Annotated in this window: 47 protein-coding genes, 1 other RNA gene and 1 pseudogene; 26 read left to right on the top strand and 23 right to left on the bottom strand. The window is 30.6% G+C overall.

From position 1 onward, the window contains the following. The coding region (panB, locus tag ABWP60_RS08865; RefSeq protein ID WP_353151471.1) for a 3-methyl-2-oxobutanoate hydroxymethyltransferase at positions 1–748 on the bottom strand (748 nt) is incomplete at its 3' end. Positions 749–879: 131 nt separating this feature from the next. Here panB and ABWP60_RS08860 point away from each other — a divergent pair. Next, entirely contained in the window at positions 880–1,320 is a 441-nt protein-coding gene (locus ABWP60_RS08860) for a nuclear transport factor 2 family protein (RefSeq protein WP_353151468.1), read from the top strand. Between the two features lies 1 nt (position 1,321). Further along, positions 1,322–2,380: an outer membrane beta-barrel protein gene (locus ABWP60_RS08855; RefSeq protein WP_353151465.1), complete on the top strand. Its 1,059-nt coding sequence runs from the start codon at positions 1,322–1,324 to the stop codon at positions 2,378–2,380. 158 nt (positions 2,381–2,538) lie between these two features. Here ABWP60_RS08855 and ABWP60_RS08850 read toward each other — a convergent pair whose 3' ends face one another. Further along, entirely contained in the window at positions 2,539–3,957 is a 1,419-nt protein-coding gene (locus ABWP60_RS08850; protein ID WP_353151462.1) for an L-serine ammonia-lyase, read from the bottom strand. Positions 3,958–4,090: 133 nt separating this feature from the next. Between ABWP60_RS08850 and ABWP60_RS08845 the strand changes: the two genes are divergently transcribed. Then, positions 4,091–4,630, top strand: a complete 540-nt coding sequence (locus tag ABWP60_RS08845) for a hypothetical protein (RefSeq protein WP_353151459.1) — start codon at positions 4,091–4,093, stop codon at positions 4,628–4,630. Between the two features lie 49 nt (positions 4,631–4,679). Here ABWP60_RS08845 and ABWP60_RS08840 read toward each other — a convergent pair whose 3' ends face one another. Then, positions 4,680–5,990 (bottom strand): DEAD/DEAH box helicase, encoded by a 1,311-nt coding sequence (locus ABWP60_RS08840; RefSeq protein ID WP_353151456.1) that lies wholly within the window; start codon positions 5,988–5,990, stop codon positions 4,680–4,682. Positions 5,991–6,245: 255 nt separating this feature from the next. Between ABWP60_RS08840 and dnaK the strand changes: the two genes are divergently transcribed. Next, positions 6,246–8,126, top strand: a complete 1,881-nt coding sequence (dnaK, locus tag ABWP60_RS08835; RefSeq protein ID WP_353151453.1) for a molecular chaperone DnaK — start codon at positions 6,246–6,248, stop codon at positions 8,124–8,126. Between the two features lie 107 nt (positions 8,127–8,233). Here dnaK and ABWP60_RS08830 read toward each other — a convergent pair whose 3' ends face one another. Further along, on the bottom strand, positions 8,234–9,115 hold the full coding sequence (locus tag ABWP60_RS08830; RefSeq protein WP_353151450.1) for a hypothetical protein: 882 nt from the start codon (positions 9,113–9,115) through the stop codon (positions 8,234–8,236). Between the two features lie 64 nt (positions 9,116–9,179). Continuing rightward, entirely contained in the window at positions 9,180–10,061 is an 882-nt protein-coding gene (locus tag ABWP60_RS08825) for a Brp/Blh family beta-carotene 15,15'-dioxygenase (protein ID WP_353151447.1), read from the bottom strand. 114 nt (positions 10,062–10,175) lie between these two features. Here ABWP60_RS08825 and ABWP60_RS08820 point away from each other — a divergent pair, with 114 nt between their 5' ends. The 4 genes from ABWP60_RS08820 (at position 10,176) to ABWP60_RS08805 (ending at position 14,318) form a co-directional block, all read left to right on the top strand. Then, positions 10,176–10,889, top strand: a complete 714-nt coding sequence (locus tag ABWP60_RS08820) for a bacteriorhodopsin-like (protein ID WP_353151444.1) — start codon at positions 10,176–10,178, stop codon at positions 10,887–10,889. Positions 10,890–10,985: 96 nt separating this feature from the next. Next, entirely contained in the window at positions 10,986–11,582 is a 597-nt protein-coding gene (locus ABWP60_RS08815) for a hypothetical protein (RefSeq protein WP_353151441.1), read from the top strand. A gap of 860 nt (positions 11,583–12,442) precedes the next feature. Beyond that, the gene (locus tag ABWP60_RS08810; RefSeq protein ID WP_353151437.1) at positions 12,443–13,360 is read left to right on the top strand and encodes a hypothetical protein; all 918 of its coding nucleotides are present in this window, start codon (positions 12,443–12,445) and stop codon (positions 13,358–13,360) included. A gap of 7 nt (positions 13,361–13,367) precedes the next feature. Further along, positions 13,368–14,318, top strand: a complete 951-nt coding sequence (locus ABWP60_RS08805) for an NAD(P)H-dependent flavin oxidoreductase (RefSeq protein ID WP_353151434.1) — start codon at positions 13,368–13,370, stop codon at positions 14,316–14,318. A 185-nt stretch (positions 14,319–14,503) separates the two neighbouring features. Here ABWP60_RS08805 and ABWP60_RS08800 read toward each other — a convergent pair whose 3' ends face one another. Beyond that, entirely contained in the window at positions 14,504–15,439 is a 936-nt protein-coding gene (locus ABWP60_RS08800) for a malate dehydrogenase (RefSeq protein WP_353151431.1), read from the bottom strand. Between the two features lie 290 nt (positions 15,440–15,729). On the opposite strand from ABWP60_RS08800, the gene ABWP60_RS08795 reads away from it, so the two are divergent. The 4 genes from ABWP60_RS08795 (at position 15,730) to ABWP60_RS08780 (ending at position 22,367) form a co-directional block, all read left to right on the top strand. Beyond that, the gene (locus ABWP60_RS08795) at positions 15,730–18,519 is read left to right on the top strand and encodes a gluzincin family metallopeptidase (RefSeq protein WP_353151428.1); all 2,790 of its coding nucleotides are present in this window, start codon (positions 15,730–15,732) and stop codon (positions 18,517–18,519) included. A gap of 203 nt (positions 18,520–18,722) precedes the next feature. Further along, positions 18,723–21,125, top strand: a complete 2,403-nt coding sequence (locus ABWP60_RS08790; RefSeq protein WP_353151425.1) for an alpha-ketoacid dehydrogenase subunit alpha/beta — start codon at positions 18,723–18,725, stop codon at positions 21,123–21,125. 97 nt (positions 21,126–21,222) lie between these two features. Beyond that, positions 21,223–22,062, top strand: a complete 840-nt coding sequence (prmA, locus tag ABWP60_RS08785) for a 50S ribosomal protein L11 methyltransferase (protein WP_353151422.1) — start codon at positions 21,223–21,225, stop codon at positions 22,060–22,062. Between the two features lie 29 nt (positions 22,063–22,091). Then, positions 22,092–22,367, top strand: coding sequence for an ATP-dependent Clp protease adaptor ClpS (locus ABWP60_RS08780; protein WP_353151419.1), 276 nt, complete (start codon positions 22,092–22,094; stop codon positions 22,365–22,367). Between the two features lie 30 nt (positions 22,368–22,397). Here ABWP60_RS08780 and ABWP60_RS08775 read toward each other — a convergent pair whose 3' ends face one another. The 3 genes from ABWP60_RS08775 to ABWP60_RS08765 all read right to left on the bottom strand — a co-directional run bounded on the left by ABWP60_RS08775 (position 22,398) and on the right by ABWP60_RS08765 (position 23,721). Next, the gene (locus tag ABWP60_RS08775) at positions 22,398–22,667 is read right to left on the bottom strand and encodes a heavy-metal-associated domain-containing protein (protein WP_353151416.1); all 270 of its coding nucleotides are present in this window, start codon (positions 22,665–22,667) and stop codon (positions 22,398–22,400) included. Positions 22,668–22,741: 74 nt separating this feature from the next. Further along, positions 22,742–23,155 (bottom strand): YeeE/YedE family protein, encoded by a 414-nt coding sequence (locus tag ABWP60_RS08770; protein ID WP_353151413.1) that lies wholly within the window; start codon positions 23,153–23,155, stop codon positions 22,742–22,744. After that, positions 23,155–23,721, bottom strand: a complete 567-nt coding sequence (locus ABWP60_RS08765; protein WP_353151410.1) for a YeeE/YedE family protein — start codon at positions 23,719–23,721, stop codon at positions 23,155–23,157. The genes ABWP60_RS08770 and ABWP60_RS08765 overlap by 1 nt, the downstream gene beginning before the upstream one ends. A gap of 150 nt (positions 23,722–23,871) precedes the next feature. Between ABWP60_RS08765 and ABWP60_RS08760 the strand changes: the two genes are divergently transcribed. Genes ABWP60_RS08760 through ABWP60_RS08745 form a run of 4 tightly spaced genes read left to right on the top strand, consistent with a single transcriptional unit; the run spans position 23,872 to position 26,557 of the window. Beyond that, positions 23,872–24,351 carry a DUF4199 domain-containing protein gene (locus ABWP60_RS08760; protein WP_353151407.1) on the top strand — a complete coding sequence of 160 codons (480 nt, stop codon included), beginning with the start codon at positions 23,872–23,874 and terminating at the stop codon, positions 24,349–24,351. A 2-nt stretch (positions 24,352–24,353) separates the two neighbouring features. Next, entirely contained in the window at positions 24,354–24,821 is a 468-nt protein-coding gene (locus ABWP60_RS08755) for a 2-dehydro-3-deoxyphosphooctonate aldolase (protein ID WP_353151404.1), read from the top strand. A 41-nt stretch (positions 24,822–24,862) separates the two neighbouring features. Continuing rightward, the gene (gene kdsA, locus ABWP60_RS08750; protein WP_353151401.1) at positions 24,863–25,681 is read left to right on the top strand and encodes a 3-deoxy-8-phosphooctulonate synthase; all 819 of its coding nucleotides are present in this window, start codon (positions 24,863–24,865) and stop codon (positions 25,679–25,681) included. A gap of 24 nt (positions 25,682–25,705) precedes the next feature. Beyond that, the gene (locus ABWP60_RS08745) at positions 25,706–26,557 is read left to right on the top strand and encodes a hypothetical protein (RefSeq protein WP_353151398.1); all 852 of its coding nucleotides are present in this window, start codon (positions 25,706–25,708) and stop codon (positions 26,555–26,557) included. A 69-nt stretch (positions 26,558–26,626) separates the two neighbouring features. Here ABWP60_RS08745 and ABWP60_RS08740 read toward each other — a convergent pair whose 3' ends face one another. Together ABWP60_RS08740 and ABWP60_RS08735 are read right to left on the bottom strand one after the other, a co-directional pair. Beyond that, entirely contained in the window at positions 26,627–28,063 is a 1,437-nt protein-coding gene (locus ABWP60_RS08740; RefSeq protein WP_353151395.1) for a sugar MFS transporter, read from the bottom strand. 140 nt (positions 28,064–28,203) lie between these two features. Then, the gene (locus ABWP60_RS08735) at positions 28,204–29,406 is read right to left on the bottom strand and encodes an NAD(P)-dependent oxidoreductase (RefSeq protein ID WP_353151392.1); all 1,203 of its coding nucleotides are present in this window, start codon (positions 29,404–29,406) and stop codon (positions 28,204–28,206) included. A 174-nt stretch (positions 29,407–29,580) separates the two neighbouring features. On the opposite strand from ABWP60_RS08735, the gene ssrA reads away from it, so the two are divergent. After that, positions 29,581–29,982, top strand: a transfer-messenger RNA (tmRNA) gene (ssrA, locus tag ABWP60_RS08730). A gap of 319 nt (positions 29,983–30,301) precedes the next feature. Here the strand turns inward: ssrA and ABWP60_RS08725 are convergent. The 3 genes from ABWP60_RS08725 to ABWP60_RS08715 all read right to left on the bottom strand — a co-directional run bounded on the left by ABWP60_RS08725 (position 30,302) and on the right by ABWP60_RS08715 (position 33,625). Beyond that, the gene (locus ABWP60_RS08725; protein WP_353151389.1) at positions 30,302–31,153 is read right to left on the bottom strand and encodes an aldose 1-epimerase family protein; all 852 of its coding nucleotides are present in this window, start codon (positions 31,151–31,153) and stop codon (positions 30,302–30,304) included. A gap of 70 nt (positions 31,154–31,223) precedes the next feature. After that, positions 31,224–32,798 (bottom strand): S41 family peptidase, encoded by a 1,575-nt coding sequence (locus tag ABWP60_RS08720; RefSeq protein ID WP_353151386.1) that lies wholly within the window; start codon positions 32,796–32,798, stop codon positions 31,224–31,226. 32 nt (positions 32,799–32,830) lie between these two features. After that, the gene (locus ABWP60_RS08715) at positions 32,831–33,625 is read right to left on the bottom strand and encodes a sulfite exporter TauE/SafE family protein (RefSeq protein WP_353151384.1); all 795 of its coding nucleotides are present in this window, start codon (positions 33,623–33,625) and stop codon (positions 32,831–32,833) included. Positions 33,626–33,770: 145 nt separating this feature from the next. Between ABWP60_RS08715 and ytxJ the strand changes: the two genes are divergently transcribed. Then, entirely contained in the window at positions 33,771–34,169 is a 399-nt protein-coding gene (gene ytxJ, locus ABWP60_RS08710) for a bacillithiol system redox-active protein YtxJ (RefSeq protein WP_353151382.1), read from the top strand. Positions 34,170–34,233: 64 nt separating this feature from the next. Here the strand turns inward: ytxJ and ABWP60_RS08705 are convergent, their stop codons facing one another. Next, complete coding sequence (locus ABWP60_RS08705; RefSeq protein WP_353151379.1) at positions 34,234–35,415, bottom strand: hypothetical protein; 1,182 nt, start codon at positions 35,413–35,415, stop codon at positions 34,234–34,236. Positions 35,416–35,451: 36 nt separating this feature from the next. Then, positions 35,452–36,738 (bottom strand): fumarylacetoacetase, encoded by a 1,287-nt coding sequence (fahA, locus tag ABWP60_RS08700; RefSeq protein ID WP_353151377.1) that lies wholly within the window; start codon positions 36,736–36,738, stop codon positions 35,452–35,454. Positions 36,739–36,849: 111 nt separating this feature from the next. Between fahA and glyA the strand changes: the two genes are divergently transcribed. From glyA to ABWP60_RS08675, 5 genes and pseudogenes are all read left to right on the top strand, one after another. Continuing rightward, a complete protein-coding gene (gene glyA / locus ABWP60_RS08695; protein WP_353151375.1) occupies positions 36,850–38,124 on the top strand; it encodes a serine hydroxymethyltransferase in 1,275 nt (424 codons plus the stop codon). Positions 38,125–38,242: 118 nt separating this feature from the next. Continuing rightward, positions 38,243–38,830: a MiaE family protein gene (locus ABWP60_RS08690; RefSeq protein ID WP_353151477.1), complete on the top strand. Its 588-nt coding sequence runs from the start codon at positions 38,243–38,245 to the stop codon at positions 38,828–38,830. A 45-nt stretch (positions 38,831–38,875) separates the two neighbouring features. Next, positions 38,876–41,098, top strand: a complete 2,223-nt coding sequence (locus ABWP60_RS08685; protein WP_353151372.1) for a M20/M25/M40 family metallo-hydrolase — start codon at positions 38,876–38,878, stop codon at positions 41,096–41,098. Positions 41,099–41,111: 13 nt separating this feature from the next. Next, positions 41,112–41,982, top strand: a pseudogene (locus ABWP60_RS08680) (cation diffusion facilitator family transporter). An 8-nt stretch (positions 41,983–41,990) separates the two neighbouring features. Next, complete coding sequence (locus ABWP60_RS08675; RefSeq protein ID WP_353151370.1) at positions 41,991–42,371, top strand: hypothetical protein; 381 nt, start codon at positions 41,991–41,993, stop codon at positions 42,369–42,371. Positions 42,372–42,604: 233 nt separating this feature from the next. Here the strand turns inward: ABWP60_RS08675 and ABWP60_RS08670 are convergent, their stop codons facing one another. From ABWP60_RS08670 to ABWP60_RS08660, 3 genes are all read right to left on the bottom strand, one after another. Further along, positions 42,605–43,468, bottom strand: coding sequence for a DUF6371 domain-containing protein (locus ABWP60_RS08670; protein WP_353151368.1), 864 nt, complete (start codon positions 43,466–43,468; stop codon positions 42,605–42,607). A gap of 68 nt (positions 43,469–43,536) precedes the next feature. Beyond that, positions 43,537–44,640: an AAA family ATPase gene (locus ABWP60_RS08665; RefSeq protein ID WP_353151366.1), complete on the bottom strand. Its 1,104-nt coding sequence runs from the start codon at positions 44,638–44,640 to the stop codon at positions 43,537–43,539. Next, positions 44,570–44,773, bottom strand: a complete 204-nt coding sequence (locus ABWP60_RS08660) for a helix-turn-helix domain-containing protein (RefSeq protein ID WP_353151474.1) — start codon at positions 44,771–44,773, stop codon at positions 44,570–44,572. Before ABWP60_RS08660 ends, ABWP60_RS08665 begins: the two co-directional genes overlap by 71 nt. A gap of 474 nt (positions 44,774–45,247) precedes the next feature. On the opposite strand from ABWP60_RS08660, the gene ABWP60_RS08655 reads away from it, so the two are divergent. Both ABWP60_RS08655 and ABWP60_RS08650 read left to right on the top strand, forming a co-directional pair. Then, positions 45,248–45,697, top strand: a complete 450-nt coding sequence (locus tag ABWP60_RS08655; RefSeq protein WP_353151363.1) for a hypothetical protein — start codon at positions 45,248–45,250, stop codon at positions 45,695–45,697. A gap of 23 nt (positions 45,698–45,720) precedes the next feature. Beyond that, complete coding sequence (locus ABWP60_RS08650) at positions 45,721–45,930, top strand: hypothetical protein (protein ID WP_353151361.1); 210 nt, start codon at positions 45,721–45,723, stop codon at positions 45,928–45,930. A gap of 390 nt (positions 45,931–46,320) precedes the next feature. Here ABWP60_RS08650 and ABWP60_RS08645 read toward each other — a convergent pair whose 3' ends face one another. Both ABWP60_RS08645 and ABWP60_RS08640 read right to left on the bottom strand, forming a co-directional pair. Then, the gene (locus tag ABWP60_RS08645) at positions 46,321–48,936 is read right to left on the bottom strand and encodes a DEAD/DEAH box helicase family protein (RefSeq protein WP_353151358.1); all 2,616 of its coding nucleotides are present in this window, start codon (positions 48,934–48,936) and stop codon (positions 46,321–46,323) included. 6 nt (positions 48,937–48,942) lie between these two features. Further along, positions 48,943–50,955 carry a DNA methyltransferase gene (locus ABWP60_RS08640; protein WP_353151356.1) on the bottom strand — a complete coding sequence of 671 codons (2,013 nt, stop codon included), beginning with the start codon at positions 50,953–50,955 and terminating at the stop codon, positions 48,943–48,945. Positions 50,956–51,223: 268 nt separating this feature from the next. On the opposite strand from ABWP60_RS08640, the gene ABWP60_RS08635 reads away from it, so the two are divergent. Then, positions 51,224–51,787: a tyrosine-type recombinase/integrase gene (locus ABWP60_RS08635; protein WP_353151354.1), complete on the top strand. Its 564-nt coding sequence runs from the start codon at positions 51,224–51,226 to the stop codon at positions 51,785–51,787. A gap of 3 nt (positions 51,788–51,790) precedes the next feature. On the opposite strand, the gene ABWP60_RS08630 is transcribed toward ABWP60_RS08635, so the two are convergent. Further along, a complete protein-coding gene (locus tag ABWP60_RS08630; protein WP_353151352.1) occupies positions 51,791–52,567 on the bottom strand; it encodes a hypothetical protein in 777 nt (258 codons plus the stop codon). Continuing rightward, positions 52,564–53,799, bottom strand: coding sequence for a phage integrase SAM-like domain-containing protein (locus tag ABWP60_RS08625; protein WP_353151349.1), 1,236 nt, complete (start codon positions 53,797–53,799; stop codon positions 52,564–52,566). Before ABWP60_RS08625 ends, ABWP60_RS08630 begins: the two co-directional genes overlap by 4 nt. Between the last annotated feature and the right edge of the window lie 219 nt (positions 53,800–54,018).

Below are 54,018 nucleotides of genomic sequence, written 5' to 3'. Positions count from 1 at the left end.
TCATATCTTCAAATAAATTCATATATCTGCGTAAGAATCTTGGACTAAATTCGTGTGTCATACCAATCATATCGTGTAATACCAACACCTGACCATCTACGCCACTACCCGCTCCAATTCCAATTACTGGAATAGAAATACTTCCGGCAACTTTTTGAGCCAATTTAGCCGGTATTTTTTCTAAAACTAAAGCAAAACAACCTATTCGTTCTAACATTTTGGCATCTTCTAATAATTGATCCGCTTCTTCCTCTTCTTTGGCACGAACCGTGTATGTTCCAAATTTATATATCGATTGGGGTGTTAATCCCAAATGTCCCATAACAGGAATACCCGCATTTAATATTTTCTTTATAGACGATTCAATTTCTTTACCACCTTCTAATTTTACAGCGTGTCCGCCGCTTTCTTTCATTATACGAATAGACGAACGTAACGCTTCTTTAGGATCCGATTGATAACTTCCGAAAGGTAAATCAACCACAACTAACGCTCTATCAACAGCTTTTACCACACTGCTTGCGTGATAAATCATTTGATCTAAAGTTATTGGTAACGTGGTTTCATTTCCTGCCATTACATTACTGGCTGAATCGCCTACTAAAATTACATCAATACCTGCTGTGTCGACAATTTTTGCCATTGTGAAATCGTATGCTGTTAACATAGAAATTTTTTCACCATTGGCTTTCATATCAATTAACGACTTCGTAGTAATTTTTTTATAATCTTTTTTTGCTACAGACATAAGCTTTTGTGTTCAGTTATCAGTTTTTAGTGTTCAGTAAATACCGAATGAAATATTTTGTAAAATTAATATAAAGATATGGATTGTAACAATTTTTCTACATTTAATACCAATAAATAAATGTAACCACTATGAGACAAGTATTTATTTTATTATTTTTTGGATTTAGTATAGGTGTTTTTGCACAAGAGGAAAATGCCATCAAACAATCCATTTCAGTATTTTTTGAAGGTTTACAAACTAGTGATACCTTAAAAATTCAATCGGTTTGCCATAAAGAGATGAAATTGCAATCGATAACCGAAAAAAACGCCATAGGATCGTTATCATTTGACAGTAATTCAGAATTTTATAAATCCATAGCCGCCATTCCAAAAAACGTAAAAATTGAAGAACGTATTTTAAGTTACAACATTCAAATAGATGGCACTATGGCAAACGTTTGTACGCCTTACGAATTTTATATCAATGAAAAGTTAAGTCATATTGGCGTAAATTCCTTTACTTTGCTTTTAGAAAATAATATCTGGAAAATAGTTCATATTATTGACACCCGAAGAAAAAAAATTTAAAATGAAAAACATTATTGCCTTATTTTTCTTGACGATAGCTTCTTTTTCGTTTGCTCAAGAAAATCCAAAAAAAACATTAAAAATAGATGTTTCAGGTTTTATTGACACCTACTATTCCTATGATTTTGATGCGTCTGAAAACAAAGACAAACTCCCTTTTTTATACAATTACAACAAACAAAATAACTTTAACATAAATATTGCATTAGTAAGAGCATCAATTAGTTATGAAAATATTTACGCAAAAGTTTCGGTGCAATCCGGAACGTATGTAGAAGCCAATTATGCTACCGAAAAAACCAAATACTTAAACGAAGCGTATTTGGGTGTGTATTTAAACAATAAAAAAACAACCACTTTAGAAGCCGGTATTTTTCCTAGTTATATTGGATTTGAATCCGCTACTACTCATGCCAATTTAACCGCTACTCGTTCTATACTTGCAGAAAATTCCCCTTATTTTATGACAGGTATAAAATTAAATCATCAATTTAATGAAAAATGGAGTTTGTCTGGATTACTAACCAATGGCTGGCAACGTATTGAAAAACAAAATAGTACTGTGGCGCCTTCTTTTGGTACACAATTAGTATATAAACCAAATGCAAAAAACACGTTAAATTGGAGCACTTTTATAGGTAAAGAAGTTTATGCTGACGCGTTTAATACGCGCTATTTTAGTAATCTATATTGGGACAAGACTTGGAATACAAAATGGCATTCTATTTTTGGTTTCGATTACGGAATACAAGATATTTCCTCTAAAAATAATGTAAAAGCAACTTGGTACAGTCCGGTTATAATTACACAATATTCTTTCAATGCAAAATGGCAAATGGCACATAGAATAGAATATTATCAAGATCAAAAACAGGCAATAATTGCCAGTCAAATCCCTTTTGAAACACTTGGCAATTCAATAAATTTTGATTTTTTACCCAATTCGAAGTTTAAAATAAGAACAGAAGGAAAATGGTATCAGGCCACAGAAAACATTTTTGATACCAATACCAAAAAAGATAATTTTTCAGTAACCACTACAATGAGTTTTGAGTTTTAGATTTTGATGGGTACACAGATTTGAAGGATTTAGCGGTTTCAAAATAGATATTTTTCGGAACACAGATTTTAGAAATTAATATAATTAGTAAAATCTGTGTTGTTTTTTATATTTTTCAATTACAAATAAAATCTGCTAAATCTGCGTACCTATCAAAATTAACAATCTGCCAATCCTACTCCAATAGCCAAACCACCTTCGGAAGTTTCTTTGTATTTTGAGTTCATGTCTTTAGCCGTTTCCCACATGGTAGCTACTACTTTATCTAAAGGTACCAACACATTTTTAGCATCTGTTTCTAGAGCCAATTCAGCCGCATTTATGGCTTTTATAGCACCCATAGTATTGCGTTCTATGCATGGTACTTGTACCAAACCACCAATAGGATCACAGGTCATTCCTAGATGATGTTCCATAGCAATTTCAGCGGCTACCAATACTTGCTCCGGAGTTCCACCCATCAATTCGCATAATGCTGCTGCTGCCATAGCTGAGGAAACGCCAATTTCTGCTTGACAACCTCCCATAGCAGCAGAAATAGTGGCGCCTTTTTTGAAGATACTTCCAATTTGCCCTGCTACCATTAAAAATTGTTTGATTTCTTTTTCGCCTGCATAATGATTTTCAATCACCAAATAATACATCAAAACTGCCGGAATTACGCCTGCACTGCCGTTGGTAGGTGCCGTTACAACTCGACCTAAAGAAGCATTTACTTCATTTACTGCCAATGCAAAACAGGAAACCCATTTTAATATTTGACGAAATTTCACCTCGGTATGACGAATACATTGCAACCATTCTTGTGGAGAATTATAATTGGCGATTCCAATCAAATTGGTATGCATATCGTACGCTCTTCTTTTTACATTTAATCCACCCGGTAAAATACCATCGGTATGAGCACCAATATACATGCACTCTAACATCGTATTCCAAATGCGCATTAATTCGGAATGAATTAACGCTTCCGAACGCATTGATTTTTCATTTTCATACACAATATCAGAAATTGTTTTGCGCTCCGCTTGACAAAATTCTAATAATTCAACACCCGTATTAACTAAAAATGGAAAGGCACATTTTATCTCTAAATTTGTATTCGTATCTTCCTCTTCCTTAACTACAAAGCCACCTCCAATGGAATAAAAAGTTGAACTGTATTCAACTTCATTTGTGTAGGCAGTAAATACCATACCATTAGCATGAAAGGGTAAAAAATTCTTATTGAAAAAGATATCTGAAACTACGTTAAAATGAATCTTAAATTCATTATCCAATAGTAATTCATTATTCGTTTTTATGTCTTCAATAATGGAAGAAATAGCATCAATTGGAACTAATTCTGGATTGGCGCCGCTTAAACCTAACATAACAGCTAAGTCGGTAGCGTGTCCTTTTCCCGTTAAAGAAAGCGACCCATACAAATCGACTTTTACGCGATGTACTGAAGCAATTATATTTTGATTTCGTAATTCGGCTAAAAATTGTTCGGCAGCTCGCCAAGGTCCTAAAGTATGAGAACTTGAAGGTCCTACGCCTATTTTTAACATATCAAAAACTGAAATACATTCCATTTACTAAATCGTTATAGTAGCAAAGATAAAATTTAGAAAATAGAAAATAGAAAATAGATGAAAAAAAATAGATTTTAATAGTTATTTATTTGGCATAAAATTTGAAACCTAATAAAATGTAAAATTTATTCTTATGAAAAAGCTACGATTTGTTTCCGTTATTATAGTTTTATTACTTTTTTGTCCGTTCATCAAACAATGTGATGGGTTTTCAAGAAAATCATCAAGTGAATTAAAGCTTAGTAGTAAACTTAGCTCTGATGAAGCTGAAACAGAAAGTAAAACTGACTTTGTTGAAGAAATTAAAATATATTTTTCAGAAAATTCAGAAAATGTATTTGATTTATCAAGTCAGGTTGGAATTTATTTTGATAATAAAAAAAGTCAAGATATTGGATTAATAGGAATAAATGGGATATTATTTTCAATATTATTTTCGATATTTTTAATTTTATCTTCAATTACAGGTGCAATTAGAATTTTTACAAATAGATTAGAAAAAACAAACTGGTTTTATATCTCAAATATTTTTTTTACTATTTTAATAGTTATCTCAAATATGTTTATTTTTTTAGATAGATTTGGACAAATAAAAATAGGATTTTATCTTCTATTACTTTCTAATTTTTACATGTTGTATTTGTTAAAACAAAAAAAGGAACAAATTCTATAGAACTTATCCCTTTTTAACTTTTGCCTTTTGCCTTTAACCCTAAACCCTCCTAATACCAACGCTTCTTATTCTGTTTAGAAGCATCCGATTTTCTGGAATTAGTACTAGCTGCATTTGGAGATTTAGCTGCTTTTGGTGTGTTATTTTGTTTTTGTCTGGCGGGATTTCTTCTGTCGCCTCGTGTATCGGTTTCTTTATTTTTTAATTCGTCTTCCGTAAACGCTCTGTAGGGATACGGATTTTCTTTTACGACTTTAATTTGCTGACGGGTTAGTTTTTCAATGTCTTTCCAATACGGTAATTCGTCTTTCCCACAAAAAGAAATAGCTAAACCTTCATTTCCAGCTCTACCCGTTCTTCCAATTCGGTGTACATAGGTTTCTGGAATATTTGGTAAATCGAAATTGATTACATATGGCAATAAATCAATATCAATACCACGAGCTGCAATATCTGTCGCCACTAAAACAGAGATTTCTTGACTTTTAAATCCGTCTAACGTTTTAATTCTGTTATTTTGAGATTTGTTTCCGTGAATCGCTTCCGCAGAAATGTTTTTTGTTTTTAACGCTTTTACCACATTGTCAGCACTGTGTTTTGTTCGTACAAAAACCAATACGTTATTTATTTTTTCTTCTTCTATTAAATGAATCAGTAATTTTCGTTTGTCTTCTTTTTGAACCATATATACTTTTTGGTTCACGCGTTCTGCAGTACTTGAAATCGGTGCTACCGAAACGTATTTTGGTTTTTTCAAAAATTGATCGGCTAACTCTCTGATCGCAACTGGCATCGTAGCAGAAAACAATAATGTTTGACGGTTTTCAGGAATTAACTTGATGATTTTCTTTACATCGTTAATAAAACCCATATCAAGCATTTGATCCGCTTCATCAATCACCAAATGATGCAGATTATCCATATCTAAAAAACCTTGCTTATTTAAATCTAAAAAACGACCTGGAGTAGCAATTAAAATATCCACTCCGTCTTTTAGCTGTTGCACTTGTGGGACCTGACTTACCCCACCATAAATCACCATGGATTTGGTATTCATATATTTTCCGTAAGTGGCAAAACTATCTTGGATTTGGTGTGCCAATTCACGTGTTGGTGCTAAAACTAACGTTCTAATTACTTTACGTTTTGTTTTAGAACCTACTATTGGATGTAAATAATTTAAAATTGGAATGGCGAATGCCCCTGTTTTACCCGTTCCTGTTTGTGCACACCCTACTAAATCGTGTTCTTCTAATATAATTGGAATAGCTTGTTGTTGTATAGGTGTTGGCGTAATATATTTTTCTTCTTCTAAAACCTGAAGTATATTTCTATGTAAATGTAAATCTTGAAATGTCATATTTGTATTTTGAACGGCAAAGATACAACTTTGAATGCGGAATAGAGAATTTTGATTTGCTTAATTTATAAATTCCAACTGAATTCTGACAGATTACCAACACGTTAGCAAAAAATGAAATGACACAATGTCAGATATTTTTGCCATACAAAAGAAATACTGCCAATTTTATACCTATATAATTATTGGCACAAAACTTGACTTATCCAAAAAGAGTTTAAAAAATAAACCGAATAAAATTTAAAATTAAATAAAATGAGTAAGATTATTGGAATCGATTTAGGTACAACCAATTCTTGTGTTTCTGTAATGGAAGGTGGAGAACCAGTTGTAATTGCTAATGCAGAAGGAAAAAGAACAACACCCTCTGTAATTGCATTTGTAGAAGGTGGAGAAATTAAAATTGGAGATGCTGCTAAAAGACAAGCGGTAACTAACCCAACTAAAACTATTGCATCTATCAAAAGATTTATGGGTAACAAGTACTCGGAAAGTGCTAAAGAGGCTTCTACTGTTGCTTACAAAGTAGTTAAAGGTGATAACGACACACCACGTGTGGATATTGATGGTCGTTTGTATACGCCACAAGAATTATCTGCAATGACTTTGCAAAAAATGAAAAAAACTGCTGAAGACTATTTAGGTCATTCAGTTTCAGAAGCAGTAATTACTGTTCCTGCATATTTTAACGATGCACAACGTCAAGCGACTAAAGAAGCTGGTGAAATTGCAGGTTTAAAAGTAATGAGAATTATCAATGAGCCAACTGCTGCGGCATTAGCTTATGGATTAGACAAACAAGGTACAGATCAAAAAATTGCAGTATTCGATTTAGGTGGAGGAACTTTTGATATTTCTATCTTAGAATTAGGAGATGGTGTTTTTGAAGTATTATCTACTAACGGAGATACACACTTAGGTGGTGACGATTTTGACCAAGTAATTATCGACTGGTTAGCTAACGACTTTAATGCTGCTGAAGGTTTAGATTTAAGAAAAGACCCAACGGCGTTACAACGTTTAAAAGAAGCGGCTGAAAAAGCGAAGATTGAATTATCTGCTTCTGCTCAAACAGAAATTAACTTACCATACGTTACAGCTACGGCTTCAGGACCAAAACACTTAGTACAAACATTAACACGTGCTAAATTTGAACAATTAGCTGATTCTTTAATCAAGCGTTCAATGGAACCAGTGGTTAAAGCGTTAAAAGATGCTGGTTTATCTGTTTCTGATATTGATGAAGTGATCTTAGTTGGAGGTTCTACTCGTATCCCAGTTATCCAAGAACAAGTGGAAAAATTCTTCGGTAAAAAACCATCAAAAGGAGTAAATCCTGATGAAGTTGTTGCGATTGGTGCAGCTATTCAAGGTGGGGTTTTAACTGGTGATGTAAAAGATGTATTGTTATTAGATGTTACACCTTTATCATTAGGTATTGAAACTATGGGTAATGTAATGACAAAATTAATTGAGTCTAACACTACTATACCAACAAAAAAATCTCAAGTTTTCTCAACGGCTGCAGACAACCAACCAAGTGTTGAAATTCACGTTATTCAAGGTGAAAGAACAATGGCAGCGGATAACAAAACTATTGGACGTTTCCATTTAGATGGTATTCCACCAGCAGCAAGAGGTATTCCTCAAATTGAAGTAACTTTTGATATTGATGCTAATGGTATCATTAAAGTTTCTGCAACTGATAAAGGAACTGGAAAATCTCACGATATTCGTATCGAAGCCTCTTCTGGTTTAACAGCTGAAGAAATTGAGAGAATGAAAAAAGATGCTGAATTAAATGCTGAATCAGATAAAATTGCTAAAGAAACGGCTGATAAAGTAAATGAAGCAGATTCTATGATTTTCCAAACGGAAAAACAATTAGCTGAATTTGGTGAAAAATTATCAGAAGATAACAAAACAGCGATTAACTTAGCTTTAATTGAATTAAAAATGGCTTATGAAGCAAAAGATGTTGCTGCAATTACGCCTGCTTTAGAAAAAATCAATACGGCTTGGACAAACGCATCTGCTGAAATGTATAACACTGGAGACGCTCAAGGAGGTGCGCAAGCAGAACCTCAAGCATCAGGTGACACAACACAAGATGTAGAATTTGAAGAAGTAAAATAATTTACGAGTTACGAAGAAAGATTTTCGAGTAAACCTTAAATTTAAATTGAAAAAAACCGAGTAAGAAATTACTCGGTTTTTTTATAATTGATATTCAAAAAAAAAAACTAAATATTAGTTTGAAGTTTTCCGTACTTATTGTGTATAAATAAAATTATAATTCCAAATACTACAGATAAAACTAATAAAATTACATTTAAAATTCCTTCTGTATTAAAAGATAGTTTAATCATAATTGTAGAAATTATAAAACCTGAATTTCTAATTACAGTACTAAACTTGTCAGAATGCAAAAATGAAAACAGCAAAATTAAAACATCCACTAAAATTAGAACCGTAAAAAAATCTTCAAAGAAAATTTTATTAATATCTTCAAATTTATACACTAATGCATTTACTGAAAAGAAACTTTTTTCTATCCAATTAATAAAGCTATATAAAGAAAGAAACAATAAAATAGGTATTAAAAATGAAGCAATTTTGTTTTTAGTCAGAATAAATCTTTCTATTTTTTCATTAATTACTACATTCTTTTTTTGCATATCGCTTAATCTGTAAAAAATAAAGATTAGAAAAAACAAAACTACAACAGCAATTATATCATATAAGAAAATTAAATCGTACTTAACAGCAAACCAATTGCTGGTAAGTTCTAAATTAGAAATATCTTTAAAAATTCTTCTAATAATAATTAATAAAATAATTTCATATTGTTTACCTATATATATAGTAGTAGATTTTGGAAGGTAATAAACTAATAAATACACTTCATAAATAAGTATAAAGGAGAACGGCGTGTAAATAGCAGCTATAGGATTGTTAAATAATTTTGAAAGTAATTCAAGATGAATAAAATCAAGTTTATTTAGAAAAATAAACATCAAATGAATTATAAAAGCAAAAATAGAAATGTAAATAATTAAATGTTCACTCTTCTCTTTGAACTTTTCATTTAAAAAAAAGTTGAATATCGATTGTATTTTCTTCATAACATAATTAATTTATTAAATGAAACAATAGTTGCTAACCTAGATATAATAAAGTGTTAGTAGTCTACTTTTTAACCATGGCAAAAATAACTACTACATGCGGAAATGTTATTGAAGCTAAAAATACAAAAAACATAGCATTAAAATGTTTAATGTCATTAAGAAAAAAATAAAAAACAGCCAATCCAATTAACGAAATAAACCAATACAAAGCTGCTGCTTTGATGTACTTTATAAAATTTAATTTTGAATAGTCTCCATACAAAAAAGTAATTTGATCAATAATTGAAGGTAAACTATGCCAAAGAATAAAATAAATTGTAAATCCCCAGATAAGTGAAGAAACTTTAAATATAATTACAAAAACCAATAGAAAAAACAACTCCTTAAATAGCGTTTTTGTTAATTTTTTTAAATTCAGAAATAAATAAATATATCCAACACTAAATAATGTCAAAATACCATACAAACTATATTTGATATAATTTGGCGTAATTTCAACAGAAGTAATATCAAAAATAATATCTCGCACTTGTTTGCAATGAAACTCAAACAAGAAAAACAGAATTAATAAACCATGAAGCAATTGAATACTTTGAACTATTACTTTGTTTTTATGATTATTTAAAAAACGTAATTGTTGTTCTCCAAAATGATATCCACTTATTAAAATGAATAAAAACAATATTAAAGCAGGAATCAAATAAAACAAAAAAGAACAAATACTAATTATACCAATATAAAAACTAAGAATTTGTAAAAAAGAATACGCTCTTTTTTGTAATAATATATTCTTAACAATCATAATGTCGTTGCCGCCATGTAAGATTCCAAAACTCAAAATTAAAGAAAAACCAGAAAATATTTGATTTTCAATAGAAATAAATGAAGTTAACCACAATCCGAAAAAGCTAAGTATAATGGCGGTTTTATAATAATTTTTCATTTCTGTTTACTCTTTTTTTAAAATTAATAAACAAAAAAGTTTGTTTATTAAAAATTATTATTTTAACTTTGATAAAACAAATTAACATTTATTATTAACTAAAAACAAAAAATTATGAAAAATTTATTATTAATTTCAAAAATGTTACCGAATGATTACGTAGGTTTTACATTCTTCGTAGGATGTATGGCTATGATGGCAGCTTCTGCTTTTTTCTTTTTATCATTAAATCAATTTGATAAAAAATGGCGTACTTCAGTATTGGTTTCAGGATTAATAACATTTATTGCAGCAGTTCACTATTTCTACATGAAAGAATATTGGGCTGGAGTTGGAGAATCACCAACATTTTTTAGATACGTTGACTGGATTTTAACTGTGCCGTTAATGTGTTTAGAGTTTTTCCTAATCTTAAAAGTTGCTGGTGCAAAAACAGATTTATTATGGAAAATGATCGGTTTATCTGTAGTTATGTTAGTAACTGGATACTTAGGTGAAACGGTTTACAAAGATTCAGCTGCTTTATGGGGTGGAATTTCAGGATTAGCTTATTTTGTAATTGTTTACGAAATATGGTTAGGATCTGCTTCTAAATTAGCAAAAGCTGCTGGCGGAAACGTATTAGCTGCTCACAAAATCTTATGCTGGTTTGTATTAGTAGGTTGGTCTATTTATCCTTTAGGATACATGATGGGAACAACAGGTTGGTACAATTCAGTAATTCCTTCAGGAAATATTGATATTGCTTACAACATTGCTGATGCTATCAACAAAATTGGATTTGGTTTAGTTATTTATAACTTAGCTGTTCAATCTCAAAAAGACTAATTCTTTTTAAAATATAAATTAAAACCGCCAAGTTATTCCTTGGCGGTTTTTTTTATGAAAATTATTTTGTACTTTGGTATCACTAAAATTTTCATAATGAAAAATATACTACTTACCTTGATACTTCTTATAACTACAGCTAGTTTGGCACAAAAACCTAAAACACCTGTAAAAGTAACTTCCACCGCTTTAGCAACTTTTGAAAATTTAAAAGCCGAAATTATTACCGAGGGTGGCAAACAAAAACTAGCGATATTACTGGATAATGCTGGAAAAAAGGAAACCATTATCCTAAAAGAAATAACTACAAATGACAAAGCACAACAACCCACAAATTTTAAAATCAAATCGTTTACTATTGCAGATGTAAAATTATATCATTTTAGTTATACAGAAAATATCTTAACTGAAACCAAATTAAAAAAAGAAAATGCTTTAATCACTTCCAACGAAATATGGGAACTATCCACAACTAAACTAAAAATTTTTGGAAACATACAAACAGTGAGCCAAATAAATGAAATTCAATTTTTAGATAAAAATAAAACAGCATCTCAAACCATTGACAAAACAAGAAAAGAAGGATTTGAATTCACTCTAACTAAAGATTTTGAAATTCATTTATCTACAAAAACTCAAATTAATAAATACAAATTTAATCCTGTAACGCGACGTTACGATCCAAAAAAATAAAACTACATAAATACAGCGTTTTTAAATCACTATTCATTGTTATATTCGCGCACAAAATCTATAGTATATTTGATTAAGCTTATCACCCAAAAAATATATTATTCATCCAAACTTTAATAACAAACCAATCAATTAGTATATATCTACTTATGAAAAATAAAATGCTTTATTTTTATGGTTTTGCTTTTGTATTATATTTGTTTCTATATATAAATACTTTAAGTTATAATTATGTTGAAGGCGACGATGCATGCACCATTCTATATCATCTATGTGGAAGAAATTTAAACATTCAACAGCCTTATGCTGTATATAATTCTGGATTTGATTACTTATTAAGTTTTGTGGAAAATAAAGAATCAAAATTACTTTTATTTTCATTACATATTTCGTTTTTTTCAGGGCTTGTTATCTATTTATTAATTGGTTATTTCCTTAGTTTAATCTTTGAGGTCAACAATAATTTAATTTTATTTCTTTGTCTGATACCGTTTATAATTCCAGAGTTAATATTCTTAAACTTAATACTAAACACTACAAATCTTGGTTTTCTTTTTGCCTTATTATCTTTGATTTTTTACTGGAAATATATTTCAAATTATAAGCCTTATCATTTTATTTTATCAACTTTATTTATAGGAATTGCCATTCCTTTTAGGTGGTCAATAATTATTTTTTACCCCGTTTTTATTACTTTCTATTTTTTAAAAAATAGTAATAGCACTATTAATTATAAAAAAATATTCCAATTAACTTTCCTACATTTCATAATATCCTTTGTTATTGGTTTGGTATTAATAAGAATTACCGGATATAATTTTAATGATTTTGTTGATATTGTTTTTTGGGGCAATAACTATATGGAGAAAGCAGAAAGGTCTAAACTTCATTTACTAGCTATGGGAATAAGTTTCTTTACCATTCCATTCTTGTTTTTACTTTTATTTGGAATAATACATATAATTAAAAATTTTAACGAAAAAACAATTAACAAAATTGTGTTTTTATTTAGCAGTATTTTTCCGTTTTTAATACTAGGCTTTTTTCCATCTTTAAAATATTCAATAAGTTTAATTCCAATGATATTAATTTTGGCATATTGGGGTTTTAATTTAATTATACAAAATAAAAAAAATACAATTCTTTTTTATTTTTCATTACTATTTATTTGGTTTATTGGTGTAAAAATCAATACCGACTCGCTTACGTTTGGAGATGGTTTTAACCAAAAAAATAGTATAAATATTAATAAAAAGTATTTATTTAAGTATAATGTTGATGAAAGAATTAAGATTAATAAGGTATATTTAGATTTTGACGGCGGATTTTATTTACCTACACCAGAAGGTCCTAGACCTCTGTTTGGATACTTTTATGTGGTTTTCGCGAATTTATGGAAAAATAATTTTGATAAAATAAGTCATAATGAAAATCAAATCGTAAAAGATGTAATTAAGAATAAAAACAAGTCGATTATTCAGTTAAAACCAAATGAATTTATCCAATGTAAACTAATAAATGAAGGCTACCTTCCTAACAAACCTTTTACTTATAATTCAAAAACTAAAGAATTTTATAGAAATTTTATAAACAAAAATGATACGATAAAATTACTTTCCATTCCAAACGGCGTATCCAAAGAAAAATATATTGTAGCGTATATTAATAAAAATCAAAAAGTATATTTCGTTAGCTATTCCTCAAATTTTATTATTTATGCACTTTCGAATTGTGCAAACACAGCGTTTATTAATGCTAATACTATTTATAAAAAATAAACTAATCATGCAAAAACCAAAATTAACCGAAATATTAAATATAAAGTATCCTGTAATTATGGCACCTATGTTTTTGGTGTCCAATACAAAAATGGTAATCGAAGGCATGAAAAGTGGTGTAGCAGGATGTATTCCAGCCTTAAACTACAGAACATTAGAAGAGTTACGAATTGCGATTATTGAACTAAAAAACGCAAAAGTAGAAGGCGGCAGCTTTGGTTTTAATTTAATTGTGAATAAATCCAATATTAAATATAAAGAGCAATTGCGCATTTTATGTGAAGAAAAAGTCGATTTTATTTTAACATCATTGGGTTCACCAGAAGAAACGATTCATGAAGCGCATAAAGTAGGTATTAAAGTATTTTGTGATGTTACCGATTTAAGTTTTGCAAAAAAAGTGGAACGTTTAGGTGCTGATGCCTTGGTTGCAGTAAACAATCTTGCTGGTGGACACAGAGGAAATATTTCTCCTGAAGATTTAATCAATCAATTAAATGAAGGCACTTCCCTACCCGTAATTTCAGCAGGTGGTGTAAGTAAAAAATCGGATATGGACAAAATGCTTGCTTATGGTGCCATTGGCGTTTCTGTTGGAAGTCCGTTTATTGCTTCAATAGAAGCTGGTGTTTCGCAAGAATACAAGCAAGCTTGTGTAAATTATGGTGCTAAAGACATTGTAATGACCGAACGCATTTCTGGCACCCCTTGTTCGGTAATAAATACACCTTATGTTCAAAAAGTAGGCACAAAAACCACTTGGCTGGAACAAGTTTTAAACAAAAACAAAAGTTTAAAAAAATGGGTAAAAATGCTTCGTTTTTATATTGGTATGAAAGCTACAGAAAAAGCCGCTACAGAAGTAACATACAAAACAGTTTGGGTGGCAGGTCCTAGTATTGAAGGCACCCACGCTATTTTACCTGTTGCAGAAATTGTAAAAAAACTTACGATTTAATAGGTACGAAACTAAATTTTGCTACAAAAGCGTATGATATAGAGAAAAGGAGTTTGAAAATTTAACCGAAAAGTTCGCAAGGTTTTTCGCAAAGAATGAAAAAAATCCGCTAAATCTGCGTACCTATTCAAACAAAAAAAGCCTGAAAGAAATTCCTACAGGCTTTAAATTAAGTTAAAAAGTGTTTATGATAAAACCGCTTTTAAGTCGCCATTCATAGCTCTAACCGCTTCTGCAGATTTTGAAAAAGTGGCTTTTTCTGTGTCGTTTAATTGTACATCAACAATTTCTTGTACGCCGTTTTTACCAATAATACATGGTACACCTAAACAAATATCTGATTGTCCGTACTCGCCTTCTAATAAAACAGAACAAGCAATCATTTTATTTTGGTTATTTAAGATAGAATCTACTAAATACGCTACAGAAGCTCCTGGAGCATACCAAGCTGAAGTACCTAATAAACCTGTTAATGTAGCTCCACCTACCATAGTGTCAGCTGCTACTTTATCCAACGCTTCTTGGGATAAATAATTAGATACTGGCGCTCCATTGTAAGAAGCCAAACGTGTTAAAGGAATCATAGTAGTATCACCATGACCACCAATAACCATACCTTGTACGTCATTAGCTGGTTTGTTTAATGCTTTTGATAAATAATATTTGAAACGAGAGCTGTCTAAAGCACCACCCATTCCAATGATTCTATTTTTTGGTAAACCAGTAGCTTTTAAAGTTAAATACGTCATAGTATCCATAGGATTAGAAACTACAACTATAATGGTATTTGGAGAAAATTTTAAAATATTTTCTGCTACAGATTTTACAATTCCAGCATTGATACCAATTAACTCTTCACGAGTCATCCCTGGTTTTCTTGGAATTCCAGAAGTAATTACTACTACATCTGAATTAGCTGTTTTAGAATAATCATTTGTTACTCCAGATACTTGTGTATTAAATCCTGTAGTTGTAGCACATTGCATAATGTCCATTGCTTTTCCTTCAGCAAATCCTTCTTTAATGTCTAATAATACTACTTCACTTGCAATTCCTCTGTAAGAAATTACGTCAGCACATGATGCACCTACATTTCCTGCACCTACTATTGTTACTTTCATTGTTTAAATTATATTGAGTTGTTATTTTTTACAAAAATATTGATAATGAAACAATTTTACGTTATTTCACGATTATTTTTTTGTGATTTGTTTATCATTTGTGCTAATTTTAACAAAATTAATTCTTGCTTAAAAAGAAATAGGATTTTTTTGGTCTTCTTTTCATTTTTTCAAAAAACTTTACTATTTGGAACAGAATGAAACCATAGTTAATTATTAGTAAATATTAAACTGTTTTCTTAGGTTAGTATCCTTTTTTTTTACTAATATTGACTACTTTAAAGAAAAATATGGCTAAAATCAGAATCATTTTGTTAATTTTATTTGCGCTACAATCATTTTCCCAAAATGAAATTACTATAGAAGCAAAACTCCTTGAAAACGGAAAAATAATTTCTGTTTTAGAAGAAATTACGATTAAAAACACTTCAAATGATGTGCTTACTGAAATTGCCTTAAACGATTGGAATCACGCTTTTTCTAGTAAAAATTCAGCATTAGCAAAAAAGTTTTCAGATGAATTCAATAGAAGTTATCACCTATCAAGCAATATAGATCGAGGCGGAACGAATATAATTGCGATTACTGATGGAAATAAAAAGTCGATATTGTATTTCAGAAAACCAAATCAAATTGATATTGTTATCATTCCTCTAGAAAAACCTTTAGCTAGCGGAGAATCTACAAAAATTAATATAAGTTACGAAATTACATTACCCAATTCAAAATTCACAAAATTTGGCTATTCTGAAAACAAACTATACTTAAGAAATTGTTTTTTAACGCTTTCTAGATTTCATTCCGAACATCAAAGTGAAGAAAATAGCGAGGATTTAACAACTGAAATTTCTTCGTATAATATTGAACTTCAACATGATAACTTTTTCGTCAGTTCTGATTTAGAAATTGAAAAAAAATCTGAAACTACTTCGAAATTAACTGGAAGTTCTAGAAACAATTTTGTAATTGTACTTGAAAAGAAAAACAGCTATGAAACTTTTAAAAACAATGAAACAACAGTTATAAGTAATCTTAAATCTATCGATTTAAGTGCAAACCAAAGAATGCAAATAATTGATAAAATTTCCAATTATGTTGAAGAAAATTTAGGCAAATCGGCACAACACAAAATAATGGTTTCGCAAGAAGACTATGATAGAGAAGCGTTTTATGGCTTAAATGAATTACCCTCATTTATTTCTCCATTTAATGATGATTTTATATTTGAACTAAAATTTTTGAAAACGTATTTGAATAATTATTTAATGGCTAATTTGAAAATTAATTTCAGAAAAGACCATTGGATTTTGGAAGGTATTCAACATTATTATTTAAAAAAATATATTGATGATAAGTATCCAGAAAGTAAAGCTTTTGGAAAACTAGCTCGATTTAAAATACTAAAAAACTACAAGATAATTTCAATGAATTTTACCGAACAATTCATTTATAATTATTTATTAATGGCTCGAAAAAATATTGATCAAGCCGTTGGAACTGATAAAAATACACAAATAAAATTCAATGAAAGAATAGCAGGAAAGTTTAAATCTGGACTTTCGCTTCATTATTTGAATGCGTATTTAGGAGAAAATTATTTAGAAAACTCAATTAAACAATATATAGAAATAAATAAATTCAAATATACTGATAGTCAAATTTTTAAAGAAATTTTAGAAAATAAATCAAACCAAGATTTAAGTTGGTTTTTTTACGAATTAATATATTCCAGAAATAAAATTGATTACAAAATTATTCACGCCAAAAAAACAAATGATTCGATAGAAGTATCGATAAAAAATGTAGGCGATGCCAAAGTTCCTATTTCTATTTCAGGATATAATAAAAATAAATTAGTAAGTAAAAATTGGATAGAAAATCATTCCGATATTTTTAAATTTTCAATAAAAAATGATAGCATAACCAAGTTAATATTAAATGATGCGTATGAAATTCCCGAATTAAACAACAATAACAATTCGTACAAATTAAAAAACCGATTTTTAGGAAACCGAAAAATAAGATTTACTTTTTTTAAAGACATTGAAAACCCAAAATACAACCAAATATTTTTTGTGCCCACAACCGAATTCAATTTGTATGACGGATTGTTATTGGGTATGAATTTCAATAACAAATCAATAATTGACAAACCATTTATTTACGACATTACACCAAATTTTTCTTCAAAAACAGGAACACTAGCTGGAAGTGCCGGATTTAGCTTTAACAAACTAAACCGAAACAGCACTCATTTTAGCACTCGATATGCTATTTCAGGAACTCGTTTGCACTATGCTCCAGATGCTTTTTACACTAAAATTACGCCAAGTATAAATTTCAGATTTAGACATCCAAATTTCAGAAAAAATGAAGGTGAAGGATTTTTAATACGAAATGTTTATGTAAACCGAGAAAAATCAAATATTGTTTCTACTAAAAATTCAGAAAACTATTCTGTTTTTAATTTACGATATGGATATGCTACTAGCGAATTAATAGAACAATTTTCTTATGGAACAGATTTTCAACTTTCAAAAGGTTTTGGAAAAATTTCGGGGCAAATTCAATACCGAAAACTTTTTGAAAACAATAGGTTTATCAATTTAAGAGCTTTTGCTGGTGTTTTTACACATAACGATACCTCAAATGATTTTTTTAGTTTTGGAATCGATCGCCCTTCAGATTATTTATTTGACTATGCGTTAATTGGTAGAAGCGAAAGTACCGGCTTGTTTAGTCGTCAATATGTTAACGCAGAAGGCGCCTTCAAATCTAAATTTGCTACTCGATATGCCAATCAATATATTCTATCTGCAAATGCTAGTTATGCCATTTGGGATTGGATTGAAGTTTATGGCGATATTGGTACATTTAAGAATGAAGGACATAAACCGCAATATATTTACGATAGTGGGATTCGCTTAAATTTTGTACAAGACTATTTCGAATTGTATTTACCCATATATTCTTCTAATGGCTTTGAACTTAACGATAATAATTATAGTGAAAGAATTCGATTTATCATTACTTTGAGCCCAAAAACATTAACCTCTTTATTTACCAGAAGATGGTTTTAAATTTATTTAATTTTCAAACAAAAATTCAGTTTCTTATATTGTAATTTATATGCATTATTCGTAAATAATAGTTACTATTTTGAAATTATAATACGTTTTTTACAGCCAAACACCAATATTTTTGTTCATTATTCATAAAAATAATCCTTACGTAGTAACATTTCGTTTTTTTGTTTAAATTTGTAACATAGCAATGTAGTATTATGAGCAAAACTAAAACGGCAGAAACATTATCTTTCGAAGATTTCAAAAAAGAAGTTTTAAACGATTTCAAAATCGCTTCGGTTAGTCGTGAATGCAGTCTTTTGGGACGAAAAGAAGTCCTTACTGGAAAAGCAAAATTTGGGATTTTTGGCGATGGAAAAGAAGTGCCACAATTGGCCTTAGCTAAAGCCTTTCAAAATGGTGATTTTCGTTCAGGATATTACCGTGACCAAACGTTTATGATGGCTATTGGCGAATTGTCAATCGTGCAGTTTTTCGCAGGGTTATATGGGCATGCCGATATTAATTTTGATCCAATGAGTGCAGGACGTCAAATGGGTGGGCATTTTGCTACACATTCGTTAGACGAAAACGGAAATTGGAAAAATTTAACCCAACAAAAAAACTCAAGTGCAGACATTTCTCCTACTGCTGGGCAAATGCCACGTTTATTAGGTTTAGCACAAGCATCAAAAATATACAGAAATGTTACTGAAATCCCTACAGAAAATAATTTTTCAGTACAAGGAAATGAAGTAGCATGGGGAACAATTGGAAATGCATCTACTTCAGAAGGGTTATTTTTTGAAACCATAAATGCTGCAGGTGTATTACAAGTTCCAATGGTAATGAGTGTTTGGGATGATGAATATGGAATTTCTGTACACGCCAAATATCAAACTACAAAAGAAAACATATCCGAAATATTAAAAGGATTACAACGTGATGAGGCAAACAACGGGTACGAAATTTTCCGTGTAAAAGGTTGGGATTATCCAGCGTTGGTTGACACCTATCAAAAAGCAGCTGAAGTTGCAAGAACTGAACATGTGCCTGTTTTAATTCACGTAAACGAATTAACACAACCACAAGGCCATTCTACTTCCGGTTCACACGAACGATACAAAAACGCTGATCGATTGGCTTGGGAAGCAGAATTTGACTGTTTGGCGCAAATGAAAAAATGGATGATTGTTAACAATTTGGCTTCAGTCGAAGAATTAGAAGAAATAGAATCGGCATCAAAAAAAGAAGTTTTAGAGGGTAAAAAAGAGGCTTGGGCAAATTATTTATCTGCTATAAAAGAAGATCAAGTGGCAACAGTTGCCATATTAAATCAAGTCGCACAAAACTCAGAAAATAAAGTTTTCATTGAAAAATATGCGACAGATATTGCTGCAATAAAAGAACCAATTAGAAAAGATTTATTAGTCGTAGCTAGAAAAGTGTTAAGAATGCTTTCTGGGGATGACAGAGCTAATTTAGCTACTTGGATTTCTAATTTCATGGCAAGAATTCAACCCAAATACAGTTCGCATTTACATTCAGAATCGAAACAAAATAGTGCTTCAACTACTGAAGTAAAACCAATTTATGATGAAACAGCTGAAGAAGTAGATGCTCGTTTAGTATTAAGAGACAACTTCGATAAAATTTTTGCAACCTATCCAGAAACTTTGGTTTTTGGTGAAGATGCAGGAAATATTGGCGATGTAAACCAAGGTTTGGAAGGCATGCAAGAAAAATATGGCGAAATGCGTGTTTCAGATGCAGGAATTCGTGAAGCAACTATTTTAGGTCAAGGTATTGGAATGGCGATGCGTGGTTTACGTCCGATTGCGGAAATTCAATATTTAGATTATTTGCTATACGCCATCCAGATTATGAGTGACGATTTGGCTACTTTACAGTACAGAACACATGGACGTCAAAAAGCACCATTAATTATCAGAACTCGTGGACATCGTTTAGAAGGTATTTGGCATTCGGGTTCTCCAATGGGTATGATTATTAATGCCATTCGTGGAATTCACGTATTAGTACCAAGAAATATGACCAAAGCAGCCGGATTTTATAATACCTTATTAAAAACCGATGAACCTGCTTTAGTAATTGAATGTTTAAATGGCTATCGTTTAAAAGAGAAAATGCCAATCAACTTAGGGGAATTTCAAACGCCAATTGGTGTGGTAGAAACCATTAAAGAAGGAAAAGATATTACGTTGGTTTCTTACGGTTCTACCTTAAGAATTGTAGAACAAGCCGCAAAAGAATTATTAGAAAACGGAATTGACGCTGAAATTATTGACATTCAAAGTTTATTACCTTTTGATATTTCTCACGATATTGTAAAATCAGTAGCAAAAACGAATCGTTTATTAGTGATTGACGAAGACGTTCCTGGTGGTGCAAGTGCATTCATTTTACAAGAAATTATTGAAAATCAAAATGCGTACAAATATTTAGATAGCGCACCGCAAACCTTAACTGCTAAGGCGCACCGCCCAAGTTACGGAACGGATGGGGATTATTTTTCTAAACCAAGTGCCGAAGACATTTTTGAAAAAGTGTATGAGATGATGCATGAAGCAAATCCGAGCAAGTTTCAGAAGTTGTATTAATAAAATAAACAAGCTTCTATTTCCTAATATTCCTTGCTATGGTAAAACATAAACCAAATAAGGAATATAAGTAAATCTAAGTTTTAAATAAATCCAAATGGCAAACACCTACATCGCATACCATTTTACAATTGAACCTGCAGAATTGGGTTCGCAAATATTAATAGCACAATTAGAAGAAACCGCTTTTGAAAGTTTTGAAGAAACCGAAGAAGGTGTTTCGGCTTACGTTCAAAAAGACGTTTGGTCTGAAAATATTTTAAATGACATTGAACTTCTTTGGAATGAAAACTTCAAAATTTCCTATTCCACAAACGAAATTGAACCCGTAAATTGGAACGAAGAATGGGAAAAGAACTTCTCTCCTATTGATGTGGACGGAATTTGTCACGTTCGTGCGCCTTTTCACCCGGCAACTAATGCCAAATATGAAATCGTAATTGAGCCAAAAATGAGTTTTGGAACAGGTCATCACGAAACCACACATATGATGATTCAACATCTTTTAGAATTAGACGTTACCAACAAAAAAACCATCGATATGGGTTGTGGTACTGCCATTTTAGCCATTTTAGCTGAAATGAAAGGCGCACAACCTATTGATGCCGTAGATATTGATAATTGGTGTTACTTAAACTCCATTGAAAACGCGGAACGTAATACTTGCAAACACATTTCTGTATATGAAGGCGATGCCTCTTGGTTAAATGATGGTCAGAAATACGATGTGTTTATTGCCAATATCAATAGAAATATCTTATTAAATGATATGGCGACATACGTTAACTGTATGAATGAAAAGGCTTTTTTGTTATTAAGCGGATTTTACACAGAAGATTTTGAAGCCATCAATGCGTGTTGTGAAACATTAGGACTGACATTTGAATCAAAAAAAGAAAGAAACAATTGGTTAGGTTTGAAATATTATAAAAATTAGTAATTTTACATTATAATAAATTATTAGTTATGAGTAAATTAACAGAAACATTAGAAGAAGTATTAGTTGAAGAAGCCATTGGTGTTAACAACGAAATTGTTTTATATAACGATGATGTAAATACTTTTGATCATGTTATTGAATCACTAGTTAAAATTTGCGACCATACTTGGGAACAAGCAGAACAATGTGCTATTTTAGTACATTATAAAGGACAATGTACTGTAAAAACAGGAGAATTAACAAAACTAAAACCACAATGTGCTTCCTTGCAAGATGCGGGTTTAAGTGCTGTAATCATATAAAAAAATCGACCAATTGGTCGATTTTTTGTTTTAAGAGGTTATTTTTCCAAAAGCACAACTTACATACGATTTGGCTTTGGAAGTTAAAGTATTGGCTTCACCGTCTTCGGGATAACCAATATCGGCTAACGTGTTCTTTACTACCTCTAAAGTGTGTTCCTCTGAATACTCAAACGTAACGGAATTATCTTCCACTTCTATACTAACTTCGGAAACATCATCTAGAGAATTAAGTTTTTTTGAAATCGTATTGGCACAACCACCGCATTTTAAGTTTTGGATATGAACTGTTGTTTTCATTGCTAATGATTTAGACTATAAATTTACGTTAATTTTAAAGATGAATAGGTGATAAATATCACTTTAACAAAAAATTAATGAGGTAATTTATTTTTTAAAACACCATAGATATAGGTTCCTAATAAAGCGCCAATCAATACAACCAAAATAGACAAAACACCATTTCCTATTAAAATAAAAATAGGTCCCGGACAGCAACCCACTAATCCCCAACCTAATCCAAACATCGTACCTCCAATAATATATCTGGAATAGGAAAAATCTTTATCTTGAATTTTTATTTCTGCGCCTTTAAAACCTTGAATTTCTTTCTTTTTAATAATTATTATGCCGCAAACACCCACAAAAATAGCCGTTGAAATTATGCCATACATGTGAAAACTTTGAAACATAAACATTTCATATATTCTGTACCAAGAAACCGCTTCTGCTTTAGTTAAAACAATTCCGAAAACGATGCCAACTATAAAAAACTTTACTAACTTCATTAGGAACCAAAAATTAAAGGGATTAAAAAATGTGCCGAAATTAATCCGCCCAGAAAAAAGCCTATTACTGCAATTAAAGAAGGTATTTGTAAATTACTCAACCCAGAAATAGCATGACCAGAAGTACAACCACCAGCGTAAGGAGTTCCAAAACCAATTAAAAATCCACCAAATAGCAAAACAAAAAATCCTTTTAAGGTAAATACATTCTCTAGACTAAATAAAACATCCGGACCTAATTTACCATTAGGTACATCAATATTTAATTGTTGTAAACTGGCAATTGTTTTTGGATTAATTTGTAGTACACGTGTATGATCCATCAAAAAGTAAGACGCAATAAAGCCTCCTACTATTGCACCCAAAGCTATAGATATGTTCCATTTTTGTTCCTTCCAATCAAAATCAAAATATTCAATTTTCTTTTTAGCAAATGTCATGCTACAAATATTTCTTAAGTTAGATGACATCCCAAACGTCTTACCAAAATAGGTTAATACCAACATGATAAGTCCAATTAAAAAACCAGAAATAGCCCAGTGCCAAGTACCTTGAATTACTTCCATAATTTGTAAAATAGTATTTAATGAATTACTATATTTGTTTTCGATTTTAAGTATGACTGTTTTGTACAAAAAATTATACAAATGAAATACATTTAGAAACAGCTATTTGCTGTTGCAGATTTTTTTAAACTGACTTCAAAGATACAAAAAATGAATAAATTTAAAATAGAACTTAAATGGGCAATATACTACACTTTTTTAGGAATTATGTGGTTTCAACTAGAAAAAAATTTAGGGTTTCATGATACAAATATTGCCAATCATCCTTTATTTACGAATTTAATATTTATTTTAATATTCGGAATTTACATTCTTTTTTTATTAGATAAGAAAAAAAACTTTTTCAATGGAATTATGACATGGCAACAAGGGTTACTTTCTGGTGTGATTTTAGCTATTTTCGCTTCGATTTTAACTCCCTTTGCTCTATATTTTTCTTTAAAGTATGTCAATCCAGATTTTTTTAAAAATATGATTAACTATTCTGTTTCTAAAGGGATGAAACTAGAAAATGCAGAAGCTATGTTTGATATAACCGCATATATGATTTTTGCAACTTTTGGAACGCTATCTTTTGGTATCATATTTGCAGCATTAGCAGCATTACTTGTAAAAACAAAAAATAAATAATCATGAGAAAATTTAGCCTCCTTAGTATCCTACTTGTACTTTGCGTATCCTGTGTTAGTACAAAAAACACCATTCAAAATATTGATGACACCGCTGTATTACCTAAAATTATTGCGGGACAATTTGAATTAGCAGAAACAGCCAACGATATGCAATACGGATTTAGCGAATTTTATCCTATTAATCTAGGTTTTTCAACATATGAAAACAGCAACAACCAAAACGTGAATCGTTTTTTCAATAGTTTTACTGGGGTCAACGGCGAAAAAGTAACCTATAAAATTATAGAAACCTGTTGTCCGTTTCCTAGTAAACACAATAAAATGGGTGCCGGAACTTTAGTATTGTATGAAATATATTTAGACGGTGCACCTTCTAATAAAAAAATATACATCAACACATTTGAAAAAGGTAAAATAATGTGTCCAAAAGGATTTTTAATTAAAAAAACAGCATCTTCTGATAACTAAACTCTTAACTTTATTATCTTTGCACCTTAAAATTCAACAAAATGAACTTAGACCATATTCCACAAATTAAACATACAAATAGCGGTAACTTTTTCGTTTTAGCTGGACCTTGCGCCATTGAAGGTGAAGAAATGGCATTACGAATTGCAGAAAAATTAGTAACCATTACAAATAATTTGCAAATACCATTTGTTTTTAAAGGAAGTTTTAAAAAAGCTAATCGTTCTAGAATTGATAGTTTCTCTGGAATTGGAGATGAAAAAGCACTAAAAATATTAGAAAAAGTATCAAAAGAATTTGGTGTACCAACCGTTACGGATATTCATACCAACGAAGATGCTGCTATGGCGGCAACTTATGTAGATGTATTGCAAATTCCAGCGTTTTTAGTTCGACAAACAGATTTAGTAGTAGCTGCAGCCAAAACAGGCAAAACAGTAAACCTAAAAAAAGGACAATTTATGAGTCCGGAAAGTATGAAACATGCTGCACAAAAAGTGAAAGATTGTGGAAACGATAATTTTATGATTACCGATAGAGGTACGATGTTTGGGTATCAAGATATGATTGTAGATTTTAGAGGCATTCCAACTATGAAAGAAATTGGAACTACTGTATTAGACGTAACACATTCTTTACAACAACCAAATCAAACCAGTGGGGTTACAGGAGGTAGACCTGATATGATTGAAACTATTGCCAAAGCAGGAATTGTAACTGGTGTAGACGGAATTTTTATTGAAACTCATTTTGATCCAGCAAATGCCAAAAGCGATGGCGCAAACATGTTACATTTAGACTATTTTGAAGGATTAATGAGAAAATTAGTAGCCATAAGACAAACTATTAACAAATTTTAACTCATACAATTACAAAAAACCCAAATGAAAAAAATTGTAACGCTTGTTATTGTTTTACTTTCTATAACAAGTTTCTCACAAACTGAAATTTCAGTTGATTTCCCAATTCAAAAAGAAAAATATACCGCACATAATAAAGGAAAATTCTTTTTTTACTGGGGAGGAAACAGGGGCTACTACTCTACTTCGGATATACGATTTACTGGTTCTGATTACGATTTTACATTAAATAATGCAACTGCGCACGACCGACCAAAAGGCTATCATATTGATTATATAAATCCTTCAAAAATCACCATACCTCAAACGAATTTTAGAATGGGTTATTTTTTTAATGACCATTATAATATTTCTATAGGATGGGACCACATGAAATATGTGATGTATCAAGATAAAGTAGTTAGTTACAGCGGAAATTATCCCAACGAAGGTACATTTGGTGAAAGTTTACCTGGAAATCAATTATTATTAACTGAGAATTTTTTAACATTTGAACATACAGATGGTTTAAATTATATTCATCCTGAGATAACTCGTGTGGATGATATTTCGAATTGGTTAAGTTTACCAAATACAGATAAGTTTCAAATTAATTTATCAGAAGGTTTTGGTGCGGGCGTTTTATTACCTAAAACCAATACAAAATTATTTGCCAAAGAGAGATATGATGAATTTCACTTATCCGGATTTGGTGTTTCTGCGAAAGCAGGATTGACCTTTACTTTTTATAAACATTTTTTCATACAAACCGAATTGAAAACAGGTTATATTGAAATGAATGACATTAGAACTACCTACAGTACAGCAGACAAAGCCCAACAAAACTTCTGGTTTTTAGAAAGCACGATTGCTTTTGGAGGTATTTTTAAAATTTAAAATTCAGACTAATTAAAAAGTCCGTCAGAGTAATCTGACGGACTTTTTATTATTAAAACTTAAGGATTTTTAATGCCCTCCTGATATTTTTTTATCAAAATTAATTCCTTGATTTTTTAATATTGCACTTACTTTCCATGCATAAAATGCTAAATAAGCAAAGCAAATAACCCCTACGATATAACTAGTTTGAATGGTTGTTTCGTCTGCAACATATCCTTGTAGCAAACTTACAAATCCACCACCCATAATCATCATAATTAAAAAACTACTACCTTGACTAGTATGTTTACCAAGTCCACTAACGGCTAATGTAAAAATACAAGGCCATAATGTACTACAAAACAACCCAACACTAGTAAAAGCGTAAACACTAACCATTCCGTCAGTTGACATACCAACTAATAAAGCCACTATTCCTAAAGCAGAAAAAATCAAAAGCATTCTTGCTGGATTTCCTTTACTAGCCATATCAGCTGCAATTAATACCAATATAATTAATGCATATACATAAAATGGAGTTAAATCATGTTTAGCAATAGCATTTACAAATAAAAACACCCCAAAAGCTAAATACGGAGCAATAAAACGTAATATTTTTTGTAAATTCATTTTGTCTGTAAAGGCTTCAACTGCTCCAGTCCATCTTCCAATCATTAAACTTGCCCAATACAATGAAATATATGGTGCTATGTCTTGAGTTAAAAAACCTAAATTCTTTTCCATGTAAGCTGGTAAATTACTAGCTGTTGAAACTTCCACACCAACATAAACAAAAATTGCTATCATCCCCAATACCAATTGCGGATATTTTAATGCTGAACTTCTTACTGTTGCAGCTTCAGTTTCAGACTCAACAATTGCTTGAGGTTTATCTGGTAAAGATGAAAATTTTAAAAATACCGCTACAAGTAAAAAAGCAGCTCCTAAAATTAAATATGGGATTTTAACACTTTCAATACTCATATTAGTATCCGAAGAAGCAGAAGATCCAAAAATGGCAAAACTTACAATAAGTGGACCAATGGTTGTTCCTAAATTATTAATTCCTCCTGCTAAAGTTAATCTCTGTGAACCAGTAGTTATAGGTCCTAAAGCAATTGCTAAAGGATTTGCTACAGTTTGTTGTAATGAAAAACCTAGTGCAACAGTAAATAATCCAGATAACATTAATGGGAACGAACCTGTATTTGCAGCAGGATAAAATAGTAAAGTACCAATTGCTGAAATTAACAAACCTAATGCTAAGGAGTTTTTATATCCAATTCTATTAATTAAATCGCCTTTGGTAAGATAAGAAATTAGCAAATACAATAATGAACCAACAGTATAAGCAATATAAAATGCTAAGGATACTAATTGACTTTGCAACTGTGTTAAGTCAAACGTTTTTTTAAATACGGGAATTAAAATATCATTACTTGCTGCAACAAATCCCCAAAAAAAGAATACGGTTACTAAAGGAATAAATTGTGCCCAATTGGTTTGTTTGTTTTCTGAATTCATAGTAGTAGTTTGTTATATTGTTTTTTTTTTAAATTAGTTAATTGCGAAATAACAAAATATTATGTCATTAATTTAAAAAAACAAAAAAAATAACGAAAACGAAATAGTTAAATTTTATAAGGTTAATTTAAACTAAATGATTATTTTTCCTCTAAATAATCTTGCAAATACGAAAATCGCGGGGTTAGTTTTCCGTTTTCAGTAATTTTAGCTCTAGCTAAAACCCCAGAAGCATCTCCGTTAAAAAAAGCAGGAATTACATGTTCTAAAAACATTTCACCAAAACCTTCACTGGCGTCTTTTGGTAATTCACAAGGCAAATTATCTACTGCCATTACCACAATAGCACTTGGATGAAACATATCTACTTCTTTATGTGCATTAGCCAAATAGCCATAATTTGGATTGGCAATAGTACTTGCTCTAATAGTGCAAGCAATTGGCCCAGCGATATCACAAGAAATATCAGCAACTACTTTAATTTTACAATCGGAAGCAGCCAACATTTCACGAGTCAAAATTTCAGGAGCACCATTTCCATAAAAATGTCCAGCCATAAAAATATCTGAAACTTTAGTAAAACGCTCGAAATTTGACTTGTAATTTTCTGGATTTGAATAAAAATCTGCTTTATCAAAAACCACATCCTCTTTGTGTATGTTGTAATCTTGTATATCAATCATGGTATACACAGGATAAGTATATGTTTTGGATAAGTAATCTGCTACAGAAACTTGTTTGATTTTCATACCATCTAGCATTTCTTTGGCACCAAAGGCTACTTTTCCTTTCCCTGTTAGTACAATTTTTATTGGTGGTAAAATAGGTTTTTTAAGTTGTGAAATCAAGGCATCTTGATTCACTAATGTTTCTGCTTTTGGTAATGAAAAAATCTCGAATTTTAATCCGAATGCTCTAATTCCGTTGTAAGCCCCTACAATTCCTGCATATCTTCCAAAACCAATTAATCGCGTATTTTTTTCATTTACAACTGTTTCGTGATCATATAAATCAATATTTTTATCAATACAAGCTTGAAGTAAATTCCTATTATAAGCTTGTTTCTTAATCGTATGTGAAAAGAAAAAGTATTTTTTATTAGGAAGTAATGCATCAACCGGAACTTCCTTTACACCAAGTAATACGTCACAATCTTCCAAATTTTCTGATACTTCAAATCCGTTTTCTATATATTCAACATCTGTAAAAACGCGTATATCAGAACGTTCCACTTTAAATTCAGCATTAGGAAACTGTTTTTTTACAAGTAATAGTTCTGAAGGGGAGAAAACTACTCTTCTATCAGGCGGATTTTTTCTTTCTTTAATAATTCCGAATTTCATTTTATTAGGTTTAGGGCTTTTAAGTTTAATTGACGCAATTTACTGGTATAACGTTACAAATATAACATTTTTGATTTTGAGTAAAAACTTTTATGCTTGAATAATTTATTGTAATTTTGACATCCATTTGATTGTATAGTGATTTGTTAATCATTCACAGAATCAAATAAAAATGGGGTCGACTGGTTTTGACAGCAAGTGGCACTAATTAGTAAGCATGTCGAGCATTGTATTTTTGGCTCGTTAATATCAATGATACACACTTTTTAAACGGCGAAAATACTTACGCTTTAGCTGCATAATCCGAATTATAGTACGATAATGCCAAGTCCCAACCAGGTTGGGAAGCTGGATTTCTCTCAAAAGCCTTGGTTTGTGGCGGTTGATTAAGAGGAATGGTAAAAATAAACCTAGGAATGGTAAAACTTTAAATCCGCTCTGACATTTATAAAGTTAAGCAAATAGTGGCTGTTTTTGGCCAAGCTATTTTGTCGAAAATCTAAACAAAAACTAAACATGTAGAACGCTTTTTGATGGCTTGTTTGGACGAGAGTTCGATTCTCTCCGACTCCACTTTCTAGAACCAAAAACCACTCACTTTTTTTGAGTTGGTTTTTGTGTTCAAAAGTTCTAAAAATAATCCATAAACTTCTTAGGACATATATTTAATTAGAATATTATCTCAAATCAACTGTTTTCTTTTCCTAAAACACATTTCAAACATTAACATAATTTTTTTTAACAAAAAAAGCCTGCTCAATTTTTTGAGCCGGCTTTAAAATTTTATTTAGAATTGATTATTTCTTAATCACTCGAAGAGATTTAGCTGCTCCCTTTAACATAGAATTACAAAAGAAAATTTCATTGCTGTGGAAGAAAATTATACGCTAAACACCTATTCTAAAATTTCAATTCTTATAGCACGTAAAAAATCTTCACCCGCCGGTAAATGATTCATGCCTTCTTTTTCTTCTAAATTTCCGTTATGATTTATGTCATCTGCCAAACCACACCATGGTTCAATACATAAAAAAGGTGCATTTTGTTTGGTCCAAATTCCTAAATAGGGAAAATGATCGTAATTTACTTTTAAAATCGTTTTATCTTTATTTTTTAAAGTAACCTCATTTGAATTTAATTGTTTAAAAACCAACGCATCTTTTTCGAATAAAGCATAATTTAAAGCAATAGAGTTGTTTATTGTATCAACCAAAGTGGTTTTGCCATTAAAACTTTCATTTTCTAAATGATGGGTTTCGAAAAGGTCTTTTTTATTAAATTGTAAGGAATAATTTTCAAAATTTCCTTCAATTGCAAAAGCAGGATGCGCGCCAATAGAAAACGGCAGTACTTCATCTGATTGATTTCGCAAAAAATATTCCATTACTAGTTCGTTACCGATTAAGGTGTAAGCCACTAATAACTTAAATGTAAATGGATACATTGCCTTTGTTTCTTCGGTTTCATTAAGTTCGAAAATAACTTGAGAATCACTTTTTTTATCGAAAGAAAATTCCAAGTTTCTGGCAAATCCGTGTCGTGGAAGCTGGTAGGTTTTTGCGTTAAAGGTATAACTATCATTTTTCAGACGACCAACAATTGGGAATAATATTGGTGATGTCTTATTCCAATACATTTCGTCCACTTGCCAAATGTAGTTTTTGTTATTCTTTACTAGTGAAATTAATTCAGCTCCTAAAGTATTTATGGTTGCTGTAAGTTGTGAATTGGAAATTGTTATATTCATTTTATATTTTTTTAAACACAGATTATAGAAATTTCTAAAATTTTAATAATTTCTATAATCTGTGTAGTAACTATTTATTTTGGGGTTTATTTAATATTTCTACTTCTTTTTCTCTTCGAATATCCTCTAAAATCCAATTCAACTCAGGATCGATGTTGTTTTTTCTGTCTTCTAAAGTAGGTAAAATTTCTTTATCAGGAAAAATACCTCTTCCAACTATTTCCGTTTTTCCTGAGGCACTAACAACGGCCAAGCCTATTTTTAATTTTACTTTACTTTTTGGTAATTGAACCAAAGGCATTTGAGCAGCAACCGTTCCATTATAAGCACCTCCGGTTTCTTCACCTACAAAAAATGCACGTTGATTTGACTTTAAATTTGAAGAAATAATACTTGATGCCGAAAAACTACCACCATTAATTAATACGTAAATTTTTCCTTTAAAATTATTTGGTTCTGGTTTACGTGACTTAGAATGACGATTACTTAAATAGGTAACATTTTCTTGTTTTCTAGTTTTAAAATAAAATAAAGGATAAAAAATAGGCGCGCCTAAAATCTTAAAAAACTTAGTAAGATAGCCACTTCCTTTAAAATAATTCATATGTAAAAAACTGGTTTTTGATACCACTTCATAATCATCAATAAAGACAAACGGTTGAGAAACTAAATAACTATATAAATCAGCAATTTCATTCAATCTTCCACCACCATTATTACGCAAATCAATAATTAAATTTTTAGTATTTGCTACAGATAAGGTAGTAAACGCTTCTTCATAAAAATCGTGCGAATTTCCATTAGAAAAACCTTTTATCGACATTATTGCTGTGATACTATCGTTATCCAAAAATTTAAAATCTCTGGTAAACGTTTTTGTATCTTTATTATAACCATATTTACTATTAAATTTTGCCTTCTCTTTTCTTTCTTTTTTTGATAATTTAAGTTTTTTTTGATTTGATTTAGTTCCAAATGTATCGCGTTTTACAATAAATAGTGAATCTTTATCATTTACTTTTAGAAGTAATTGCAAACTGTCTTGCATTTTTCCTTTATCAAAAGTAAAATATGTACCGAAATATTTTCCTAAATATCTATTAAAAAAGGTTGTGTTAAAACCGTCAGAAGCAATTCGTTTCGAATATAATGAAATTAATTCGGAAGGCTTTTCAGAATTTATGGAAACAACTTCAGTATTCGCTTTTATATTGTGACGCGAGCGATTTTTTATTATTATTAATTTGTTGTCGATATATTCAAAATCGAATTGAGAAAAAGGTGATTTTCCTTTTTTTTTAATTGCTTGTGTTTCTTTTTTAGTAAACTTTCGCAAACTTGCTGAAACGCTTAAATGTCCTTGACCAACATTTTTAACCACTTGGCTAAATTCTTTATAGAAAGCCAAACCCGTCATTGGCTTTTGGATAGATTTTTTTAAGCTATCAAACTTATAATCTAATTTTTCTTTAGAAATGTACCAATTCAATTTTGGATGTAATTGTTTGAGTTTTTTGTACGAATAATCTACATCTTTTTGAAGCTGAGCTGCCGGAATAGGTTGTGTTAATTTCTGATTAAATTTCTTAGTAGATTGACAAGAAAATAGAAATAGCGTACCGAAAAGGACAATTATGTTCTTCATAAATTTGGGGTTTTTATAATGAAAAAACAAATCTAACTAAAAAAAACATCATATCCATAACGAATAATCATTATGACCACAACTAATAAAAACAATTTTCGAATAAACTGATTGCCTTTTAAAATGGCCATTCTGGTACCAATTATACTTCCTGAAATATTGGAAATCGCCATAATAATTGCAATTTCTAAAATATAATTTCCTTGCGAAATAAACACGTAAAGCGCGGAAATATTGGTGATGCAATTTATTATTTTCGCATACGCAGATGCTTCTAAAAATTTAAATCCTAAAAGTGCTACAAACCCTAAAACCAGGAAACTTCCTGTTCCTGGACCTAAAAAACCATCGTAAAAACCAATAATTATACCCAATAAAAATCCAAATAAATACTTTTTTTTATCGGATAATACTTTTGTAGAATAAGAACCAAAATCTTTATTTTTAAACGTGTAAATGGCAATAGCAATTAACATAAAAAAGATAAAAGGTTTTAGAATATTCACGTCAATTCGACTGACCAATTTCGCACCAATAAAAGAAAAAATAATAGAGCTAAAAGCCGTAATTATCAATAATTTCCAATTGAACTTTACTCGTTTTGCATATTGAACCGCTGCAATTGAAGTACCTGAAAGTCCGGCTATTTTGTTAGTCCCAAAAGCAGTTGGAATACTTGAATTTGGAAATAATATCATAAAAGCAGGAAATTGAATTAATCCGCCACCTCCAACTACTGCATCTATAAAACCTGCTAAAAGCGAGGCAATAGTTATAATTATTAAAATAGAAATGTCGTGTTGGGCAAATAATTCAACTAGGTTCATTAATTTTATTCATAACGTGGGTGAAAAATCATTTCAAATATACTATTATTTTTATAACTTTTTAATTCAGCATAAGTTGTAGTATATTTGTAAGAAATAAATTAATATAATTCAAAAGACAAATTGTCTTAAAAAAATAACAAAAATGGACTTTTTAAAAAATATCTTTAAGGAAACCTCATCAAACGCATCAGAAAATTCAAAAGAAGATGTGAAATATTTTGAGTTAAATAAAATGGAACAATTTGATGAGATGGATGAAATTTCAACTACAAAGTCTGTTGTAATTTTTAAACACAGTACAAGATGTAGCATCAGTAGAATGGCTTTAAAACAATTTGATGCTGCATTTAATTATCCTGAAGAAAAAATAGATTGGTATTTATTAGATTTGTTAAATCACCGAGATTTATCAAATGAGATAGCCCATAGATATAATGTTACGCATCAATCACCTCAAATTTTAGTTATACAAAATGGAAAAGCAGTTTTTAATGCTTCACACGATAGTATTGCTGCTGAAGATTTGAAACAGTTTACGTAGAATTTGTGATTTACGATGTGAGGTTTACGATTTGGAAATTTAGTATATTTAAAAATAAAATTAATTATCTTCTAAATCTATTTCCAGTAATAATCGCTTTTAATTTTGCTTTTATATCTTCACCCGAATCATAAACCATTTGTTCGTTTGTTGGAAACGGAACGGCTCTTCTATCAAAATATTGAAAATAATCTTGTTCACAAGCGCTTTTATCTCCATTGTAATTCGCATATATATAATTGAAAACAAATTCACTTGTTAATGGATAAGCATCAATTAATTGGTTGGTATTTAAATCGTGAAATTCTACTTTAGCTGTAGTTTGCACAGATTTAAATTGGGTGAACTCATAAATATTAGCCGTAATTGTTTTCATCACATCAACAACCATTGGTTTTCCTTCAGAATCTTTTACTTGAATACCATTGGAATCTAAAAGAGGTTTTGTACCGTCTTTAATTTGTTTTTCTTTAATAAATTGTTTTTCTCTAACTTGTTCTGGTGAGATTTTAATTTCTCTGAAATTAACAACCAAAGCAAAATCATAAGAAATATCGTTTTGTTTTTTATTATGATATTCCGTCCATTTATCATTAATTCCATAGGTGCTAAAATCTAATAAATCATCTTGCAAACGAGCTGGAATAACCATATTTGTTTCATTTTTTGAAGAAACAAACACAAAATCAGTACCTTTAAATTTGGCTATATCTATTAATTCTCTTACATTTTTATAATCGGGGTTTAATTTATCTAAGTACACTAAATCGTCATAAGTTTGACGTAAAATTAGCTTGTTTTTTGACGAAAGTTGTTTCTTGGAATTGTCATACAAATAAGTGGATAAATCTGCTTTACTTGCAACCAATTCATTAGAATAATCAGAAAACGGAAATAGTGCATTTCTGTTTTCTTTTAGTAATTTTAAGGGTAAAACACCTCTAATTTTATCTTGTCTAGTATGTAATTGAATATACAAATTATATATTTTCTCGAAATTTGAGGGATTTTTTTCTTTTATCAATAAAGACAAATTATTTAAATCACGTTCTTTTGCTTTGGCAAATGCTTCTTCTAAAAGATACACATAATCTTGGTTCCCTTTTGCGTTTTTATTTGTTCTTAAACCATCTAGAGCTCTTTCAATAGCGCCATCATAATCGCCATTACTTAACATAGATTGGGTTTGTTTCACACCACAAGAAAACAAAAAAAGCGTCAGTAGTAGTAAAATAGTTCTTTTCATATGTACTTATTTAGTTTTAAAAACACAGCGTGTTACCTAAAATTTTAATTCAATTGCAGGAAGTAATTTGCTTGATACTTCTCCAAAACCAATTCTTATTTGGTCATTTTGACAATAACCTCTAATAATTACGGTGTCATTATCATTAATAAATTTTCGCTCTGAACCATCATTCATTTTGATCGGATTTTGGCCACCCCATGACAATTCCAACATCGAACCGAACGAATCTGGTGTGGGTCCTGAAATCGTACCACTTCCCATCATATCTCCAGAATTCACTCTACATCCATTGATTGTATGATGAGCCAATTGTTGACTCATAGTCCAATACATGTATTTAAAATTAGAGTTTGACACTATCGTTTCAACAGCATTTTCTGGCTGAATGGCCACTTGCAAATTAATGTCGTATGCATGATTGCCCGTTTGTTGTAAATAAGGTAATGGCTTCGGGTTTTGTTCTGGAGAAGCGCATTTAAAAGGTTCCAAAGCATCTAAAGTAACAATCCAAGGCGAAATTGAAGAAGCAAAGTTTTTCGCTAAAAATGGACCTAACGGTACATATTCCCATTTTTGAATATCTCTTGCTGACCAATCATTAAACAAAACCATTCCGAAAATACTTGCTTCTGCTTCTGTTACAGAAACGGGCTCACCCATTATATTGGCATCAGTAGTAATAAAGGCAGTTTCTAATTCAAAATCTACCAATCTTGAAGGTCCAAAAACGGGTTGAGTTTCTCCATTTGGCAACGTTTGACCGTATGGTCTATGAACCGGAATTCCACTTGGTACAATCGTAGAACTTCTTCCATGATATCCTACCGGAATATGCAACCAGTTTGGTAATAATGCATTTTCTGGATCGCGAAACATTTTTCCTACATTGGTTGCATGTTCTTTACTGGAATAGAAATCGGTATAATCACCAATTTGAACAGGTAATAACATTTCAACCTCATCTATTTTAAAAATAACAATATTTTTATGTGCATCATTATCTCGTAATTTTGGGTTGGTATCTAAAAAAATATCCGATAATCTATTTCGTACTAAACGCCAAGTTTTTCTACCATCAGAAATAAAGTCATTAAGCGTATCCTGCATAAACATATCGTCAGTGAGTTCAATGCCCTCAAAATATCCTAATTGTTGCAAGGCGCCCATATCAATTGCAAAATCACCAATTCTTGTTCCAATAGTAATTACATCTTCTTTTGTGATAAAAACTCCAAATGGAATATTTTGAATTGGAAAATCACTGTCTTTTTTGATTTCTAACCAAGACTTTCTACTTGGATCATTTGCAAAATTTGGCATATCTATATCGTGTATTATTTTGTTGATAATTGAGTAATCAAAATTAAACTATCCATTCAATTTACCAAACATTTTTTGTATTTTTGACAAAATTTAAATTTATACTAAAAAATGCAACGCGACGAACTTATTTTTGACCTTATTTTAGACGAGCAAGACAGACAAATTCACGGAATTGAATTAATTGCTTCAGAAAACTTTGTGAGCGACCAGGTTATGGAAGCTGCAGGCTCATGTTTAACCAATAAATACGCGGAAGGATATCCTGGAAAAAGATATTATGGCGGTTGTGAAGTAGTAGATATTGTAGAGCAAGTTGCTATTGATCGAGTAAAAGAATTATTTGGAGCGGAATACGCTAACGTACAACCCCATTCAGGTTCACAAGCAAACACAGCTGTTTTTGCAGCTTGTTTAAAACCAGGAGATAAAATTTTAGGATTTGATTTGTCTCATGGTGGACATTTAACGCATGGATCACCTGTAAATTTTTCAGGTAAATTATATACACCTAGTTTTTATGGTGTAGAAGAATCAAGTGGATTATTAAACTACGATAAAATTCAAGAAATTGCAACAAGAGAGCAACCTAAAATGATTATTGCAGGCGCATCAGCTTATTCTCGTGATATGGATTTTAAACGTTTCCGTGAAATTGCAGATTCTGTTGGAGCACTTTTGTTGGCCGACATTTCTCATCCTTCTGGATTAATTGCTAAAGGATTATTAAACGATCCAATTCCACATTGTCATATTGTAACAACTACAACTCATAAAACATTACGTGGACCTCGTGGCGGTTTAATTATGATGGGGAAAGATTTTGAAAACCCATGGGGATTAACTACTCCTAAAGGAGATATTCGAATGATGAGCCATATTTTAGACATGTCTGTATTTCCTGGAAATCAAGGAGGTCCATTAATGCATATTATTGCCGCAAAAGCCGTTGCATTTGGTGAAGCGTTAACTGATGAATTTTTCCGTTATGCGTTACAAATGCAAAAAAATGCAAAAGCGATGGCGGAAGCTTTTAACAAAAGAGGGTATAAATTAATTTCTGGAGGAACTGACAATCACATGATGTTAATTGATTTACGCAACAAAAATATTTCTGGTAAAGATGCAGAAAACGCATTGGTTAAAGCAGAAATTACTGTGAATAAAAACATGGTGCCTTTTGATGATAAATCACCATTCGTAACTTCAGGAATTCGTGTTGGAACGCCAGCAATTACAACTCGTGGTTTGGTAGAAGAAGATATGGAAACAGTTGTTGCTTTAATTGATAAAGTATTAATGAATTATACCAATGAAGCTGTAATAGAAGAAGTAGCTGAAGAAGTTAACGAACTTATGGGCGAAAGAGCCATGTTTGTTTTATAATTCACATAATTAAAAAGTAAACTAAATAAAAAAGGTGTTATGTGTCATTCATAATACCTTTTTTAAAAAACTACACTTTTTAATCATTATTAACCTCATAACCTGTACAAAAATGTCTATTTTACGATTGCAATTACCCACCGATCCCAGATGGGCAAATATAGTAGAAGAAAACTTAGAAGACATCTTAAGTGACCATGCTTGGTGCGAACAAAAAGCAGCTACTAATGCCATAATGCTTATTATTAATAATGCTGAGAAGGAAGATTTGGTGACAGAAATGACTGCGATTTCTATTGAAGAAATGCAACATTTTCAAATGGTTCATGATATTATTAAGGCGCGAGGCTACGAATTTTTAAGAGAACGAAAAGACGATTATGTAAACGAATTAGCCAAATTTATGAAGCAATCTTCTGACGGAAGTAGAGCATGTGGTTTAATAGAACGTTTACTTTTTGCAGCCATGATTGAAGCTAGAAGTTGCGAACGGTTTAAAGTACTTTCTGAGAATTTAAAAGACGAAGAATTAGCTAAGTTTTATAGAGATTTAATGGAAAGCGAAGCCGCTCATTATACCACTTTTATTAACTTAGCCAGAAAATATGCTGAAAATATTGATGTAGAAAAACGTTGGAAAGCTTGGTTAACTTATGAAGCGAGTGTAATAGCTAAATATGGAGAAGGCGTGACTGTTCATGGGTAAAAAAAATTCAAAAAAAAATATTAAGATTTTAAATTTACATACAAAATGGCAATTAATAAATATGCGTTTCTATCGTTTCTATTTCTTTCATTAACGCTTCAAGGACAAGAAAGAAATCTAAGAAATATAAAAAAACTAACTTTTGGTGGTGATAATGCTGAGGCTTATTTTAGTCCAGATAGTAAAAACTTAACTATGCAAGTCACCAATACTCAATTTGGTGTGCCTTGCGATCAAATTTACTCGTTAGATTTGACGCAACCCATAACGGATTTTAACAATCTGAAATTAGTCTCTACAGGAAAAGGAAGAACTACATGTTCCTATTTTATGCCAGATGGAAAACACATTATTTATGCTTCCACTCATGAAGCTAACGTAGCATGTCCAGCACCACCAAAACCAAAAGACGGAAAGTACCTATGGGCTATTTATCCTGAATTTGAAATTTATATGGCAACTAAATCTGGTGAAATTGTAAAAAAATTAACGAATTCTCCAGGTTATGATGCTGAAGCTGTTGTTTCACCTGATGGAAAAAAAATAGCCTTTACAAGTATTCGTTCTGGTGATTTAGAAATTTACACCATGGATATTGACGGAACTAATTTAAAACAAATTACGTTTGGTTTGGGATATGATGGTGGATGTTTCTTTTCACACGATAGTAAAAAATTAGTCTTTCGTTCCTCTCGCCCTACCACAGAAAAAGACGTTAAAGAGTACAAAGATTTATTAGCAGAAAATTTAGTGATGCCGACTAATATGGAAATTTATACCTGTAATATCGATGGCTCAGATTTAAAACAAATCACTAAATTAGGTAAAGCCAATTGGGCACCCTTTTTTCATCCTTCGGACAAAAAAATTATTTTTTCATCCAATCATCACGCTACAAAAGGATACGATTTTCAATTATATATGATAAATATTGATGGTACTGGATTGAAACAAATTACCTATGAAAGTGAATTTAATGCGTTTCCACAATTTTCACCGGACGGAAAAAAATTAGTATTTTCAAGTAACCGCCAACAAGATAAAGCGCGTGAAACAAATGTATTTATTGCGGATTGGGTAGAAACAGATGAAGTTGAAAATGCAGATAGTAAAAATTTAAAAAAACACATTTCGTATTTAGCTTCTGATGCCTTAGAAGGAAGACTTTCAGGAAGTAAAGCTGAAAAAACAGCGGCAAAATACATAGAAAGTGAATTTAAAAAATTAGGTTTACAACCTTATAATAAAACATTTTTACAACCTTTTTCATATCGCTACAAAACCAATCCACATGCAGATTCCACTGTTGTAGGAGATTTATTAAATTCTAATAATGTAATTGCTTATTTAGATAATGGGGCAAAAAAAACCATTGTAATAGGGGCACATTACGACCATTTAGGTAGAAACGAACATAACAATTCAACCAAACCTTTCTCTAAAGGAATGATACACAATGGCGCAGACGATAATGCTTCTGGTGTGGCAGGCGTGTTAGATTTAGCTCGAATGTATACAAAAAATAGTACCAAAGAAAATGTAAATTTCATTTTTGCATTGTTTGCTGGTGAAGAAGATGGCTTAATCGGTTCGAAGCACATGGCAGAAACTGTAAAAACACTTTATCCAAATGTAATTACTATGATTAACATGGATATGATTGGACGATTAGATGATAAGAAAAGTCTTATTGTTGGTGGAACCGGTACCTCTCCTATTTTTTCAGAATTAATTCAACGTAACAAACCTGCGGGATTTGGAGTTACAGAAGAAACTGGCGGAATTGGACCATCTGATCATACTTCATTTTACTTAAAAGATATTCCAGTACTGTTTTTATTTACAGGAACGCATGAAGATTATCACAAACCAAGTGATGATGAAGAAAAAATTAATTATTATGGCGTAACTAATATTGTAAATTATGTGTTTAGAATTGCAAATGAATTGGCCGAAAAAGAAAACATAGCATTTACCAAAACCAAAATAAACAGCGAAAAGAAAATGGCAAAATACAAAGTAACACTTGGTATTATGCCAGACTATGCTGAACATGGTGATGGGTTACACGTTGACGGCGTAACGGAAGACCGACCAGCCATTAAAGCCGGAATTAAAGAAGGTGATATCATAACAAAAATTGGCGATTGTGAAGTCAAAGAAGTATATAGTTATATGGAATGTTTAGCCAAAATTAACTCAGGTGAAACGAAAGAAGTTATTTTTATTAGAGACGGAAAAACTAATAAGGTAAACGTAACATTTTAATAAAAACTTATAAATGACAAACGAACAAACCGCCATAAAAGCTACCTATTTTAGTATTATTGGCAATACATGCTTAGCACTTATAAAAGGATTAGCAGGTTTTTTCGGAAATTCTTATGCATTAGTTGCTGATGCCATAGAATCTATAACTGATATTTTTGCTTCGTTTTTGGTTTTATTTGGTATAAAATATTCTAACCGACCTGCAGATGAAAATCATCCTTACGGTCACGGAAGAGCCGAACCTTTAATTACATTTTTGGTTGTTGGATTTTTAATCACTTCGGCTACAATTATTGCTTACAAAAGCATTCAAAATATTAGTACACCGCATGATTTACCAAAATCTTGGACATTACTCGTATTGGCAATAATTATTTGCTGGAAAGAATATTCGTTTCAAATGGTAATAAAAAAAAAGTGTTATTACTAACAGCTCTTCTTTAAAAGCAGATGCCTGGCATCATAGAAGCGACGCCATTACTTCAATAGCCGCTTTTATTGGAATTTCGATAGCTTTAGTTTTAGGAAAGGGTTACGAAGCTGCAGATGATTGGGCGGCTTTATTTGCTTCTTTTTTTATTTTATATAACAGTTATTTGATTTTCCGACCTGCATTGGGTGAAATTATGGACGAACATCGGTATGATGATTTAGTAGAAAATATTCGCATTGAATCATTAAAAGTAGATGGAATAATAGGTACAGAGAAATGTTTTATCAGAAAAGCAGGAATGAAATATCATGTGGACTTACACGCAATTGTGGATGCAAAAATTTCTGTTAAAGAAGGGCATGATTTGGCGCATAAATTAAAAGACACTTTGAGAAGTCAAATTTTAGAACTTGGACATGTTCTAATTCATATTGAACCAAATGAATAATTAATAAAATGAAAAGTAAAATACTAAATTTTCTTCTCATCGTTTTCTCACTTTTTGGCTATTTAGAATGGAGTGGAAATCAGCATATCTTTTTGCTTGAAGCAGAAATTGAAATTTTTTCCAAATTATTTATTAATCCAAAATCGGTTATTCATCCATTTATTATTTTACCTATAATTGCTCAATTTTTATTATTGTTCACCTTGTCCCAAAAAACACCCAGTAAAAAATTAACTTATATTAGTATTTTTGGATTAGGCTTGTTATTAGGGTTTATGCTATTCGTTGGATTAGTAAGTTTAAACTATAAGATTGTAATTTCTACAATTCCATTTGTCTTACTTTCCATACTAACGATACTTCATCATAGAAAACAAAAAGTAAAATAAAAAACCTCCCATTACTGAGAGGTCTTATTTATTTTTAATCGAAATCGTAAACCGTAAATCAAAATTACATATTACGTCTATGTAACTTAGAACTGTATTTACTTGGGTTAAAACTTAATTTAGTCAACATTTAGTCAGCAAAAAATTCTACATAGAAATTATTATAGGTCAAAGATAAAAAAAAAGAGGGTTCCAAATTGGAAACCCTCTCTTAATTGCTGTTTAGTAAATTTCTACTCGATTAAAGAATTTATGTACACATCTGCGAAGTCTGTACCCTGTTCAAAATCTGTATGTTCTAACCATTCGTTGACTATTATTTTAAACCCAATATTATTTAATTCTATTGCTTTATTTAACCAATCACCATATTCGCTTTTATCTGGAAAAGCAATTATATTATAATTAATGATTGGCTTTAGTAGTTCAAAATTAAAACCACTTTTCATACCTGTTGCTAACCAAACTAATTCTGGTTTAAAAAGGCTCATTATTATTGCTGTCTTTTCACTTTCAACAATAGCAATTGTCTTTTTATTTTCTTTGTCAACCAAATGCAATCCAAATAAACACTGTTTTATATTGAAGTCCTTTAATTTTAATAAACTGCGAACGCTACTTATATAGGCTTTACCCTCTTCACTTTTCATTCGTTTACCTGTATTTTGATTGAATAGCATGACTTTGCCATGCCTTACTTTTTGTTCATCATCAATCTGCCAGAATATTGTTGCTCCATCCCAAAATTTAGAAGTTCCAATTAAGTACTTTGAAGCAACTTCTCTAACCTCATCAATCGAAAATATTGTCACCAGAAATTTTAATAAATTGTTGGATTGGTAATTGCTACAACTGTTTTTTACTAGATTGAAATCATGAAAAGATTGCTTTACTTCTTTGACTTCAAAAGAACCGCTAATTATGCCTTTAGGTGTATTGTGATAGCTACAATTAGTTTCTCTATCACAACGACCGTATTCATCGCTTAGATAGCCCTGTGTTTCAATATCACAGTATTTTACTAAAGTTCTTTTTTGACACTTTGGACAAATGAACTTTTTACTGCTTTTGTCTAAATAATATTTATACTGTTTCATGGTATGATTTTGTTCATGATGTTCACGATGTTCATGGTTCTATTCGTGAACATCGTGAACAATTAATTTTACTTTCTTAAATATTTGTTTACAGCACCTAAGGAAATGCCGAGTTCTTCTGAAATTTCTCTTTGAGTTTTACCGTGACTACTCAAAAGTTTTACCTGTTCAATAATACTATCTCTGTCCTGTTCTGTAAAATTTTTGAGATGTTCGCTTTCTGAACTATAATCAATCAGTTCAAACCCTAGAAAACTTTGTTGTTTGGAGATTTCACAAACACAAACGTTTTCAGAATTATAAATATTCTCTGTATTTCTTTGTTTAATTTGCTTTATGTAACGTAAGTTTTTATCCTTTGAGCTTTCTCCAATTGTAAAAGAACTATCACAAAAGTTGATTAACATTTTACTACCAGCTAAATCATTTCTTGTAATTTCTTTTGACAAATCTCTTTTGGGTGTATGTGCTAAAACTAGAATTGACAAACCGTATTTGTTCTTTAACGATTTTAGGTCTTTCATTAATGGTAGTGCATCCTTAGCCGATTCCGTTCCAGTTTTCAGAAATGTTATATTATCTAAAATAATAACCTTTGCATTCGTGTTAATAATTGACTGTTCCAAAGAATACAAAAGGAAATCTTCAAAGGTTTCACCAGCTGGATGCGTTGCATCGCTATTCATTTCAATTCTAATGAAATTTTCATCAAAGCCATAGTGTTCTGAATAGTTAGTTGAGTATCGATTTTCAAATTGTTTATCTGACAATTCGAAATCAAAATATAAAATTGATTGTTTAGGTGCTTCTAGTTTAAACCCTTTTATTTCTTCATTTTTACTTATGCTGTTCCCAATTTGTACTGCTAAGATAGATTTACCCAGATTGGTGTCGGAAAACAAAATACAGACTTCTCCTTCAAACCAAAACTCACCAAATAACATTTTTGGTATTGGTCGGTTCTTTGCTTCTTCAATCCATTCACTTGCTGTTTTAACTGTAAATAAACCTACATTGGATTTATTGTCTGTCAACTGATTAACTTCATTCATAGCTGAGTTGATTACGTTGTTTAAATTTTCTATATTATTGTTCATCTTCTTAGTGATTAATTGGTTTAACTGCTGACAATACTTCTGAACGTTTGTAAAGAATTCGATTACCAATACCATACGATTTTAACCTACCGCTTTTTGTATGTTTCCATAAGCTAGTTAAGTTGAATGACAGTAATCGACATACCTCTTCTCTAGTTATAAAATCATTTTCAAGATGAGGTTCTTGACTACTTGTTTGACTTTGCATTAAGAATTTTAATGCCTCGGCTAATTGTTCAATTGTGATACCGTTTAAAAAAATTTGATTGTTCATATTTACCATGTTTAAGATTATGGTACAAATGAATCTTAGGGATATTTTAGGGATTCCCTAAATCGTTTCACCGCATTAAAAAACAATTTCAATGAATTGATTTTTAACAAAATAGGTGCAATTATTTTTTTGAGATGAATTTGAGAGTAGCTAACATAATTGAAAAATAATTCGGCTTTTTTTTATCAAAAGTGCACTTTTCCCAAAGTTTCACATATTTATAATAAAGACTTCAAAATAACAACAGGGACAACCTCATCCCCTTGACCTTTTTATATCCAATAACTAATGAAAGAAGAATGTATTAAACTAGTAAATGATAGTAATAAGAATAGAACAAACATATACTATCAATTAAACCAATTAACAACGATAACAGGATTAAGCAATAGAATGTTAAAATACAAAATGCTTAAAGTCAAAGAAAAGTATGATGGTATAACTAACTTACTTAAAAAGGAAGGAAGGTGCTGGTTTATTCATGCGAGTATTGTTTCGGAATTTATGCCAATTAACAAACGAAGCACGAAAGAAACCAATGATTGGCTGAGTTTTGTAACATGGAATCCATTCCAAAACTATGATGTTGATTATCATATTGAGCTAATTAAAGAAATAAAACTTGAATTACCAGATAGTACAATAAAATATACGATAGAGCTTGATAGAAGAGGTTACAACCACGTTCACTTTATTTCTGACGCTGACTACTCTAAAACAAAAAAAGTCGTTGATGAGGTTGTAATGAAGTATTTTAAATGGTTTGAAGTAACCTATCAAGTAACGGAAATTAAAAACAAATTCAGAAGTGAAAACTACTTACAGAAAGCTCCTGTTAGAAATGGAGTTTTAAAATGACAAACTAACTAAAAAAACAAAAAATGGAAAATGTAACAGACTTAAAACACAGTCCAAAACTGACAGAATTATTAATAATGTACATCAGTAGAAAGTATGAAGAAAATGCGATTTTTGATGAATGGCATTTGTTCGAAGAGTATAAACTACTTGAACGAAATAACGAATTAAACGAGCTATTCAAAGAAGAGTGTTTAACCAACCGATTGAATGATGAAAACTACACAGGATAAAATACAATTGAAGCAATTGGAATTAAACGTTGAAAACGACCCTTTGAAAAAACAAAATTTGCAGAAGCAACTAAGGAGATTACAACTAGAAAAAGAAATTGAAGAAATAAGGAAACGTATTGAACAACTTAGTTAGTTCTAGTTACCGACCCTGTATATAAAAAGAATTACTTCAAAATCAAGGGACTTAAATAGCCGTTCAAAATTTTAAAAAAAATTCCTGGGGTATTTTTTCAGCTCCTTTTTGTAACACGATGCTCGTGCAAAACTCCATAATAGTTTTAAAAAATGCTTGAATTTTATACTATAAACGACTATTCCTTTTGATGTGTCTGTTTAATGTTTCAAAAAAATGATTAGGCTCGTTCGATCGAACGAGCTTTATCATTTTTATATATTATTAAGCCTTTCTTCAAACACACTTTCTCTGTTTACTTTATTATAGAACGGCATTCCTATAAGTTTATAGCTTTGATTTTGATACAATTCAACGACAGCTTGATTCTCTATATCTTTCAAGAAATCTTCTTTCCATTGGTCTGTATAAAGTAACTGTTCGCCTTTCGGCTCAATAAATAATTGATAGATAACCTCATCCTGTGATTCCTTTTCTGTCATGAATAACACAAAATCGGGTTCTGTTGCCTTACCATCGCTGAACCTGTAAAGTTTGAAAAATCTTTCATTTCTCAACAAGTAAATATCTGAGTACTTCTGTTTCAAATCATCGAGTTGACTTTCGAAGAATTTGACTAAAAACTTCTCTTCGGAAGAACCATAATTTTCGTTAAACGCATACCAGTCGGCATTTTTTAAATCTACATAGAATTTTGAATCTATGTCGTGTCGCATTGTTGGTTTTCCTGTTTCTGCGGTCGGACTAGTGTTTACTGTAAACGATAGCTTTTTGTTTCTGAAATGTTTTCGAACAGGCTCACGATAAAAGGACTTAGTGCCTCGATAATCTCCAAATTTAGTTGATATTTCATCTGCAATTTTATTAGCTACAAACAATACTATATCAAGCTTTTGAGTAGCAGTTAGTTCTTTTGTATCTTTCTCTAAACCCGTAACCTCAACACTTATTCCGCCAAAGTACTTTTCATTTGAAACAAAATCAACCATTGATTTCACAGTCGGAAAATATTTTCGAATATTTTCGAATCTGTAAAAAGGTATTTTGTTTAATCCTTTTAACAAAATTGTTTTGTCCCAAACAAGAAATTTATGTGTATTCATGTAGTTAGCCGCAACTCTATTGGCTCTCATACTAACCTCATCGAATATTGTATTAACCGCTGAACGATTAGTTCTTAAAGCATAGGTAAACCTTTTTACAATATCTGGTTCTTGATATTCAAGAAGCGTTTTTGGATTATTCAACACTTTTTTATTAAGCATTATAAATCCATTCTTGTAGAAGTTGGTTTCTTTGAATTCGTCTTTTAGGTATAAATCAACCTCAACCTTCTCATCTGGAAACAAACCAATTTGTTTTAAAGCTTGGTTTAATTCTGAAATATACTTTGGGTTGTGCGAACAATGATAATGAAGTGTTTCGCAAATTCTCAATGTATTTGTAACATCATCATCATATTTTCTTTTGTCTAAATCTTGGTTTTCGTTTAGTTTAAAAGGAAAATATCTCGCTCCACGACCGATTAATTGTGCTTCTTGAACAGTAGTTTTACCAGGAGCATTACCACTCGCATCACGTGTGTCATATAAACGAACGATGTCGAACAAATTCAAAACATCCCAACCTTCATTTAGTTTGTCTACGGCAAAAACTACCCTATAACCGTTATCAATATCTTCAAGACTGTTGATAGTAATTTGCTTCTCATCTGTATCGTTTTTGGAATTAACAGATATTATTTTGTCTTCTGAAAAATCTTCTTTAAGCTCATCGATTAAGCCTTGAAAAGTAATGTTTAAACTTTCAAAGTATCTCATCGCTTCAATTAGAACTTCGTTATCTAAACCAACTATTTTACTTAATTTCTCTTCGTTTAAATTTTTAATAGCCTCAATGAAAGCTTCTTCCATCACAGCACTTTCAGCAGTAGTTTTGGATTTTAACATAACCACAGGTTTAGCCAAAATACCGTTGGATGCGAATACTTTCTTTTTATATTGACTAATTATTGTCGCAACCAATGCCCGTTGGATTGGTTCAAAATCAATCTGATTCGTTTTAACTTCTTTCGAGTATTTGTCTTCTCTAAATTTTGCTAACGGATAATCATAAAGCAACTTGTTGTTATACTTTGAAGCAATGTTTGGATGCGACAATTCAAGTGTCGCAGTAAATTCCATCATTACATTTTCTGGATTAGAATGGAAAATTCTGGCAACTGTATTTTCCCATGTAACAGAAATTTCTTTCTCTTGAGATGTTAAAGTTTTCTTCGTTAGTGCATTGATATGATGAGCTTCATCAGAAATTAAGACTACTTTTCTGTTTACAAAATCATCGAAAGTTATGCTGTTTTCTTTGGTATTGTTTAATTTGGAATGTAAACCTTGAATCGTAGAAAATAATATACTTATATCTTCTTCATTTGCACTTTCAAAACTATCAACCTCATTAATTAATACATTTACACCATTGATATTAATAACTTCTTTGAAAAGGTATTTTGAGCTTTTTGGATTAAGAAAATTATCTTTGGTTTTACGAATAATAGTATCGGTGTTCACAAAGAAAATGAAGTTTCGATAACCCATATTGTACAATTCAAGAATAGCACCAGCCATTACAAGAGTTTTTCCACTTCCTGTTGCCATGTGAAACAATACTTGTGAGGGTTTTGCTCGTAACTTTGAATTGTTTAAATAATAATCTAATGCTGTAAATGCCTCGGTTTGGTATTCTCGAACATCAAACCTTATGTTATTTTTTATGATTGGTGATAATACAACTTCTAAATCCCCATCCTCAATTTTGGAAGCGATTCTTTTGTCTAAACGTTGATATGTATCTGTTTGATTATATAAAGACATATCAAGTTATTTTTTAGAGTAAAATTGTTTATTTAATAACTTATCCTGTTCACTGACATCAAACGTTTCATCATCAATTTCAGAAAAATTGACATACAATTGATTTTTGTCTAAAATTTCAACTAAATATTGTTTCATTTCTTCGATAGGAGCTGTTTTAAATGCGTCAAGTCTTTCATTGAATGTTTTTTTATCAAATTGATATGATAAAAACGCAGTTTCTTCCATTTGATTCCACAAACTAATCAACACTTCTTTGTTTTCTGCAATTTGTATTTTATCAATGTAGTTTTGATTGTATTGCATTAACTCAGTATAAATAAACGAACCGCCACCTAGCCAATTATAAGCTTTTGAAATACCAGACTTATCACCATTAATTACATTTATCAATCTTTTCACACTATCGTTTTCACCATAATCTAACTGCTCTAAACCAATGTATTTTCTATTCATTTTGTGGGAAACAGCCGCAGTTGTTCCGCTTCCAAGATGAAAATCTAATACATAATCATTCTCATTTGAGCTTAACTCAATAATTCTTCTTATTAATTGTTCTGGTTTTTTTCCTCTCTTTAATTCTACACCGCCCTCATTTGCTAAATCTGCTTTTGGAATTTCAGAATGTGACCAAACCGTTGAAAGTTTATTTTGTTTAACAATACTTTTACCATCAATAACAGCACTATCTTTTAACCAAGCAAATATCTCATTATTGAAATAATAAATAACTGTATTTAATCCTTTGTATTTACCTCTACTAGGTATATATTCTACCGTATAAAGACCACTATCCATGTTGGAAAGAAGGTCTTGTTGAAATGAATTTTCTTTTTGTGGATTTGTTGTTCTAAAAATATTACTGAAATTACTGTGAAATAATTCTTTTATTTCTAGTTCCCTTTTTTCATAATTTTTTAAAGAGATTGAACTTATTTCGTAGTCAAAATGCTTAAATATTTTTACAGGTTCATTATTTGACTTTGAATTAAATTCATTAATTATTTCTTTAGAACCTTGACTTACAAGTACTTTATTGTATCTTTTCATCACTTCATAATCCAAAGGAACACTTTTCAAAACATCATTAAAAAATATTTTAGATTTGTTTTTCGCATAAACTAAAATAAATTCCGAAGTATCAACAAAAAAACCACCTTGACCAATACCAGCAGTACCAGACCTTTCGTAAGTAATTGTATTTATAAAGTTACTACGATTGAATATTTCATCAAGTAAAATTTTTAAATAAGCCTCTTCACCATCATCACAACTCACATATATACTTCCATCTTCTGATAATAATTTATGTGCTAGTGACAATCTATTTTTCATAAATGTTAACCAAGTAGAATGGTTAAAATTATCATTGTAATTAAAACCATCATTACCTGTATTATAAGGTGGGTCAATATAAATTAATTTAATTTTTCCTCTATGTGTTTTCAAAAGTGATGCTAGAGCTAAAAGATTGTTTCCTTTAATTATTAGGTTTTCATCACCCTTTATTTCAGTAACATCACTTTCTCCGTCTTTATCATACTTTTTAAAATTAGTTAGTGTTTTAACATCCAACAATCTATCTACACTATCTGGTGCTAAAGTTTCATTCCAAAAAATTTCATTTCTTTTTTGGTCTTCTTTAGTTTGTCCACCCTCTAAAACACAATCTTTATGAGGCCAGGCCAATACTACATCATTTGAAGATGAAATAAAATTATCCGAATCATCGTCATTGGTAATCAAACCGATTTTGTTTTTAAATGATGTATAACTATCTGGTAGAAAGGATTTGTTATTTACAAAACGTTGAAACTTGATTTTATCAAATACAAGAACATTCTCCACTTCTTGAAAGAAATGTTTTTTAAATGTTTCGTTTTTTACTAATAAAGTAATTAGCTGAGGTTCAACTTTTAAAGCTAACTCAACTATTTTGTTTTTATTTAAATGACCGTCAATTACGAGATTATCCTCAAGTTTGAGCAATTCAACTAGTTCGTTTTGTAAATTTTGCATTCTATCTATTATCGTCTAGGTTAATATTGGGGTAAATGTAAGAATTACAAAAATCAAAAGCAACGATTAAGTCGCTAATCGAAACCAAAGTAAAAAAGTTTCACTTCTAATAATAGTGAAACTTTTTATTTTAGCTAAAGCACTGTAAATAAAGGCATTACGTGTTTTCTAGCGTTTTGAAAGATTTAAAAGTTTCACTTTTATACAAAATAGTTTGTTAGTGAAACAATTATAACTTATCTTTACATCAAATAAAAAACGATACGCCATGAGCTTAAAAAATTCTGTAACAACTAGTGACTACTTAAATTTTGATGCAACATTAAACAAAGCAATGAAAATAATCAAAACTGATAAAAACTATAAATTAGGGTTCTTAATTGTTTTTGGTATCAATACAGGTTTAAGAATATCTGACATACTTACTTTAAAAGTAGAAGACCTTAACGATGATTCAATTTCGTTGGTAGAATCAAAAACAAATAAAAAAAGAGTTATCAAACTGAACGATAATGTAAAAACAGCTTTCAATCTACTAAAAGAAAGAAATCCAAATATTGAAGGATTTGTATTTACATCCAATCAAAACACTGTTTTTAGTAAGCAATACGTAAATCGAAAATTGAAAGAATTGTTTGGTTCTAAGTCGTTGGCGGTATCAACGCATAGTCTTAGAAAAACGTTTGGTCGTCAAGTTTGGTCTAACAACAATGAAACTGACAAAGCTCTGCTTTACCTTAGCGAACTTTTCAATCACTCATCACCAGCTATAACAAAAAGATACTTAGGTATTAGACAGGAAGAGCTAGATGATATTTACATGAGTTTGTAAATATCATTCCTTGCTTCTTTTTTTAATTTCGTAACCTAAACTCATCAACTTGTTCTCAACAGACATTACTGTCTTTTTTGAATTCAACGGATAGTTTTTATTGTAGTAATCCTTGTTTATTAAAGGGTTTATTATAGGTTGAAGCGAAGTTGGTTTAGCTCCTGTAATAGCACTAAATACATTTGCAACACTGTTAGCTGAGGTGCTGAACGGTCTTTGACCTCTTAAAAATTCTATTATACCAAGTCTTTCTAAGTAAATAACCTTCTCTATTAATGAGGTATCACTTAAATCTATAAGCTCATCCCAATCAGACTTACCATCATCCTCTCCTCCAAGATGTGAGTAAAAATCAAGTTCTTTTGGTAATTCCTCAACAAATTGCTTATAATTCAAGTTGTTTTTATGTCTTGAATTTTTTGGTAAATCACTTAGCTTTCTATGAATTAAGTCGTCAAGCTGTTCTACAAAAGCAAGCACGGTGTCTTTTACAAACTCTAGCGATGGAGCATTATAATCTTGTAAATGAGCTACAATATATTGATATATATTACTCCTATATGATTTGTACTTATCATAATCAATTTCCAATGTATTTTCTTCTATTTGAATTTGCGTTTTAGTTTTTAACGCTAATAAATATAAGGTATATTCTTCTTTCAAATCAAATAATAAATCTAAATCTAAATTATTTGTAACATCATAAATAAACCTTATTCTTTCAAATTGAGTATAACTACTTTCTTCTTTAAAAAACTTAATTAGTTTTGAATCGCTCATTGTTTTGGTGTTATTTTATTAAAATAATCAATCATTTGAAAAGCATTTTCATTGGATGCTTTACCAATATATCTAAGAAACATTTCTTCTGTACTGTGTCCTGTCGCACTCATTAAGAACGGTGTCGGTATTTTAGAGTAAAAATTAGTAGCAAATGAACGTCTGCAAACATGAGAGCTAATTACTTGCCACTTCTCATAAACACCAACAGTCAAAATTCTCGTATTGTTAATACGCATTTTACCTTTAACCAAAGTATTAATTTTAGCCTCTTTACAAATCTCTTTACAATATTTATTAAAATGCTCTAAACTAATTTTATAAGGAAATCCACTTTCAATAATTTCAACTGCATCTGGAAACAACCCTATCGACATTAGCTTTCCAGTTTTTTTTTGCTTTAACTCAATTACTTTAACTCCTTTATATTCTTTAATATTATTCTCTGTAAGATTTAGCAAGTCACCAGCTCTCTGTCCGACCAAACAACCAAACAATAACCACTTTCTAGCATTAATTAAAGCTTCACGTGTTAATTCTGTATTTTTGATAAGTAATTGTTCTTCTTCTGTTAGAATGATTATCTCATCTGGCTCTTTTGTTTTTTTAATTGCTTTTATCTGACTGAAATCAGAATGAGTTGGGATTCCGCTTAGTGAAACCTTATTAACTACCGATATTAACAAAGACAAATAAGTGCCGATATAATTAGTAGAATAACCTTTTTGCAAAAAATGACTTTTAAAAGTGTCGATAAAATTCATATTGATATTTCGAATTAATATCGATTTACCTCTCAAACACTCATTCTCATATTTAATGAAAAACTTTTTGAAGTTATCTAAATTTTTAATTGAACCGCTTGTTAACTTATCACCTTTAGCAATGTAATAATCAATAGCATTGGTTAATACATCTAGGTCAATAACAACGATTTTATTATTAAATAAGTCTATCTGGTATTGCAACCAATCACCATCAACCTCATCACCTGTGCTAATAGCTTTATTATAAGCTTCATTAATGAAAATAGCTAACTTATCTAATTTAAATTTTAGAGCTTTTAATTCATCGGTTTTTTGTAATGGTTGAGCTTTGTCTACACTCCAATTTTTAGAATTAATAACAAACCCTGTCTTTCTTTTCCAGACAGAAGCTCTTCCGACCGAGTACCGAAGATATATGTTTGAGTTTTCCTTATCACTTTGAAGCAAGTACTTTATTGTTGCCATATTACTGTTTTATAAACAAGTCAAATGTAAACAAAAAAAGTATTCTAGTCAACATTTAGTTAACCAAAGGTGAATTTGATTAAATTTAGATGAATTCGGATGAATGCTAAAACATTGTAAAACATACATTTAAGTATTTATACATTCATCCAAATTCAATTTTCTACATATTACGTCGATATTGTCCCCCAACCTCAAACAACGCACTGGTAATTTGAC

It is taken from the genome of Flavobacterium sp. (assembly GCF_040402895.1).
Taxonomy (GTDB): domain Bacteria; phylum Bacteroidota; class Bacteroidia; order Flavobacteriales; family Flavobacteriaceae; genus Flavobacterium.
The sequence above is the reverse complement of the archived record's forward strand: the minus strand, read 5'-3'. Positions and strand labels throughout refer to the sequence as shown.

Bases quoted from the DNA above. Each gene is read 5' to 3' on its own strand.
- ABWP60_RS08860 (WP_353151468.1), top strand. From the start codon at position 880: ATGAGACAAGTATTTATTTTATTATTTTTTGGATTTAGTATAGGTGTT.
- ABWP60_RS08855 (WP_353151465.1), top strand. From the start codon at position 1,322: ATGAAAAACATTATTGCCTTATTTTTCTTGACGATAGCTTCTTTTTCG.
- ABWP60_RS08850 (WP_353151462.1), bottom strand. From the start codon at position 3,957: ATGGAATGTATTTCAGTTTTTGATATGTTAAAAATAGGCGTAGGACCT.
- ABWP60_RS08845 (WP_353151459.1), top strand. From the start codon at position 4,091: ATGAAAAAGCTACGATTTGTTTCCGTTATTATAGTTTTATTACTTTTT.
- ABWP60_RS08840 (WP_353151456.1), bottom strand. From the start codon at position 5,990: ATGACATTTCAAGATTTACATTTACATAGAAATATACTTCAGGTTTTA.
- dnaK (WP_353151453.1), top strand. From the start codon at position 6,246: ATGAGTAAGATTATTGGAATCGATTTAGGTACAACCAATTCTTGTGTT.
- ABWP60_RS08830 (WP_353151450.1), bottom strand. From the start codon at position 9,115: ATGAAGAAAATACAATCGATATTCAACTTTTTTTTAAATGAAAAGTTC.
- ABWP60_RS08825 (WP_353151447.1), bottom strand. From the start codon at position 10,061: ATGAAAAATTATTATAAAACCGCCATTATACTTAGCTTTTTCGGATTG.
- ABWP60_RS08820 (WP_353151444.1), top strand. From the start codon at position 10,176: ATGAAAAATTTATTATTAATTTCAAAAATGTTACCGAATGATTACGTA.
- ABWP60_RS08815 (WP_353151441.1), top strand. From the start codon at position 10,986: ATGAAAAATATACTACTTACCTTGATACTTCTTATAACTACAGCTAGT.
- ABWP60_RS08810 (WP_353151437.1), top strand. From the start codon at position 12,443: ATGGAGAAAGCAGAAAGGTCTAAACTTCATTTACTAGCTATGGGAATA.
- ABWP60_RS08805 (WP_353151434.1), top strand. From the start codon at position 13,368: ATGCAAAAACCAAAATTAACCGAAATATTAAATATAAAGTATCCTGTA.
- ABWP60_RS08800 (WP_353151431.1), bottom strand. From the start codon at position 15,439: ATGAAAGTAACAATAGTAGGTGCAGGAAATGTAGGTGCATCATGTGCT.
- ABWP60_RS08795 (WP_353151428.1), top strand. From the start codon at position 15,730: ATGGCTAAAATCAGAATCATTTTGTTAATTTTATTTGCGCTACAATCA.
- ABWP60_RS08790 (WP_353151425.1), top strand. From the start codon at position 18,723: ATGAGCAAAACTAAAACGGCAGAAACATTATCTTTCGAAGATTTCAAA.
- prmA (WP_353151422.1), top strand. From the start codon at position 21,223: ATGGCAAACACCTACATCGCATACCATTTTACAATTGAACCTGCAGAA.
- ABWP60_RS08780 (WP_353151419.1), top strand. From the start codon at position 22,092: ATGAGTAAATTAACAGAAACATTAGAAGAAGTATTAGTTGAAGAAGCC.
- ABWP60_RS08775 (WP_353151416.1), bottom strand. From the start codon at position 22,667: ATGAAAACAACAGTTCATATCCAAAACTTAAAATGCGGTGGTTGTGCC.
- ABWP60_RS08770 (WP_353151413.1), bottom strand. From the start codon at position 23,155: ATGAAGTTAGTAAAGTTTTTTATAGTTGGCATCGTTTTCGGAATTGTT.
- ABWP60_RS08765 (WP_353151410.1), bottom strand. From the start codon at position 23,721: ATGGAAGTAATTCAAGGTACTTGGCACTGGGCTATTTCTGGTTTTTTA.
- ABWP60_RS08760 (WP_353151407.1), top strand. From the start codon at position 23,872: ATGAATAAATTTAAAATAGAACTTAAATGGGCAATATACTACACTTTT.
- ABWP60_RS08755 (WP_353151404.1), top strand. From the start codon at position 24,354: ATGAGAAAATTTAGCCTCCTTAGTATCCTACTTGTACTTTGCGTATCC.
- kdsA (WP_353151401.1), top strand. From the start codon at position 24,863: ATGAACTTAGACCATATTCCACAAATTAAACATACAAATAGCGGTAAC.
- ABWP60_RS08745 (WP_353151398.1), top strand. From the start codon at position 25,706: ATGAAAAAAATTGTAACGCTTGTTATTGTTTTACTTTCTATAACAAGT.
- ABWP60_RS08740 (WP_353151395.1), bottom strand. From the start codon at position 28,063: ATGAATTCAGAAAACAAACAAACCAATTGGGCACAATTTATTCCTTTA.
- ABWP60_RS08735 (WP_353151392.1), bottom strand. From the start codon at position 29,406: ATGAAATTCGGAATTATTAAAGAAAGAAAAAATCCGCCTGATAGAAGA.
- ABWP60_RS08725 (WP_353151389.1), bottom strand. From the start codon at position 31,153: ATGAATATAACAATTTCCAATTCACAACTTACAGCAACCATAAATACT.
- ABWP60_RS08720 (WP_353151386.1), bottom strand. From the start codon at position 32,798: ATGAAGAACATAATTGTCCTTTTCGGTACGCTATTTCTATTTTCTTGT.
- ABWP60_RS08715 (WP_353151384.1), bottom strand. From the start codon at position 33,625: ATGAACCTAGTTGAATTATTTGCCCAACACGACATTTCTATTTTAATA.
- ytxJ (WP_353151382.1), top strand. From the start codon at position 33,771: ATGGACTTTTTAAAAAATATCTTTAAGGAAACCTCATCAAACGCATCA.
- ABWP60_RS08705 (WP_353151379.1), bottom strand. From the start codon at position 35,415: ATGAAAAGAACTATTTTACTACTACTGACGCTTTTTTTGTTTTCTTGT.
- fahA (WP_353151377.1), bottom strand. From the start codon at position 36,738: ATGCCAAATTTTGCAAATGATCCAAGTAGAAAGTCTTGGTTAGAAATC.
- glyA (WP_353151375.1), top strand. From the start codon at position 36,850: ATGCAACGCGACGAACTTATTTTTGACCTTATTTTAGACGAGCAAGAC.
- ABWP60_RS08685 (WP_353151372.1), top strand. From the start codon at position 38,876: ATGGCAATTAATAAATATGCGTTTCTATCGTTTCTATTTCTTTCATTA.
- ABWP60_RS08675 (WP_353151370.1), top strand. From the start codon at position 41,991: ATGAAAAGTAAAATACTAAATTTTCTTCTCATCGTTTTCTCACTTTTT.
- ABWP60_RS08670 (WP_353151368.1), bottom strand. From the start codon at position 43,468: ATGAAACAGTATAAATATTATTTAGACAAAAGCAGTAAAAAGTTCATT.
- ABWP60_RS08665 (WP_353151366.1), bottom strand. From the start codon at position 44,640: ATGGTATTGGTAATCGAATTCTTTACAAACGTTCAGAAGTATTGTCAG.
- ABWP60_RS08660 (WP_353151474.1), bottom strand. From the start codon at position 44,773: ATGCAAAGTCAAACAAGTAGTCAAGAACCTCATCTTGAAAATGATTTT.
- ABWP60_RS08655 (WP_353151363.1), top strand. From the start codon at position 45,248: ATGCTTAAAGTCAAAGAAAAGTATGATGGTATAACTAACTTACTTAAA.
- ABWP60_RS08650 (WP_353151361.1), top strand. From the start codon at position 45,721: ATGGAAAATGTAACAGACTTAAAACACAGTCCAAAACTGACAGAATTA.
- ABWP60_RS08645 (WP_353151358.1), bottom strand. From the start codon at position 48,936: ATGTCTTTATATAATCAAACAGATACATATCAACGTTTAGACAAAAGA.
- ABWP60_RS08640 (WP_353151356.1), bottom strand. From the start codon at position 50,955: ATGCAAAATTTACAAAACGAACTAGTTGAATTGCTCAAACTTGAGGAT.
- ABWP60_RS08635 (WP_353151354.1), top strand. From the start codon at position 51,224: ATGAGCTTAAAAAATTCTGTAACAACTAGTGACTACTTAAATTTTGAT.
- ABWP60_RS08630 (WP_353151352.1), bottom strand. From the start codon at position 52,567: ATGAGCGATTCAAAACTAATTAAGTTTTTTAAAGAAGAAAGTAGTTAT.
- ABWP60_RS08625 (WP_353151349.1), bottom strand. From the start codon at position 53,799: ATGGCAACAATAAAGTACTTGCTTCAAAGTGATAAGGAAAACTCAAAC.